The organism is Halalkalibacter suaedae (genome assembly GCF_017939705.1).
In the GTDB taxonomy this organism is placed as follows: domain Bacteria; phylum Bacillota; class Bacilli; order Bacillales; family Bacillaceae_D; genus Halalkalibacter; species Halalkalibacter suaedae.
Window position 1 is genome coordinate 54869 of the sequence record NZ_JAGKSQ010000002.1, and the last position, 57462, is coordinate 112330.

General features: G+C 37.1%; 61 protein-coding genes, 1 pseudogene and 2 riboswitches (2 of these 64 only partly in view). Of the genes and pseudogenes, 45 read left to right on the forward strand and 17 right to left on the reverse strand.

Annotated elements, in window-relative coordinates:
• The 7 genes in view from J7W16_RS04305 to J7W16_RS04335 are tightly spaced (at most 40 nt apart) and all read left to right on the forward strand, a layout consistent with a single transcriptional unit that may run on beyond the window.
• Positions 1-367, forward strand: the end of a protein-coding gene (locus J7W16_RS04305; protein WP_210595995.1) for a distal tail protein Dit. The gene continues 1055 nt to the left of window position 1, outside the view; only the last 367 of its 1422 coding nucleotides appear in the window; its start codon lies off the left edge, out of view; its stop codon occupies positions 365-367.
• The gene (locus J7W16_RS04310; protein WP_210595996.1) at positions 364-4731 is read left to right on the forward strand and encodes a phage tail spike protein; all 4368 of its coding nucleotides are present in this window, start codon (positions 364-366) and stop codon (positions 4729-4731) included. The genes J7W16_RS04305 and J7W16_RS04310 overlap by 4 nt, the downstream gene beginning before the upstream one ends.
• A gap of 13 nt (positions 4732-4744) precedes the next feature.
• Positions 4745-5173: a DUF1617 family protein gene (locus J7W16_RS04315; RefSeq protein ID WP_210595997.1), complete on the forward strand. Its 429-nt coding sequence runs from the start codon at positions 4745-4747 to the stop codon at positions 5171-5173.
• 1 nt (position 5174) lies between these two features.
• Complete coding sequence (locus J7W16_RS04320) at positions 5175-5411, forward strand: hypothetical protein (protein ID WP_210595998.1); 237 nt, start codon at positions 5175-5177, stop codon at positions 5409-5411.
• A gap of 36 nt (positions 5412-5447) precedes the next feature.
• Positions 5448-5765, forward strand: a complete 318-nt coding sequence (locus tag J7W16_RS04325; protein ID WP_210595999.1) for a hypothetical protein — start codon at positions 5448-5450, stop codon at positions 5763-5765.
• A 40-nt stretch (positions 5766-5805) separates the two neighbouring features.
• Positions 5806-5991 (forward strand): hypothetical protein, encoded by a 186-nt coding sequence (locus J7W16_RS04330; protein WP_210596000.1) that lies wholly within the window; start codon positions 5806-5808, stop codon positions 5989-5991.
• Entirely contained in the window at positions 5991-6965 is a 975-nt protein-coding gene (locus J7W16_RS04335) for a M15 family metallopeptidase (RefSeq protein WP_210596001.1), read from the forward strand. The genes J7W16_RS04330 and J7W16_RS04335 overlap by 1 nt, the downstream gene beginning before the upstream one ends.
• 453 nt (positions 6966-7418) lie before the next feature.
• Here J7W16_RS04335 and J7W16_RS04340 read toward each other — a convergent pair whose 3' ends face one another.
• Together J7W16_RS04340 and J7W16_RS04345 are read right to left on the reverse strand one after the other, a co-directional pair.
• Entirely contained in the window at positions 7419-7775 is a 357-nt protein-coding gene (locus J7W16_RS04340; RefSeq protein ID WP_210596002.1) for a YhjD family protein, read from the reverse strand.
• Between the two features lie 11 nt (positions 7776-7786).
• Positions 7787-7954: a hypothetical protein gene (locus J7W16_RS04345; RefSeq protein ID WP_210596003.1), complete on the reverse strand. Its 168-nt coding sequence runs from the start codon at positions 7952-7954 to the stop codon at positions 7787-7789.
• Positions 7955-8065: 111 nt separating this feature from the next.
• Here J7W16_RS04345 and J7W16_RS04350 point away from each other — a divergent pair, with 111 nt between their 5' ends.
• Positions 8066-8284 carry a LexA family protein gene (locus J7W16_RS04350; RefSeq protein WP_210596004.1) on the forward strand — a complete coding sequence of 73 codons (219 nt, stop codon included), beginning with the start codon at positions 8066-8068 and terminating at the stop codon, positions 8282-8284.
• Positions 8285-8878: 594 nt separating this feature from the next.
• On the opposite strand, the gene J7W16_RS04355 is transcribed toward J7W16_RS04350, so the two are convergent.
• The 3 genes from J7W16_RS04355 to J7W16_RS04365 all read right to left on the reverse strand — a co-directional run bounded on the left by J7W16_RS04355 (position 8879) and on the right by J7W16_RS04365 (position 10550).
• Positions 8879-9733 carry a hypothetical protein gene (locus J7W16_RS04355; RefSeq protein ID WP_210596005.1) on the reverse strand — a complete coding sequence of 285 codons (855 nt, stop codon included), beginning with the start codon at positions 9731-9733 and terminating at the stop codon, positions 8879-8881.
• 51 nt (positions 9734-9784) lie between these two features.
• Positions 9785-10192, reverse strand: coding sequence for a hypothetical protein (locus J7W16_RS04360; protein ID WP_246879851.1), 408 nt, complete (start codon positions 10190-10192; stop codon positions 9785-9787).
• Positions 10193-10346: 154 nt separating this feature from the next.
• Positions 10347-10550, reverse strand: a complete 204-nt coding sequence (locus J7W16_RS04365; protein WP_210596006.1) for an alpha/beta-type small acid-soluble spore protein — start codon at positions 10548-10550, stop codon at positions 10347-10349.
• A gap of 414 nt (positions 10551-10964) precedes the next feature.
• Here J7W16_RS04365 and J7W16_RS04370 point away from each other — a divergent pair, with 414 nt between their 5' ends.
• The 6 genes from J7W16_RS04370 to J7W16_RS04395 all read left to right on the forward strand — a co-directional run bounded on the left by J7W16_RS04370 (position 10965) and on the right by J7W16_RS04395 (position 18809).
• Positions 10965-12362, forward strand: coding sequence for an MATE family efflux transporter (locus tag J7W16_RS04370; RefSeq protein ID WP_210596007.1), 1398 nt, complete (start codon positions 10965-10967; stop codon positions 12360-12362).
• 68 nt (positions 12363-12430) lie between these two features.
• Positions 12431-12531, forward strand: a riboswitch (purine riboswitch).
• Positions 12532-12582: 51 nt separating this feature from the next.
• Entirely contained in the window at positions 12583-13917 is a 1335-nt protein-coding gene (locus tag J7W16_RS04375) for a 5'-deoxyadenosine deaminase (RefSeq protein ID WP_210596008.1), read from the forward strand.
• A 126-nt stretch (positions 13918-14043) separates the two neighbouring features.
• Positions 14044-15543, forward strand: a complete 1500-nt coding sequence (locus J7W16_RS04380; protein WP_210596009.1) for a spore germination protein — start codon at positions 14044-14046, stop codon at positions 15541-15543.
• Positions 15544-15545: 2 nt separating this feature from the next.
• Positions 15546-16637: a GerAB/ArcD/ProY family transporter gene (locus J7W16_RS04385; protein WP_210596010.1), complete on the forward strand. Its 1092-nt coding sequence runs from the start codon at positions 15546-15548 to the stop codon at positions 16635-16637.
• The gene (locus J7W16_RS04390) at positions 16634-17743 is read left to right on the forward strand and encodes a Ger(x)C family spore germination protein (RefSeq protein WP_210596011.1); all 1110 of its coding nucleotides are present in this window, start codon (positions 16634-16636) and stop codon (positions 17741-17743) included. The genes J7W16_RS04385 and J7W16_RS04390 overlap by 4 nt, the downstream gene beginning before the upstream one ends.
• A gap of 56 nt (positions 17744-17799) precedes the next feature.
• Positions 17800-17883: riboswitch (cyclic di-GMP riboswitch) on the forward strand.
• Positions 17884-17927: 44 nt separating this feature from the next.
• The gene (locus J7W16_RS04395; RefSeq protein WP_210596012.1) at positions 17928-18809 is read left to right on the forward strand and encodes an amidase; all 882 of its coding nucleotides are present in this window, start codon (positions 17928-17930) and stop codon (positions 18807-18809) included.
• Between the two features lie 315 nt (positions 18810-19124).
• On the opposite strand, the gene J7W16_RS04400 is transcribed toward J7W16_RS04395, so the two are convergent.
• Both J7W16_RS04400 and J7W16_RS04405 read right to left on the reverse strand, forming a co-directional pair.
• Positions 19125-20060, reverse strand: coding sequence for a glycoside hydrolase domain-containing protein (locus J7W16_RS04400; RefSeq protein ID WP_210596013.1), 936 nt, complete (start codon positions 20058-20060; stop codon positions 19125-19127).
• Between the two features lie 86 nt (positions 20061-20146).
• Positions 20147-20866: a 3-ketoacyl-ACP reductase gene (locus tag J7W16_RS04405; RefSeq protein WP_210596014.1), complete on the reverse strand. Its 720-nt coding sequence runs from the start codon at positions 20864-20866 to the stop codon at positions 20147-20149.
• 211 nt (positions 20867-21077) lie between these two features.
• On the opposite strand from J7W16_RS04405, the gene J7W16_RS04410 reads away from it, so the two are divergent.
• Together J7W16_RS04410 and J7W16_RS04415 are read left to right on the forward strand one after the other, a co-directional pair.
• Positions 21078-21512: a hypothetical protein gene (locus J7W16_RS04410; RefSeq protein ID WP_210596015.1), complete on the forward strand. Its 435-nt coding sequence runs from the start codon at positions 21078-21080 to the stop codon at positions 21510-21512.
• Positions 21513-21651: 139 nt separating this feature from the next.
• A complete protein-coding gene (locus J7W16_RS04415) occupies positions 21652-22719 on the forward strand; it encodes a branched-chain amino acid aminotransferase (RefSeq protein WP_210596016.1) in 1068 nt (355 codons plus the stop codon).
• A 578-nt stretch (positions 22720-23297) separates the two neighbouring features.
• On the opposite strand, the gene J7W16_RS04420 is transcribed toward J7W16_RS04415, so the two are convergent.
• Complete coding sequence (locus J7W16_RS04420) at positions 23298-24299, reverse strand: hypothetical protein (RefSeq protein WP_210596017.1); 1002 nt, start codon at positions 24297-24299, stop codon at positions 23298-23300.
• A gap of 204 nt (positions 24300-24503) precedes the next feature.
• Here J7W16_RS04420 and J7W16_RS04425 point away from each other — a divergent pair, with 204 nt between their 5' ends.
• The 5 genes from J7W16_RS04425 (at position 24504) to J7W16_RS04445 (ending at position 29630) form a co-directional block, all read left to right on the forward strand.
• Positions 24504-24755 (forward strand): sporulation protein, encoded by a 252-nt coding sequence (locus J7W16_RS04425; RefSeq protein WP_210596018.1) that lies wholly within the window; start codon positions 24504-24506, stop codon positions 24753-24755.
• A gap of 138 nt (positions 24756-24893) precedes the next feature.
• On the forward strand, positions 24894-26825 hold the full coding sequence (locus tag J7W16_RS04430; RefSeq protein ID WP_246879852.1) for an ATP-dependent DNA helicase: 1932 nt from the start codon (positions 24894-24896) through the stop codon (positions 26823-26825).
• A gap of 71 nt (positions 26826-26896) precedes the next feature.
• A complete protein-coding gene (locus J7W16_RS04435; protein ID WP_210596020.1) occupies positions 26897-27679 on the forward strand; it encodes an HAD family hydrolase in 783 nt (260 codons plus the stop codon).
• A gap of 349 nt (positions 27680-28028) precedes the next feature.
• The gene (locus tag J7W16_RS04440) at positions 28029-29009 is read left to right on the forward strand and encodes a ring-cleaving dioxygenase (protein ID WP_210596021.1); all 981 of its coding nucleotides are present in this window, start codon (positions 28029-28031) and stop codon (positions 29007-29009) included.
• Positions 29010-29021: 12 nt separating this feature from the next.
• A complete protein-coding gene (locus J7W16_RS04445) occupies positions 29022-29630 on the forward strand; it encodes an alpha/beta hydrolase (protein WP_210596022.1) in 609 nt (202 codons plus the stop codon).
• Positions 29631-29723: 93 nt separating this feature from the next.
• On the opposite strand, the gene J7W16_RS04450 is transcribed toward J7W16_RS04445, so the two are convergent.
• A complete protein-coding gene (locus J7W16_RS04450) occupies positions 29724-29975 on the reverse strand; it encodes a DUF2524 family protein (protein WP_210596023.1) in 252 nt (83 codons plus the stop codon).
• Between the two features lie 187 nt (positions 29976-30162).
• On the opposite strand from J7W16_RS04450, the gene helD reads away from it, so the two are divergent.
• The 5 genes from helD (at position 30163) to J7W16_RS04475 (ending at position 36777) form a co-directional block, all read left to right on the forward strand.
• Positions 30163-32490 (forward strand): RNA polymerase recycling motor HelD, encoded by a 2328-nt coding sequence (gene helD / locus J7W16_RS04455; RefSeq protein ID WP_210596024.1) that lies wholly within the window; start codon positions 30163-30165, stop codon positions 32488-32490.
• Positions 32491-32715: 225 nt separating this feature from the next.
• Positions 32716-33699, forward strand: coding sequence for an aldo/keto reductase (locus J7W16_RS04460; RefSeq protein ID WP_210596025.1), 984 nt, complete (start codon positions 32716-32718; stop codon positions 33697-33699).
• Between the two features lie 139 nt (positions 33700-33838).
• Positions 33839-34471 carry a CAP domain-containing protein gene (locus tag J7W16_RS04465; protein ID WP_246879853.1) on the forward strand — a complete coding sequence of 211 codons (633 nt, stop codon included), beginning with the start codon at positions 33839-33841 and terminating at the stop codon, positions 34469-34471.
• A gap of 131 nt (positions 34472-34602) precedes the next feature.
• Complete coding sequence (locus J7W16_RS04470) at positions 34603-35736, forward strand: zinc-dependent alcohol dehydrogenase (protein WP_210596026.1); 1134 nt, start codon at positions 34603-34605, stop codon at positions 35734-35736.
• Positions 35737-36291: 555 nt separating this feature from the next.
• On the forward strand, positions 36292-36777 hold the full coding sequence (locus J7W16_RS04475) for a hypothetical protein (protein ID WP_210596027.1): 486 nt from the start codon (positions 36292-36294) through the stop codon (positions 36775-36777).
• A gap of 42 nt (positions 36778-36819) precedes the next feature.
• Here J7W16_RS04475 and J7W16_RS04480 read toward each other — a convergent pair whose 3' ends face one another.
• The 3 genes from J7W16_RS04480 to J7W16_RS04490 all read right to left on the reverse strand — a co-directional run bounded on the left by J7W16_RS04480 (position 36820) and on the right by J7W16_RS04490 (position 38195).
• A complete protein-coding gene (locus J7W16_RS04480) occupies positions 36820-37215 on the reverse strand; it encodes a hypothetical protein (RefSeq protein ID WP_210596028.1) in 396 nt (131 codons plus the stop codon).
• Positions 37216-37383: 168 nt separating this feature from the next.
• Positions 37384-37728, reverse strand: a complete 345-nt coding sequence (locus tag J7W16_RS04485; RefSeq protein ID WP_210596672.1) for a hypothetical protein — start codon at positions 37726-37728, stop codon at positions 37384-37386.
• Positions 37729-37925: 197 nt separating this feature from the next.
• A complete protein-coding gene (locus J7W16_RS04490) occupies positions 37926-38195 on the reverse strand; it encodes a hypothetical protein (RefSeq protein ID WP_210596029.1) in 270 nt (89 codons plus the stop codon).
• Between the two features lie 122 nt (positions 38196-38317).
• On the opposite strand from J7W16_RS04490, the pseudogene J7W16_RS22365 reads away from it, so the two are divergent.
• A pseudogene (locus J7W16_RS22365) lies at positions 38318-38398 on the forward strand (YjcZ family sporulation protein); the annotation flags it as partial.
• A 179-nt stretch (positions 38399-38577) separates the two neighbouring features.
• Here J7W16_RS22365 and J7W16_RS04500 read toward each other — a convergent pair.
• Entirely contained in the window at positions 38578-38835 is a 258-nt protein-coding gene (locus tag J7W16_RS04500; protein ID WP_210596031.1) for a hypothetical protein, read from the reverse strand.
• Between the two features lie 143 nt (positions 38836-38978).
• On the opposite strand from J7W16_RS04500, the gene J7W16_RS04505 reads away from it, so the two are divergent.
• The 6 genes from J7W16_RS04505 (at position 38979) to J7W16_RS04530 (ending at position 43744) form a co-directional block, all read left to right on the forward strand.
• The gene (locus J7W16_RS04505; protein WP_210596032.1) at positions 38979-39695 is read left to right on the forward strand and encodes a class I SAM-dependent methyltransferase; all 717 of its coding nucleotides are present in this window, start codon (positions 38979-38981) and stop codon (positions 39693-39695) included.
• A gap of 367 nt (positions 39696-40062) precedes the next feature.
• Entirely contained in the window at positions 40063-41544 is a 1482-nt protein-coding gene (zwf, locus tag J7W16_RS04510) for a glucose-6-phosphate dehydrogenase (RefSeq protein ID WP_210596033.1), read from the forward strand.
• 118 nt (positions 41545-41662) lie between these two features.
• A complete protein-coding gene (locus J7W16_RS04515; RefSeq protein ID WP_210596034.1) occupies positions 41663-42553 on the forward strand; it encodes a 5'-3' exonuclease in 891 nt (296 codons plus the stop codon).
• A 255-nt stretch (positions 42554-42808) separates the two neighbouring features.
• Positions 42809-43252 carry a MarR family winged helix-turn-helix transcriptional regulator gene (locus tag J7W16_RS04520; RefSeq protein ID WP_210596035.1) on the forward strand — a complete coding sequence of 148 codons (444 nt, stop codon included), beginning with the start codon at positions 42809-42811 and terminating at the stop codon, positions 43250-43252.
• A 31-nt stretch (positions 43253-43283) separates the two neighbouring features.
• Positions 43284-43466, forward strand: coding sequence for a hypothetical protein (locus tag J7W16_RS04525; RefSeq protein ID WP_210596036.1), 183 nt, complete (start codon positions 43284-43286; stop codon positions 43464-43466).
• 80 nt (positions 43467-43546) lie between these two features.
• Positions 43547-43744, forward strand: a complete 198-nt coding sequence (locus J7W16_RS04530; RefSeq protein WP_210596037.1) for an alpha/beta-type small acid-soluble spore protein — start codon at positions 43547-43549, stop codon at positions 43742-43744.
• Positions 43745-43788: 44 nt separating this feature from the next.
• On the opposite strand, the gene J7W16_RS04535 is transcribed toward J7W16_RS04530, so the two are convergent.
• Positions 43789-45033 carry an MFS transporter gene (locus tag J7W16_RS04535; RefSeq protein ID WP_210596038.1) on the reverse strand — a complete coding sequence of 415 codons (1245 nt, stop codon included), beginning with the start codon at positions 45031-45033 and terminating at the stop codon, positions 43789-43791.
• A gap of 159 nt (positions 45034-45192) precedes the next feature.
• On the opposite strand from J7W16_RS04535, the gene J7W16_RS04540 reads away from it, so the two are divergent.
• On the forward strand, positions 45193-45333 hold the full coding sequence (locus tag J7W16_RS04540) for a hypothetical protein (RefSeq protein ID WP_210596039.1): 141 nt from the start codon (positions 45193-45195) through the stop codon (positions 45331-45333).
• Positions 45334-45418: 85 nt separating this feature from the next.
• Here J7W16_RS04540 and J7W16_RS04545 read toward each other — a convergent pair whose 3' ends face one another.
• Positions 45419-45865 carry a CBS domain-containing protein gene (locus tag J7W16_RS04545; RefSeq protein ID WP_210596040.1) on the reverse strand — a complete coding sequence of 149 codons (447 nt, stop codon included), beginning with the start codon at positions 45863-45865 and terminating at the stop codon, positions 45419-45421.
• A gap of 145 nt (positions 45866-46010) precedes the next feature.
• Between J7W16_RS04545 and J7W16_RS04550 the strand changes: the two genes are divergently transcribed.
• The 7 genes from J7W16_RS04550 (at position 46011) to J7W16_RS04580 (ending at position 52282) form a co-directional block, all read left to right on the forward strand.
• Positions 46011-46319, forward strand: a complete 309-nt coding sequence (locus J7W16_RS04550; protein WP_210596041.1) for a hypothetical protein — start codon at positions 46011-46013, stop codon at positions 46317-46319.
• A 153-nt stretch (positions 46320-46472) separates the two neighbouring features.
• Positions 46473-47096, forward strand: a complete 624-nt coding sequence (locus J7W16_RS04555; protein ID WP_246879854.1) for a transporter — start codon at positions 46473-46475, stop codon at positions 47094-47096.
• 68 nt (positions 47097-47164) lie between these two features.
• Positions 47165-47695, forward strand: a complete 531-nt coding sequence (locus J7W16_RS04560; RefSeq protein ID WP_210596042.1) for an RNA polymerase sigma factor — start codon at positions 47165-47167, stop codon at positions 47693-47695.
• Positions 47692-48621: a hypothetical protein gene (locus J7W16_RS04565; RefSeq protein WP_210596043.1), complete on the forward strand. Its 930-nt coding sequence runs from the start codon at positions 47692-47694 to the stop codon at positions 48619-48621. The genes J7W16_RS04560 and J7W16_RS04565 overlap by 4 nt, the downstream gene beginning before the upstream one ends.
• Before the next feature lie 142 nt (positions 48622-48763).
• On the forward strand, positions 48764-50557 hold the full coding sequence (gene pepF / locus J7W16_RS04570) for an oligoendopeptidase F (RefSeq protein ID WP_210596044.1): 1794 nt from the start codon (positions 48764-48766) through the stop codon (positions 50555-50557).
• 217 nt (positions 50558-50774) lie between these two features.
• Positions 50775-51974, forward strand: a complete 1200-nt coding sequence (locus J7W16_RS04575; RefSeq protein WP_210596633.1) for an MFS transporter — start codon at positions 50775-50777, stop codon at positions 51972-51974.
• A 14-nt stretch (positions 51975-51988) separates the two neighbouring features.
• Positions 51989-52282 (forward strand): hypothetical protein, encoded by a 294-nt coding sequence (locus tag J7W16_RS04580; protein ID WP_210596045.1) that lies wholly within the window; start codon positions 51989-51991, stop codon positions 52280-52282.
• A gap of 68 nt (positions 52283-52350) precedes the next feature.
• Here J7W16_RS04580 and J7W16_RS04585 read toward each other — a convergent pair whose 3' ends face one another.
• Positions 52351-52968 carry a YitT family protein gene (locus J7W16_RS04585; RefSeq protein WP_210596046.1) on the reverse strand — a complete coding sequence of 206 codons (618 nt, stop codon included), beginning with the start codon at positions 52966-52968 and terminating at the stop codon, positions 52351-52353.
• Between the two features lie 252 nt (positions 52969-53220).
• Between J7W16_RS04585 and J7W16_RS04590 the strand changes: the two genes are divergently transcribed.
• Together J7W16_RS04590 and J7W16_RS04595 are read left to right on the forward strand one after the other, a co-directional pair.
• Positions 53221-53337: a YjcZ family sporulation protein gene (locus J7W16_RS04590; RefSeq protein WP_210596047.1), complete on the forward strand. Its 117-nt coding sequence runs from the start codon at positions 53221-53223 to the stop codon at positions 53335-53337.
• A gap of 146 nt (positions 53338-53483) precedes the next feature.
• Positions 53484-54113, forward strand: coding sequence for a LysE family transporter (locus J7W16_RS04595; RefSeq protein WP_210596048.1), 630 nt, complete (start codon positions 53484-53486; stop codon positions 54111-54113).
• On the opposite strand, the gene J7W16_RS04600 is transcribed toward J7W16_RS04595, so the two are convergent.
• Entirely contained in the window at positions 54097-55452 is a 1356-nt protein-coding gene (locus tag J7W16_RS04600; RefSeq protein ID WP_210596049.1) for an amino acid permease, read from the reverse strand. The two genes, J7W16_RS04595 and J7W16_RS04600, sit on opposite strands and share 17 nt — an antisense overlap.
• Before the next feature lie 218 nt (positions 55453-55670).
• On the opposite strand from J7W16_RS04600, the gene J7W16_RS04605 reads away from it, so the two are divergent.
• Complete coding sequence (locus J7W16_RS04605) at positions 55671-57197, forward strand: spore germination protein (protein WP_210596050.1); 1527 nt, start codon at positions 55671-55673, stop codon at positions 57195-57197.
• A protein-coding gene (locus J7W16_RS04610) for a GerAB/ArcD/ProY family transporter (RefSeq protein ID WP_210596051.1) crosses the window boundary here: on the forward strand, positions 57181-57462 show its 5' end (the start). The gene runs 798 nt beyond the window's last position; 282 of the gene's 1080 nt are visible here — the first part of the coding sequence; it begins with the start codon at positions 57181-57183; its stop codon lies off the right edge, out of view. The genes J7W16_RS04605 and J7W16_RS04610 overlap by 17 nt, the downstream gene beginning before the upstream one ends.

The window sequence follows — 57462 nt, forward strand, 5'->3', positions numbered from 1 at the left end:
TACAAGGAATAAAAAGACATATCTCTTTAATGATTTAAATAACCAATATCAAAAACCATTAGCTGCAGTAGGGATGCATATTGGTTCACATGGTAGTCATCCCTTTCCAACACAGTCACGTATTCGCCGCATCGATGTCCAGCGGATTAATGATCAACCCAACGGAATAGAGTACATTGGTCAAACAGGTGATGTCTTTCGTTTCGATCATGGCCAAGAAGCGATCTATAAAAATGATGAGTTGTTCATGAGGAAGGACTTTGGTGCACGATTCTTCCACTTAAAAAAAGGAGATAACGTCCTTTTCTTAAGTCCCACTAATGTAATCCAGGAATTTAAAGCAGAATGGAGGGAGCGCTATAAATGATCAATGTACTGCATCATCAAACGGATGAGATTATTGGTTGGATCAATGAAGTTATTGAAGATAGTCATAAGAATGATCTCGAAAATACGGAGACTTATGATTTTGAAGTCTCTACACTAACTAATCATGTTGATAAGATTGACAAGCGTTCTCGTCTGCTTATACCTGGGGAGGATGGGGATTATCACGAGTTTATCGTCAATGAGACTGTGGAGCTTACTGAGATCAATGTAAAAGAGGTCTATGCGATTGGTTCCCATCAAGAGTTAGATAAGCTCAAAATTATCGCTCCTGAGACTCGTGAAGGGGAAACGGTAAAAAGTGCTGGTCAGTTTGTCTTAGACGGAATTGATGATTGGCAACTTGGTGTTGTCGAATACAGTGGGATTCATAGTTGGACGATAGAACGTTACATTGGAGCATGGGAAGCACTGAAAGCTATTGCTAGCCTCTTTGAATGCGAGCTTCGTTTTCGCATTGTGGTAAATGGTGATCATGTAACAGGTCGGTATGTAGACTTTGTGAAACGTCGTGGGTTGAACCGTGGGAGAGAGATTCGCTTTGGTAAGGATTTAGTAGGAATTAAACGTAGAATCCTTTCTGAACGTATCGTGACAGCTTTGTATTGTATAGGTCCAGAACAACAGGATGGCACTCGTTTAACGACAACTATAACCAATGATACAGCTTACCAGAATTGGAATCGTAAAGGTGAACATCTTATTGAGTTGTATGAGCCAGAATCAAGCGATACTGAGATGACCCTTGATCGACTTACACAACTTGGTGATACCGAATTAAAGAAGCGTATCGATGCAGCTGTTGAGTATGAGCTCGATGCCGTTTCTCTTGAACATATATTCGGCTATGAACATGAGATCACTCGTCTTGGTGATTCAGCAAAAGTAAAAGATGAACACTTTAACCCTCCAATGTATTTGGACTCGAGGGTTATTTTTGTTGATCGATCCGTTTTTGATGAGTCTCAGAAGTCCTTTAAGCTTGGTGAGGTAGTGGAGTACCAACAAGAAGATGTTGTGAGACTGTGGAAAGATTTGCAGGCTATTTATGCTACGAAGGTAGTGAAGTCCGCCACGGCACCTCAAGGGAAAGCTAACCTAGTCTGGATCCAAACAGGCGGTACCATCGATGTCGTACACACTTGGAATCCTGGTACTGGTGAGTGGGAAAAAGCAACTTCTACAACGGCTGATGAAGTGGGATCTTACGATAAAGTTACGGTTGATACCAAGGATGAAAACCTCTATCAAGATGCCACCGTCTACACGGATACTAGAGTAGAACAGGTGAAGGTTGGCTCTGAGTCTTATACAGATATTGAGTTACAAGCCCAACGAGAAGCTCTCATGCTTGAAATTGCGGAAAAGGCAGGTCTTGAATATGTTGATGGAAAGCTATTGTTAAAAGCTGATAATGCGACTGTTAATGCGTTAAAGGGACAGGTCGAAACATTGGAGAACGATATAGCCTTAAAAGCTGATGCAACTTGGGTTGATGGTCAGCTACAGACCAAGGCTGACAGTGCTAACACATACACGATGACAGAGGTTGATAATGCTCTTGATAACAAAGTTGCTATCACAACGTACACGACCGATCAGCAAGGGATTGTAACTCGTTTTCAGAGTAACGAGACACGGTTGACTCAGAATGAACAAGATATTCAACTTCGGGCCACCAAGACTCAGCTAGAACAAGTTGAGAATGACGTTGGTGCTCTTGGTGTTCGGATGAGCTCTGCTGAGACAGCTATTGACGCAAACGCTGAGCAGATCCTGTTAAGGGCGAGCAAAACAGAAGTGAACACGTTGAGTGGGGAAGTTAGTTCACTAGAAGCGACTATCCAAGTTCAGGCTAATGAGATTCAACAAAGGGTGACGAAGACGGAGTTTGATGGGCTGACAATTGGTGGTAGAAATCATATCCAAATAAATAAGTTAACAAGATACTCACCATATAATGACATTATGTCTGATGGGAATCATAGAGCAATTATAACTTATAAAGATTATTCTTCGGGATTTGTGACAATGGGTGTCTCGGGATTCGTGCCAACAAATGAAGAATATACTTTTAGTGGATATGTTAAACTCAATGGTTCAATCGTAAACCCTAGTACAATTTTTTATGGAAGAAGTGCAAGTACCTATGCAGGAAGTGTTACAAGATTTCTAACAAGGGATAATGGGTATATTGAGATAACTCAAAAGTGGAGTGGAAATAGTGGATGGATTTTACACACTCAATGGGATCCGTCTCTAGTAGCAGGGGATGTAGTGTGGATAGACAGAGTAAAGTTTGAGAAGGGAAACAAGGCTACCGAATGGACACCAGCTCCAGAGGATATTGATTCGGCTATTAATGGTCTAGGCACACGTCTCTCTACAGCTGAAAGTACGATTACTCAGCAAGCTGATTTAATTAGCCAACGTGTTACTAAAACGGCATATGAGGCAGATCAAAACAGTGTGGTGAATCGCTTAACCAGTGCTGAAAGTTTAATAAACCAACAGGCTGATCAAATACAGCAGAGAGTGACACAGACAACCTATGATTCTGGTCTATCTACAAAAGAGAATTCTGTTTTAAAGCAAAATTCTGCTCCCTCACACTCAAATGGTCGGTTATGGATGAATACGAGTGTCACGCCCAATATCCTTTATCGTTCCAATGGCTCAGCCTGGGTTAAGGTGACTCCTACCACAGCATCAGAAGTAGGAGCTTACTCGTCTACTGATGGATCGGCACTTGCCGGGAGAGTATCTACTGCAGAATCCACTATTAAACAACAAGCAGACCAAATCGAAGCAAGAGTTTCTAAGGCAGAGGTTATGGCTTGGTTGAACAGTTACTCCGTTAGATACGGTGCAGCTGTTGCCTTAACAGAGTTAGATGGTAGTGACCTGAACCCTAATTACACTTATGAGGTACAGGGTAGAACTGCTGGGACAGGTACAAATTCACTAGCTATAGCTTACTTTAAGGGTGACGGAACATCCTTCACTGTTGAGATTGCCTATCAGAGGGGGAATTCTTCTAACCACCCTCGCTTTTTCATTGCAAGTAACGGTAAGCCAGCTTTAGAAACTTGGCATTCAAACCCCTATACTGTAGACGTTAGCTTCACGAAATACCGAGGAGATATGACTAGTTTCAAAGTTTTGAGTGATGGTATCAACCTCAGAGTAGAAAAAAACGGTGTTATTGCAGCTATTAATTTAACAAGCGAAGGTACTCGTATTAGTGGTAGCAAACTTCATGTTGATGGAAACACCACCTTTTCAAATGACGTAACAATAAAAGGTACTCTATCAGGGGTAAGTGGTACGTTTAGTGGAGCGATTTCCACAAATAATTTGTTGATTTATAGTGGGGTAAGTGGCAATCAGATTACATTTGACAGTGGGGCCGTTTTAGGTAGAGCCAAATTGGGTACTATCGGCAACGTGAACTCAAGTGGAGCCATCGTTACACCGCTGTATGCTTTTATAGCTAAATCAACTTCTGGTGGATATAGTGAGTCTTTCTCTAACTTAGCTAGTTTTCAGATCTATGCTGACGTAACTAATGTAAGAGGGGATATTCGTATTGAAAAAGCATCGCCTACTCTTACACTAAGATACGGTGGATCAGTAGCTGGTAACTATCCAAAAATCACTTTTGAAACTAATAATAATCAAGACGTTCAATTGCGATTTACAGAGTTTGATGGTGATATTCCTGGTGGAGGATACGCTCTTATATTAGAGAAAACGCCGGGAAATGCTCAACAAAGTTTAGGGGCCAAGCTAATTGTTGAGGACTATTTATATGCAAAAGGTGTATCACTACACGGTGGAGTCATTGAGACATCTACAGCAGATTCATTTAATCACGCCTTTCTTAAAATGGGAACTATAGGAATTGTCGGTCTTAACGGATCAACTGTAAAAGCACAAATACGGAATGCGGCTAACACGGATTATGCGGATCTTCAGGTGAAACAAATTCAGTACCAGAGTATGTCTCAATACTCCCTTAGAGAATACAAGAAGAACATCGTTTCTGTTGAAACCTCTATGAGGGATATCGTTGAATCATTGAATTTTTATGAGTTTCATTACCTGTCAGACGAGGATCATCTCAAGAAGCATCTAGGAACCATTTACGATGAAGCACCAGATTACCTCAAAGCAGTCAATGGTGACAGCATAGACATGACAAAGCTCATGTGGTCGAATGTCAAAGCAACGAAAGAGTTGTCTCTCCAAGTCCGAGCACATGATGATGAAATTGAGATGCTAAAGATCGAGAACCAGTATTTGAAACAAAAGGTCAAATGCTTAGAACAAAAAATCGCTTAGAGGAGAGGATCACATGTTAGTGAAAATTCAAAATAAGTTTATCAAGGACGCAATAAATTTTCTTTATGATATGTCTTTGAAAGGGAAAAAGTCTCGTCATCGTACGAGGCTTATTTCTTTGCTTCAGGAAAAGATGAAACAAATTGGAGAAGAAGAAGTCATCATTATCAAAGAGTTTGCTGGTGAGGACAAGGAGGGCAACCCAAAAAAGGATGACAACGGCAACTTTGCCATTAATGATGTGAAAGCTTGCCAAGAACAGCTTAATGAGTTATGGGATGAGTTCTTTATTATTGATGGCGGTGATGCTCATGGAATGTTGAAAACGGTCAAAGAAGTTATTGAAGACTATGATGGTGAGCTCAGTGGTAGACAAGCAGAAGTATATGATCACTTGTTCGATGCGTTTGAACAACCCGAGGAGGAGAAGGAGGATGAATAGTATGTTAGAGATTCAAATTCAATCAACCAATGTTCGGTACCAGGACAATGAGGTTTCTAGTATTAATGTTCAATTTCAAGCAAGGGATCCTGAAGGGACAATTAACCTTAACGGTTACATTCCACTAAAAGCGGAAGAGTATGCCGGTAACGAATCGTTGTCGTCTTTAACCGTATTAGTGAGAACTAAGCTAATCGAACGCCTGCAAATCCAACCAACATCAACAGTTGAAGCCTAGTAGGGCTTTTTTATTTTATTCTAAGGAAGTGACGCTGTGGAATATCAAGTAGCAAGTGAAATAGCAACAAGCCAAGCTGTCTGGGCGATCCTTTGTATCGTCCTGGCAGCTTTTTATATTCGCGAAACTCGTAAAGAAAAAGCAGAAAGTGAAGCAAGATTAATTAAAATGCACGAAGAACAACGAGAAGAATCTGCCCAAAGAGAGAAGGATCTCATGGAGCATTTGAGACGGTCAAACGATAGCCAAGAAAAAACAGCTGAGACATTAGAAGGGATTCAAGTAGCGATTGCAGATATGCAGAATCAAATGGATCGAATGGAAAAAAGAATTGAGTATGTAGAGCGTAGCTGATGCTGCACTTTTTAATTATTTCATGAAGGGAGGTGTGTAAATGAAAAACAAATTCTTATCTCGTAAGTTTTTATTGGCTGTTATTACTGGTTTACTAGTTGTTGCAAACCAAGGCTTAGGTCTTAATTTGCCTGAGGAGTCTATTTTAACTGTTGCTGGTGTGGCTGTGACTTATATCGTCGGTGAGTCGGTTGTTGATGCAAAAAAGAAAGGAGAGGGTAAATAATGAATTTAAATACATTAATCGAACGAAGTCAACGCCATTTGGCGAATGTTCACTCTTACATTGCTGAGCGGGGTTTAGAAATTGTTCGTCGTTGTCACAAAGAAGGAATTTATGTTCAAATCACTCATGGCTTGCGTACCATCGCAGAACAGAACGCACTATACGCAAAAGGTCGAACTGTTCCAGGGGCAGTTGTGACTAATGCAAGAGGTGGTTATTCTTATCACAATTTCGGTTTGGCCATAGATTTTGTTGTTTTAAATTCAGACGGATCAGCTAACTGGAAAGTAGATAAACGTTGGAGAAGAATGGGAGCAATCGGTGAAGCGTTAGGTTTAGAGTGGGGTGGTAGTTGGACTAGCTTTAAAGATTATCCTCATTTTCAGCATACTTTCGGTTTAACGACTGCTCAGCTTCGTGCAGGTGTGAAGCCACCTAGTAGCAATCAACCTCTCCCGTCTTCAACCACACTTGGTAGGGGTTGCTCTCTTTATACGTGCAAGGGATCATTGGTCACTTCATTACAAAAGGACCTCATCACATTGGGTGAGAAATTACCACGGTTCGGAGCAGATGGAGACTTTGGCCAAGAAACAGAAGAGGCGACAAAAGCATTTCAGGCAAGGTACAAACTGGCTGTAGATGGGATTGCCGGTCAACAAACCCTAAATAAGATTAAAAGTTTAATTGAAGCAAATAAACCACAGTCTACACCAAAAAAGGAGGAACCATTTATGTTAGAGAAAGCAATTGTTATTAACTCATCTGCCGATTACCCTGCAGCAGAGATGGCTATGAATAAATTAGGAGCACCGGTGGTTAGTCGTACACTAGCTTCTAAACAACAAATGGCGAAGGAGCTTTTTGTAATCGGTGGTAGCAAAGACGGATTAAAAGCAGACAAGTTTACTGTTTTAAGTGGTGAAAACCGTTTTGACACTGCTCAAAAGGTTGCAAAACATATCGGTCTATAAAAACAAAATGCCCTTCGCCTTAGACGGTGAGGGGCTTTGTTTTGTGGAATTAACAAATAATTTACAGTTTCTTTATTGATGTAGTTAATTTTCCCTATTATAATGTAAGAAAAAAGGAGAAATTACCTATGTTAGATAACACTGTAAATTTCATTACAAATTATAAAGTCCCAATACTGACAGTTAATGCTTATAGATTGTTATTTGATATCGAAAACTACCTAAGAGAAATAATTACAGAAAGTCGATTCAGTAACAATATAAATTATGAGAATCTAATGTTATTTCACATGATTACTATTGTTGAGTCGTTGCCATCTACAAGTACAGCCTTTTCTAAGCAAACAATAAATCAGCTATATGGGATAATGAAAATTAGAAATAAAGTTTGTCACATGAAAGCTATCAGTGAACAGGAGTATCAAGAGCTCTATCAATGCTGGCAAACTTTATTCAGTCATTAATCATGTAATTATGAATGATGTCTCTGACGGAATTCTTTATTACTTCATTTAAGATACTCAACTCTTGTTCATAACCCCGGCACTTTACTAGATACTTTGTAAACATTCCGCTACTTTCTTTTCCATTTTCATACACTTTCAATCCAGTTTTATTCATATCTCGTTTTACTTTGTATATCTCCTTACCGATCCGTTCAATACACCCTTCGATCATCTCTGTGTAAGGCTCACTAAATTTAAATCCAGCTGCATTTACTTTTGTAAGATCCTTCTCCAGTACTTTTCTAGCCATAGGCAAATAGATAAATAATCTTGCTAGTTTCATTTCATCTGTTTTGATGTGCATAGGTCATCACCCTAGGCTTTTTCGTTTGATTTCATACTTTTGTTTAATACAGTTAGTGCAGCATCTATATTTTCTATTGTGAATTCAAAACGCTCTGTCATCTTTCCGTTCACTATAATAATAAAGTGATCATCTGTGTGAATAAGTCCGGTACTTCCTCTAGTATTTACGGTTAGCATTTTTCCACCTCTTTTTAAGTTGATTATATACGAACTAGCGTTCTATTTCAACTTGAATCAGAATGTATGTTCGTATATAATGTAATAAAAGATGAATAGAGGGTGTTTCTTATGAAGGAACTTACATTAAAGCAGAAGCAGGTCCTTACATGTATTGTGGCGTTTATAGCTAAACATAGTTTCGCACCATCTTCTAGAGAACTAGGAGCGTTATTGGAACATAGTTCTCCTTCAACCACACATCGTTATTTAGTGACGTTAAAGGAAAAGGGATATGTTGATTGGATAGAATCGAAGCCTAGAACATTACGTGTATTGAAAGGAGCTTAATTATGAGATGCTTGTTTGAAGTGAGTTTAGAAAACCGTCAACCTATACAAATAATATATATGGATGGTAACGGTTCAATCTCTCAAAGGTTTGTTACCATTAATTCATAAAACGAGGATCATCTTATCGGCTACTGTCATTTTAGAAACCAAAAACGCATGTTTAAAATAGAGAGTATTCTTTCTGCTGGCATCTCAAGAAGAAGTCATGCATAATTAGCATCCTCCTCGCATACGCTAATAGCAAAGCGCAGCAACGCAAGCTGCTTATAGCGTTTTAGACAAAATACCGAGTGGGAACGTTCCCTTACTCGGTATTTTTTTGTTTTATCCTCCTTCTGGACTTCCTCTAAGCTTGCTGGCTGAATGTGGAAGGGGAATACGAACGACCTTTTGTATGTAATGCATTATCGATGGTAGTAAACCGCTATGAGACTAAAGATCATAGTTCACTAACTAAAAGGCACTCAAAGAAATATGGACGACCAATAATTGATGTGTTAAAAGAAATTCAGTCCAGGAATAAACATATACTGTTATCAAGATGAAGTATTTTGAGAAAATATAAAAGAGCTTTTAGCATTAAACCAAAAGCTCAAAACTCATAATCAGAATCCCTCATGGCCTCTACTGGTCTCTTGTTATAAGTAATTTTATAATACCTCCCTTTTTTTGCTCGTAGTTTATCGTTTAACCATGCTATTATAAGGTTTCTTATATTATAATCTATTTCGTTAAAATCTAATGCTTCCTTATCATAAGGTACGTGAGATTCCCCATGTCTCGAAAAAATACCAGTTCCCTCCTTTGAATTGGCGAATTGAGAAAAACTTCCTAAGAGAAAGAAATCTAAGTATTTTCTTAAATCAGGATCTAGATTATCCCTTATCTTGTTGTAAGCGTTCTTATTTTTAGGGATTTCTAGGTTATATGTAATATTTTCGTAAATTTTGTAAACGTTTATAAAAAAATACAATACGTCAAGTGTTGAAAGTGAAAAGAACATAAGCGTCTCAAGTACAATATCTTCTTCTTTGGCTAAACTAATAAAATCTCCAATGTAGTTTGTCGATAGAGTCGATGATTGTTCGAACATTAAGTTTGAAAAAGGACTGAATAATTGATTATATTCAACTATGGTGAAGTCGTTTTTTCTTGGAGGAACGGGCCTTATACCATGTTTATCTTCAAAAAGAATGCGACTATTATAATCAATAGCGTAATTATTAGTTAACAATATAATACTGTTTAAAAGACGGATTAACGCTTTTGCTCTGTAATATGCTAACTCATGATTTTCAAGATCATATTCTTTTAAGTGGGGTGAAGTTAGATAATATAATTCTACTTCTCCTGTGACATCATAATCACCGACGATACTTATATCATCTGAAAAATTATTAATTGCTAGGCTGTTAAGCATATTAGATTGAATAGGTAAATACCACATATTTTCTCCTCAAGTAGGTTTTTGTATATATTATAAACCAAAAATTACTTTTTATTTATAAATTGTTGTTTTAGGAACCAATGAGACAGCAGGAGTTGGCCAGAAAAATAAAGAAATGGCATACGTTACAAAGACCAAAACCCAAAATGAAATATGGCCGTTTACCATTACTTTTTGAAAGGGTGTAATCATCCGTTCATCTGAACGAATGGCCTTTAACGAGTGAAGGAGGGCGGTCATGATCGCTATGATTAGAAAAATGTTAAACAATTCACCGGCCGCTGTTAAACTAGCTTGGAATATTGTCTGTAGACCTAAAAAGAAAGAACCTGTATATAACCATCCAACTAAGAATGTCATTAAGACAGCCGGGACGACAACGTTTTGTCTGAAAAGCATTGTCAAAATGATTAAACACGTACCAATAAGGTAAATCCAATGCGGAATTGTAAGTACCATCACATCCATCTCCTTTCATCGGCTATACCGAGATAGGATAAGATATGCGAAGGACTAGGCGTTGGTGTATTAACTGAAATGTATACAAACAAAAAACAGTATGGTTAATAACCATACTGTTTTTCTGACTGTGGGCTAGGGTGTTTGTTTATAATTAATATTGTCCTTGCATTTGTTGTTGGGCTGTTTGTACAAGACGCTTAGTAATTTCTCCACCAACAGAACCGTTGGCACGAGAAGTTGTATCAGCACCAAGATTCACACCGAATTCAGATGCAATCTCATATTTCATTTGATCAAGAGCTTGCTCCACACCAGGTACAAGTAATTGATTTGAATTTGAGTTTGAATTAGCCATCATGTATTCCCCCCTTCGACGTTGTACGTTTATTATGCGAGGGGTATAAGAAAAATATACATACCATTTCAATTTAAGACTTTACTGTTTACGAAAGGCTCTTCTTTCGGCATATTCTAGACACTTACTACAAACGTGGATTGGCTCATCTTTTTCTGTAATATACCTACGCATAGGTGGAGTCGTTGACTTACAAAAGTAACACTTCCGTCTGAATGTTGACAGTAGCTTTTTTAACATCATCAATCTCCTCTCTATTGTTCCACTATAATTGTATCAGTTCAAATGGCAGATGACGATTCATTTGTTTGATGACAGCCAATATCGAAAGTTATTGCGGAAAAATAATGATCGGTGTATGATCTGATATGTAACTATTTAGTGAAGCGAAACAAATGAGAGAAGTGAAGATAAATGAAACAACAAAGCAATAGTGATCGACTTGGAACAGAACCTATACCTAAATTATTAAGAAGCCTATCGATCCCGGCGATGATCGGGATGTTCGTCATGGCCTTTTACAATGTAGTTGATACCATTTTCATTTCCTATGGAGTCGGAATTGACGCTGTGGCAGGTGTGACATTAGCATTTCCGATCATGATGATCATGATGGCTGTTTCTGCAGCACTTGGAATTGGTGGTGCATCTGTCATATCAAGAAGGTTAGGCGAACGTAAAGAAGAGGATGCGGATCGAGTGTTTGGTACGATTCTGGCTGTTACAGGGATTATCAGCATCATTGGAATGGTCGCTGCCTTTACAATACTTGAACCGGTTTTACGTCTATTTGGTGCAACTCCGACCATTTTAGAACATGCTATCGATTACACGTTTCCGATGATGCTAGGCATTTTCTTTTTTACATTTACCTTTGCTACAAATAGCATTATTCGTTCTGAGGGAAATGCAAAGTTTGCAATGATGACCATGATTATTCCTTCTGTTCTTAATATCATTTTGGATCCAATTTTTATTTTTGGACTAGATATGGGAGTGAAAGGAGCGGCAATCGCAACAGTTCTCTCACAGGCCTCAGTCTCGATCGTCATTCTTTATTATTTTCTTTCCGGAAAAAGCTCACTCAATCTTTTTAAGCATCATATTAAGATTGATCTACCCATCCTAAAAGAAGTGATTGCGGTAGGACTGCCAGCATTTGCTCAGCAAGCTGCAGGAAGCCTTATGATGATTGCAATTAACTCAATGCTAATTACATTTGGAAATGACTTTCATGTTGGTGTATTTGGAATCATACAACGAATCATTATGTTCACGTTGATGCCAATGATGGGAGTTATGCAAGGGATGCAACCAATTGTCGGGTATAATTTTGGGGCGAAGAATATGACGCGTCTGCGTGACACTGTCGCTATAGGATTAAAAGTAACAATAGCGATGACAGTCATTGTCTTTTTGCTAATTATGGCCGTTCCACATTGGTTTATGATGATTTTTAGCTCTGATCAAGTCGTGATCAATGAAGGTTCAACCTTTTTACGGATTATGTTTAGTGCAGTCTTTCTTATTGGTGTACAAGTGGTGAGTGGGGGATTGTATCAAGCACTAGGTAAACCAAAGCAAGCATTAATTCTTTCATTATCACGCCAATTGTTATTCTTGATTCCGCTTGTGCTGATTTTACCACATTATTTTGGTGTATATGGCGTCTGGATGGCATTCCCGATAGCCGATTTCTTATCATTTCTCCTTGCTGTGACTCTTCTTTACCGAGACCGTGAGATCTTTTTTCATAAAAAGAATGGAAATCATCATAATGATGATAACGAGGAATCCTTCGTTGCAATATAATAGGAAAAAGAATTGGTAGAAAATCTTTCAATCTAGTTGTTAGTTAGCAATTATTTCGCTATGGTTAAGAAAGTAAATGAATATGAATTCGTATAACCTCACGCGATACGGGCTGAGGGTTTCTACTTGGAACCGTAAATTCCTGACTACGAAAATAGTGCCTTGGCACTTTTTTCGTAGTCTTTTTCTTGTTTTTAGACGATAAATTCATGAGGTGATAGTGGTGAAGACGTTAATCAAACAGGCGGAAATTGTAACAATGAATGGAAAAGAAGAGATTTTTGTTGGGGATATTTATATTGAGGATGATCGAATTACAGCCATTGGTCGAGAACTCAATCCGAAAGAAGTTGATAAGATGGTCGATGGAAGAGGGAAAACAGTTATTCCGGGTTTTGTTCAAACCCATATCCATCTATGTCAGACCGTTTTTCGGGGCAAGGGTGATGATCTAGAATTAATGGATTGGCTCAAAAAAAGAATCTGGCCGCTTGAAGCTGCACATGACGAGGAATCCTTGTATTATTCTGCTTTACTAGGAATAGGAGAATTGATTCAAAGTGGAACAACATCGATTGTTGATATGGAGACAGTTCATCATACCGATTTTGCTTTCCAAGCAATTGCCTCTAGTGGGATCAGGGCACTTTCTGGGAAAGTAATGATGGATAAGGGCGATGAAGTGCCAAAGCGTCTCCAGGAAAAAACAGCTCAATCGATTCAAGAAAGTGTTGATTTGCTTGAGAAATGGCATAATTTTGATAATGGTCGGATTAAATATGCGTTTTCTCCTCGTTTTGTTGTTTCTTGTACAGAAACATTATTAAAGGAAGTCGCAAATTTATCAAAGCAATATAATGTTAATGTACATACTCACGCATCCGAAAATCTCGGAGAAATTGAAATTGTAGAACAGGATACTGGTATGCGGAATATCGTCTATCTTGATCATCTCGGTCTTGCTAATGATCGATTAATTTTGGCACATTGTATTTGGTTAAACGATGAAGAAAAACGAATTATTAAGCAAAAAGGAATCCATGTTAGTCATTGTCCTGGTTCTAACTTAAAGCTAGCCTCTGGAATTGCTGAAATACCAAGTTTGCTTGAACAAGATATTTCGGTAAGTCTTGGAGCCGACGGTGCACCGTGTAACAATAACTTAGACATGTTTAATGAAATGCGTTTAGCTGCTCTCATCCAGAAGCCAGAGCACGGTCCAACTGCGATGAATGCACGCACTGTCTTTCGAATGGCAACGATAGGTGGGGCGAAAGCGATTGGTCTAAGTGAGGAAATTGGTAGTTTGGAGGTTGGTAAAAAAGCTGACCTTGCGATACTAGACTTAAATGATTTTCATATGTACCCATCTGCGGGTGTTGATCCAATCTCTAGAATTGTGTATTCGGCAACAAGGGCAGATGTCGTTTCAACAATGGTTAACGGAAAGTTTGTCATGGAAAATCGTATCATGAAAACAATGGATAAGGCGATTGTCTTGCAAGAAGCTAATGCTTCCATTCAACGTTTAACTAATAGAATAGGTGCTTTGTAATAAGTAAAAAAGGCATTGTTGTTATCTCATTGATAATGACAATGCCTTTTTCTATTGTAATAATACATAATTGATGAAAAAAATGGACAAAGATAAGGGAAGTAGTCAAATGAGGAGGGTTTATAAATGTCTAGGAGAAAACGTGGTATTCGCATAAAGAAATACTTCCCAGAACAGCCGCAGGACACGAATCTTGCTAACCCTGACATTAAAAAACCGATCACAATAGAAGACATTAAAGCAAGCTTAAAAGATATAGATGATATTGTATTAAAAGAAGTGAAAATTAAGGAAACACAGGTAACGATTATCTTTTTAAGTTCCTTAATTGATGATGTTATCCTGCAGCAAATGGTCTTTAACCCGATTGATTGGTCGAACTCGGATAAGCCTGAAGAGATATTTAAGCATTACGAGGTGCTTGAACAGGATGAATTACCTAAGTTAATACACGATGTGATGAGTGGCTACACGATCTTAATGTTTGAAAATGAAATAATAAAACTAAGTACTTTTAGTGCACCAAGTCGAAGTGTTTCCCCACCAGAGAACGAAACGACAGTAATGGGACCACAAGATTCTTTTGTGGAAAGTTTAAAAATAAACTTGTCATTAATAAAACGGAGAATTCGTTCCCCACAACTAAAAACAAAAACAATCCTGCTTGGCACGGAAACCAAAAATACAGTTGCGGTTATCTATATGGAGAATATCGCGAATGAACAACATATTGATAAAGTGATAAAGCGTATTGAAAATGTTGAGTTTCATGGCTTTATGGGTTTAGCGATGCTGAAACAGATGCTTGAGGATCGACCATTTTCACCTTTTCCTCAATATGGTCTAACGGTTAGAACAGATAATGCAACCCAGGATCTATTAAATGGTAAGGTACTCGTAATGATGGATGGAAGTCCTGAGGCCGCGAATATGCCATCGACATTCATGGAAATGTTTCTCTCCCCTGAGGATTATTATAATCGTTGGACAACTGCTTCGTTGTTGCGGGCATTACGACTTAGTGGTTTCTTTCTATCCATTCTACTTACGTCTACATACGTGTCTGTTTTGACATTTCACCCGGAAATGCTTCCACCACAATTATTACGATTACTTGCTGAATCAAGATCGCAGGTTCCTTTCCCGCCTGTGATTGAGGTACTGATTATTGAGCTAGTTATCGAGGTACTAAGGGAAGCCGGAGCTCGAATGCCTACGAAAATTGGTCAAACGATTGGTATCGTTGGCGGTATAGTTATCGGTACAGCTGCTGTTGAGGCAGGTCTTGCTAGTAATATTTTAATTGTACTTGTTGCAACAACTGCATTGCTTTCATTTATCCCTCCAAGTTATTTAATGAGTAATGCGATTCGGTTTATTCGCTACGGCTATATCATTAGTGCGGGGATGTTAGGAATGTTTGGTCAAATGATTGTGTTTGCTTGGATGATCAATCATCTATCCAATTTAACGTCACTCGGGGTGCCTTATATCAGCCCAGTTATACCAAGGAAGTGGACAGATTTGCTTAACTCAGTTATTCGTTTTCCAACAAGAATGGTGATTCAAAGACCTGGAATTAGTAGAGCGAAAAAGGATCTGGTCAGACCACTTGATGAGGAGTAATTATGGATAAAGGAAAGTTTGAAAAGTTAAATAAATTTCATGTTATTTTTCTAGCTCAGAACATTATCATTGGTATTGGTCTTTTTTCGCTTCCTAGTGATCTGAGTGAAGCGGGTAACAATATGTGGCTTGTTCCTTCGATTCTGGGTATTTTAGCTAATTTAATTCTGATTCCACTTATTTTACTATGTAAACGATATCCAGAGGACTCGATATTTCAAATGACTGAAAAAATTGTAGGAAAGGGTTTCGGTAAGATAATCAATTTTTTTCTTTTACTTTACGGGATTGTTCAAGTTGCCGTTGTCTTGCAGGGATATGTACGTTTAGTACAAAGCATCACGCTTCCGAATCATACGATTGTGCCTACAACAATAGCTATTATGCTTGTTTTAATATGTATCGTATACGGCGGGATTAAATCAATTGCCCGCTTTTGTATGTTTGCTTTTTTTATTACAATTTGGATGGTTTATTTCACAAAATGGGCTTTCCAAACAGGGGATTGGTTTCACGTTGTTCCTACATTTGAAATCGATACCTCTGCATGGGCATTGTCATTACATAACGGCGCACAATCAATGTTTGGGTTTGGCATCATAGTCTTGTATTATCCTTATATTATCAACAAAAAGAAGGCTTTTTTACATACCTCAATAGGTATTTGGATTAGTGTAGTCGTCTACACCTTAATCACTCTTGCAAGTGTGGTATATTTTTCGGCATGGCAACAAAATCATGTACTCTACCCAATATTAAATCTATATCAAGCGGTTCAACTGAACTTTGTTGAAAGAATTGAAAATTTCGGCGTTAGCTTGTGGGTCTTTCTTGTTTTATCAACAACGGCTGCTTATTTATGGCTAGCAAAAAAAGGGATGGATGCCTTGTTTAGTCAGCACAAAAACAAAGATTGGCATTTGTATGTTGTCAGTTTTTTATCTGCCTTTCTATTTTTAGGACCGATCCCAAATAAAATTCAGAATATTGTTTTTGAAGAAATGAGTGTGTATTACGGTTACTTATTTTTTCTTTTGCCAATATTCTTGCTATTAATTGATTTAATGAAACGTCGGAGGGGATCACACAAATGAAACGGATCTATCCTTTTTTTTTCATTCTTCTCATACTCACTGGATGTACTAATCCCAATCTGAAAGACCCGGTTATTGAAGATTTGGGGATGGTCGGAATTATGGGTTTTGACTATGTTGATGATGAGCAAACGAAAGTGACGGTGACATTACCACAGCCACAGCAGGATGCTGAGGAACAGTTTCAAATTTTTTCTACGAACGTTAGATTACCTCATCAAGCAATTATGGATGTTTCGACCCTAACCGAGAAGGTCCTAACAACATCCCAACTTCGAGTTATTCTGTTTAGTGAGGAGTATGCTAGAAAAAAAGGGATATGGAACATTGCCGAAAATTTATATCGCGATCCCCATGTTGGTGCAAATGTTTATTTTGCTGTTGTAAAAGGGACGGTTGAAGAAATGTTAAATGCTGATTATAAGGATAAGCCTGAAGTGAATATTTATTTTACAGAATTACTTCGTCCGAGGACAATGACATCCTTTAGTCCATTTACAACGATTCGAGACTTTATTTACCGACATACAGATGAAATTTCAGACCCTACAATGCCTTATCTAGAGGTTGTTAAACCAAATTCAGCGAAAATATCGAAAGTAGCATTATTTAAAAATGGTAAGATGATTGACACGATTGAACCTGAAGAAGCTAAATTAATAGAAGGTATGAAACAAAAGAAGAATTTACCTGATTTAACAATTGAAATTCCTGGTGAGGATGGGTCGCAAGAAGAAATGGTCATAATGAAATTTGTAACGACACATTTTGAGTTAACGGTGAATGGAAATCTAAAAGAACCTAAGATTCATGTGAATCTTTATATTCGTGGCTCGATTGTTGACTATGATGGAAATTATCAGCTTGATGATAATGAAAGCAGAACAAAGTTACAAGAGAAAATTAACAAGAAACTCGAAAGAAATGTAGTAACAGTACTTAAAACTTTTCAAGAACTACAAGTTGACCCGACCGGTTTTGGAGAAGCTTTTCGAATTAGGAATCCGGAAAACTGGTCAAAAGAAAAATGGAATGAAGCTTATGCAAATGCAGAAATAACTTCCAATGTAGAAACTCGAATTATATCTACAGGAACGATTCGGTAAAGTGAGAAAAATGTATAGACTTTTTCAATTATTCTCCTATAATAAAATTAATAAGAAAATTGAAAAGGCATACTTATTGAAAGATAAGGACGCAAAGCTATGGGCCTTCGCGATACTCGCATGGTTGCCAGGTTGCCAATTTCTCCGATATGGGGTTTTTGGGCTTCATTTAGGAGGAAATGACATGAAAAAGGTTATTACAATGATGGCTGCTTTTTGTATTTTAGCAACGCTATTCCCGGTTCAGCTAAGCAATGCTAGTGATTCTCAGGTAAAGGCTACATGGCTTTGGAACCCTTATGAATTAGTTTCTCAATCTTCTGAAGTGTTGACATTTTTACAATCCAACCAGGTCACAGATGTCTTTCTACAAATTGATCGAGACCTACCTCATACTATATATCAATCGTTTATTGAACGTGCTTCCGAGCAGAATATAAATATACATGCTCTTGATGGAGCACCTACCTGGGCAACGCAAAAGGGATCTGCTGAGTATCAACCTCTGATAAACTGGTTGCGTAGCTATCAATCATTGTCTACAGAGAACCAACGCTTTTCTGGAATCCATACTGATGTTGAGCCATATCTTCTATCAGAATGGAATACCAGCCGCCAGAAAACGATTCTCTACTATCAGAACTCGGTGAAAGCCTTTCAAAATCTCGCACAGGAATTAAATATTGCATTTGCGGCGGATATTCCTTTTTGGTTTGATGAAATATCTTTTCAAAATAAATCATATGGCAATGGTTTGTTATCTAATTGGGTACAAGCTAACACGGATATCGTGACAATTATGGCATATCGTAATTTCGCCGATGGACCAAATGGGATCATTCAATTATCAAATAACGAAATAATTACTGGATCAAAACTAGGGAAAAAAGTGGTTATTGGAGTAGAGACAGGTTACTCTGAAGAAGGATCTCATTTGAGCTTTTATAATAATGGAAGAGCTACTATGGAAACCGAATTAACAAAGGTAAATGATGCATTCAATGAGTCTACTAGTTATCACGGAATTGCGATTCATCATTATGCAAGCTGGAAGGAATTAAAGTAGGTAAATAAAATGAGACTGGGAAATAAGTGATTTAACGAATAGAAAAGACGAACAATGTTAATTGGCGGACGTAAACCGCTCCTGAAATATACTACGCTTTCCGCGGGAAGCCGGTGAGCCTCCTCGAGCCCCTGGCTCTGCGGGGTCTCACCCCTGGCTTTTACATCCCGCAGGAGTCTTCGTATATTTCATCCGCTACGTGATTTTTTTGTTCGGTATTTCAGTTAGACCTTTGTTTACCTCGAATAGTACCAAAAGCCTTCTGAAATAACAGAAAGGCTTTTGGTGTATGGTCGTGAACATATTTACCGTTTTTTACCACAAATACTCAACAATATCCGAACGAAATAAATTTGTATCTATATTACATACATCTGCTTCAAGTCCATACTGCCAAGCCCAGTCTCGTGAGCTTTCTGGGGCGTTTACTTGATACTCGGGTGCATTTTCCTCTGTAGTGATGCCAATTTGGGGTTGATTACTCCAAATAATTGTTTGTTCTAATACTTGTGCATTATTTTCAGCAGCAGCATTAAATGCGGCTGTTAAGTCACTATCATCGGAGAAGACTCCATAAATTCCGGATTCATACTTAGACGCCATAATTGTTTCATGCCAACCAATAATGAAATCACTAGTAACAGGATAACTCGGTTCAATATCGGCAAATAAAGCTACCCCTTCTGGTATTCCGTATTGACTCGCATAGTCTATTGCCTGTTCAGCCTGAGCAACGCCATTTTCGTATCCAGTTGCGTCTTCAAAATGATTATAGATTGGTAGAATGTAGATACCTTCATCCTTGAACAATTCAATTTCCTGTTCGGTTAATCCATTTGATACGTTTTCTTTGTCCATTAAATAGCGGGCCCAAACAGTTGGTTGCCCAAAATTTGTTGTCACACAATCATAAAATTCCTCTGTTGTAATTGATACAGAATCAACACCCCATAAAAGATTATCCTCATTTTGATTCTCACTAGTGTCCATAGTATTATCTTGCTCGTCGCTAGATTGGTCATCATTACCTTCTTGATCGTTATTTTGTTCATTGCTATCAGACTGATCATTATCTTCTCGATCATTACTTTGCTCATAAGCATCTGAGTACTGTTTTTCAATTTGCTCCAATTGGTCGAGTCTTTTTGCGTCAACAAGCTGATAATTTTGAACAACAAAAATGTAAAAAGCTAGACCTGCGATAAAAAAAGTCACGAGGATTATCCAAAATTGCTTAGTTAGTCCAAACATAAAAGACCTCCTTTAGTCATCCTTAATTAGGATATTAAAGAAGGTCTCTATTTGTATGGGCTCATGATCTATGGAAAAGGAATAACTTAAGGGTTTGTTGACCACATGCCTGCAGATTTGATGAAGATACGTGGGTGGAGTTTTAATTGTGCGATAATAAATTCTGCCAGATCTTCTGGTTGCATGACTTTATCTGGATTACCATCAGTTAAATTTTCTTTAAAGGCTAGTTCAGTTGCCACAGTACTTGGTGTTAATGCAGTTACTCTGATATTATGTTTGCGAACTTCAAGTGCTAACGATTCGGTTAAGCCTAAGAGACCAAACTTCGATGCACTGTAAGCACTTGTAACAGGAGCACCTTTTTGACCTGCTGTTGAAGAAATATTTATGATGTCACCACCATTTTTTTCAATCAACTGAGGCAGGACAGCCCTCGTAACATAATAGGCACCCATTAAATTAACATCAATGATCTTCTTCCATTCATCTGGATCTAATTCTAAAAATGAACCGAATTTGCCAATACCTGCGTTATTAATAAGAATATCAGCTGGCCCCAGTTTGGATGTAAGTGTTTCAATCGCTTGATTGACTTCCTCAAGGGAAGAAACATCAACAGTTGCGTATGCGCAATTTACTCCAATTGCTTCAATTTCCTTTGCGACGTTTTGTAAATCACTTTCCGTACGTGCAAGTAGGCCGACATGAACACCTTCATTGGCTAGAGCGATAGCGGTTGCACGACCAATTCCCTTTCCTGCACCAGTAACATAAGCAATTTTACCCTTAATTGTTTGTCCCATCTTTAAGCTCCCTTCAATATGTAAAGTAGAATATGATCTTACAAAAATAGGGGACTGAAGTCAAAAGATTAGCTCGCATTGTATGTTTGATTATTCTGTAAAATAGGACTTTTTAACATTGAATGAAAATATGATACTATTGTTATGAAGAATATTTTGCGAGTATTTACTACTACATAGGCAAAGACATAATGAATAAGGGGTTTTGACATTGTTAAAAACTAAGCAAGATTTGAACAAGCAATTAGATGTAAGAGGAATTACGTACCACGAAATTTTAGAAAGTGTAAACATTCGCTCAAAGAAGAAGCGAATTCGTCAAAAAGCTGTAAAGAAGGTTTTAACAAATGGCAGCTTCTTGACTAAGAATCAAGCTGAGACGTTTAGCCAAAAGACGATACGAAAAGAAGAAGCTACTAATTCGCCATCTGGAATAGAGAAGCTGCCTGTTACTCTATTACTAAAGCTTGGAAAATCATATTTCAGTGATGAGCCTATTATTAAATATTATTATCACTCAACAAAGCCAGACTACTATAAGAACAAAGAGATTTTAATTGCTGTAACGAAAGATCAATACGCAAAAAACTCCGATCAACAATTAAAGACTGATATTGATAATGAATTACAAAAAAGAGCAAAGTAATCTTTGAGAGAGAGGGTGTATAAATACGCTCTCTTTCTTTGTTTTTAGAAATGGCAAGTTATCTTGAAGTAATGCTTGAATTGTTAGGAGTTACTTTTTACAATATGAACAAGTCCCTCTCTTGAAAGGAGAAGATAAGATGTCAGCTCTTCGTATTGAACAGGTAACAACAAAAAAAGTAATTCCAAAGACCGAGGATTTAGTATTTGGAAAGCACTATACGGATCATATGTTTGTTATGGACTATCAAGAAGGGAAAGGATGGTACGATCCAAGGATTGTTCCATATGAATCAATTACTCTTGACCCTGCAGCAATGGTTTTTCATTATGGACAAACTGTATTTGAAGGATTGAAAGCATATCGTACAGAAGATAACCAAATTAAACTCTTTAGACCTGATGAAAATTTTAAGAGATTAAATCGTTCGAGTGAACGACTAAGCATGCCACAAATTAATGAAAAAGATGTACTTAACTACCTAAAAGAATTGATAAAAATCGACCAGGATTGGGTGCCAGCTGAGGATGGATATTCATTATACATACGGCCATTTGTTATTGCGACAGAACCAAATCTAAGTCTAGCCCCTTCACGTAGTTATCGTTTAATGATTATCTTATCACCGGTTGGCTCTTACTACAAAGAAGGTATTCACCCCGTCGGTATTCATGTCGAAGAGGCATTTACAAGAGCAGTAAAAGGTGGAACAGGGACTGCGAAGACCGCAGGAAATTATTCTGCGGCATACAAAGCCCAAGAGAAGGCGACAAAAGAAGGCTATTCTCAAGTACTTTGGTTAGATGGAATTGAGAAGAAATATATTGAGGAAGTTGGAAGTATGAATGTCTTTTTCAAGATTAATGGTGAAGTTGTTACACCAGAACTAAATGGAAGTATATTAGAAGGAATTACGAGAATGTCTATCATTGAGCTTCTCAAGACGTGGGGAGTACCGTTAAGTGAAAGAAGAATTTCACTCGACGAGCTTTTCCGAGCATATGAACAAGGTTTAGTGGAGGAGGCGTTCGGTACAGGAACGGCAGCAGTTATTTCTCCAATTGGTGAACTGAATTGGAATGGCAAGAAGATGATTATTAACAACAAAGAAACAGGTGAAGTAGCAAAACAACTCTACGAAACACTCACAGGGATCCAAACAGGAAAAGTTGCTGATCCATTTCACTGGACAGTTAATGTGCGATAATAGCTTGAAAAGACAGTGATAAATTTAGCTAAATGAAGCCGAACAATCATAGCAGTTGTAGAAAAGGGTGACTCATTAGAGTCACCCTCAGCCTGTCGACAAAGTCTCGCAAGCGAGACAAGTCGACAGGTTTTTTGATTAGTAGTTAGGATGTCGCTCTTCGACCTCGCTACCGGGATGGGGGGCACGCTTTCCGCAGGCGGGCGTTGAACTAACCGGCTCTGCCGGTGGATTTCAACCTGCCCTTTCTTCCTGCAGGAGTCGGCCCTCCCATCCCGTCCGCTTTTTCTAGTGTAAAAAGGAAATTTGATTCTCCTCAAACAAGGGACAGTTGTCGTTTTTCCATAATATAATTGATGAAAATGGACAAGAGGGATGGAAAAAAATTCAATGCAGGCGATGCGTGTTTTTGTTGCCATGAACCTAAAAAAAATAGCCAACTGGTACTGGAGAAACACACATCCTCTATTACTATCAACAAAAAGCAGATGAAATAACGTAACAACGCCTTTGTTAATCTCTCAGAGGCGTTTTGTCTACGGTCTGAGGGTGACTCATTAGAGTCACCCTAAAAGCTATTAAGCAAAGCGATAATAAATCAAAACGATGGTTGCTAAAACGAATATGAAATTTAAGAAAACGAAAATCATTTGATCAATGACTGTCTTATGGATTGTAATTGGTGGTTTATAAAATGAGACCCCTTCAATAATAAAGATAATTAATATAACATGGATCATAAAATGACCGGTTACTTCTACCCAACCGAATAACATTGTTGTCATTACAAAAATTCCTGTTAAGACGAATGAAAGAAGACGATTTAAGACGCCGACGACGAGCAAATACCCAACAACAAATTCAATAAATGCACTTATTGAAACAAAGGTAGCTGCAGAAAAGAAAAATGTAGGAACCTGGTGGTTTGCTACAATGTCAACAGACATCGCGGGATAGACCCATTTTTCAACAGCAACCCAACAGAGGGATAAGCCTGTTGCTAAGTAGAGAAAAGGAAAACTCCAATTTTCTAGCTTAGTTTTTGACATGAGCAAAACAAAAATAATAGCTAAGTAAAACCCGTAATCAAGCATATGGAATACACCATAATCAACAGTAAGTACACCAAACAGCACAAGTAGAATAATCGCACCAAGTCTTGTCGCAAATTGAATTGGTATAAGTAAGAGGATAATAGATGCCCATGAAAAGTATGTTAACATGGCTGATTGATGAGTAATCTCTGGAGCGAAAATTGAACCAGACAGTACTTGAATGATTATCGCGATCGCTGTCCCGTATTTCAATATCGTCATCGAGTATTTTCTATAGCTCTCTAATTTCAAGTCCATTTTTTTTAATAATGGAAAGTTCATGAATCTCGGTAGGAGTTGGGGCAAGACAGCTAAAATTCCTGCACAGAGTAATGTCATAATCATAAAAAATGGACTAATAATTGATTCGATTGTTTCTTTTTCAGGTTCTAGCTCTGTGAACCATTTCACATGTGCATCTGCTATAAAAGGAGTTAGAATAAGAACGAGCATAATAGCTAAACTAAATAATAATTTTTTCTTCATATCACACCTCGATTTGTAGAATCTTGTAAGTAGTTAGCGATAGTGTACCATAATAAATGAGTTTGTGAATCATTTAACAAACTTATTTCAATTTATATTTTTAGTATGTCAATAATTGTTCAAACTTATAAACAAACTTGTATTGTTTTGCGAATAGAATCACAAACTAACATGAAATGGAAAAAGAGAAGGGAAGTTATATGTATGGATTCAAATTTAGCATTTTTAAGAGAAGCATTATCTAACCATTTGGAAAATCATAAGGTGTGTCAGGAGATTTATCGAAAACTAGAAGCAAATGAATATAAGAATGAGGAAGAATTTGCTCGTGATCTTGAGGTGAATGAAAACAGAATTCTTAATTTGATTTTGCAATATGAACTAGATTATGCAAAACAAGAGAAAGATGATGTGAGACTTCAACAGCTTAATGGTGTATATGAGCAATTATTTTAAGAAAAGAGGATACTAGAAAAGTGAAACTTTACTTTTCGGTATCCTCTTTTTTATCGTTATTTATCTTATGTTGACAAACTATGGATAATTGAGGATAATTAAAAGTTAGTTTATATATAGATGCGGAGGAGCTTTTTTTTGAATAAACAACAATTACCGTTTGCTTATCAAGCAAGTCGTCCTTTTTTTGAGCAATTTAATGAGTGGATTGGTGATGTGTTTTATGATTTACTGCCTGAAGCCGGAATGGAGCTTCGAGATGAGCAGATTTTCATGGCATTCCAACTTGAAAAGGCGTTTATTGATAAGGAAATTATGTTTGCCGAAGCTGGTGTAGGAACTGGAAAGACAATTGTTTATTTATTGTATGCGATTTGCTATGCAAGGTATATGCGAAAACCAGCAATTATAGCCTGTGCAGATGAATCATTAATCGAACAGCTTGTGAAGAAGGGAGGAGATATTGAGAAGTTATCTCAAATCCTTGATTTTGAAATGGATGTTCGTTTAGCTAAATCGAAGGAACAATACTTATGCTTACAAAAATTAGATCATGCTAGAGCCCATGAGGATGATGAGGAGTTTGATCAAATCCATGATGAGCTTCCGTCGTTTGTTCATTCAAATGAAACGTTGCAATCATACTATCATTACGGGGATCGCAAGGAATACGCTCATTTAACAAATGAGCAATGGGAGAAAATAGGCTGGGATTCTTTTCAGGACTGCTTTGTTTGTGATAAGCGTCATCGTTGTGGACAAACACTATCAAGAGACCACTACAGAAAATCAACCGATTTAATTGTATGTTCGCATGATTTCTACATGGATCATATTTGGACATATGATGCAAGAAAACGCGAAGGACAATTACCTCTATTACCCGAAGCTAGTACGATTGTATTTGATGAAGGTCACTTACTAGAGATTGCCGCTCAAAAGGCCCTTACTTATAAATATCGACATGATGTGTTAGAGGAACTACTAACTAGGTTACTTGAAAATGATGTAAGGGAAGAATTTGCTGTTTTAATCGAGGATCTTATTTCTCAAAGTCTTCATGTAAGTCAATTGCTACAAACAAAATCGCACGTTGTTGAGGGCTCGGATCGAAAAGAAATTACCGTTGATTCTGGTATTCTCAAAGAAATAACGATACTTGTGACCCTAATTGCGAAGCTTGAAGATGAGATGGTCTTTGAAAGTGAAATGTATACGATTGATGAATACCAATTAAAAATTGTTGAAGAACATGTTGATATGATCCATCATGCCCTAAAAATCTTCATCCAGCAATCGGCAATAACATGGGTAACGGATGATGAACAGGGAGTAACACTTGTCATTATGCCACGTTTAGTTGAGGATGTACTTGAGGAGAAGGTGTTTCAAAAGAAACTTCCTTTTATTTTCACATCGGCGACGCTTTCAACAAATGGATCATTTGAGTATTTAGCAAATAGCCTTGGTATTAAAAATTACTTATCATTTTCGGTTGAATCTCCATTTGATTATGAGGAACAAATGAAAATCGTAGGAAAATCAATCAGCAAGTTTGCTGATAAGTATAACTATGTTAAGGAATCATTAGCGAATACTGATGGAAAGGGTTTAATCCTTTTTCCTTCATATCAAGAATTACAACGATTCAAACAAGCGGTATTTGAAGATCATTCATTTCAATGGCCGATTTATTTTGAGGGAGACCAAGAAATTAGTGGGCTTATTAACAAATTTCAAGTTGAAACGAACTCAGTTCTATGTGCAGTAAGCTTGTGGGAAGGGTTAGATATACCTGGTGAATCATTATCCAATGTCACAATTTGGGCATTGCCTTTCCCGCCTAATGATCCTGTTTTTGCTGCGAAGCGTAATAGTGCAAATGATCCATTCTGGGATGTCGACGTACCTTACATGCTTTTAAGGTTAAGGCAAGGAATTGGTAGACTTATTAGGACACATCATGACAAAGGTATTGTTTCAATACTAGACCATTCACTAGAAACCGATGCAAGGTTATTTTCAGCAATAACTAATGTGCTACCAGTGAAACTAGAAAAAGAATTATAGGTTATTTACTTCTACTGATTTGAACGTTAATCTAAATATATAACCAAATAGAATAGAGTGGGGGAAACGGTATGGTGAAGGCAATCATTTTTGATCTAGACGATACATTGTTATGGGATCAAAGAAGTGTTGAGAAAGCGTTTGAAGCAACCTGTGAATTTGCGGCAGAAAAATATCAACTAGATCCAAAGAAACTAGAAGAGGTAGTTCGTGAACAAGCACGTGAACTATATGCTTCTTATGAAACATACTCTTTTACTCAAATGATTGGGATTAACCCGTTTGAAGGCTTATGGGGAAATTTTTTGGATGATGACGATAACTTTAGAAAGATGAAAGAGATTGTACCTACCTACCGGAAAGAAGCATGGACACGTGGATTAAAGTGTGTTGGAATTGACGATCCTGATTTTGGTGAAGAGCTTGCTGAGAGATTTCCACAGGAACGCAGAAATAATCCCTTCGTTTATGAGGAAACCTACAGGGTATTGGATCAATTAAAAGGAAATTACCAACTATTACTGCTGACAAATGGTTCACCAGATCTCCAGCATACGAAACTAACCATTACGCCAGAAATTGCTCCATATTTTGACCATATTGTTATTTCTGGAGGCTTTGGAAAAGGAAAACCTGATCCAAGTATATTTGTTCATGCACTTGAGCAATTGAATGTATCTAAGAATGAGGCAATTATGGTTGGTGATAATTTAATGACAGATATTTTAGGCGCCAATCGTATTGGAATGACATCTGTTTGGATTAACAGACATGATAAAGTCCGTAATGAAGTGATACCAACATACGAAATCAAACACCTAGATGAGCTTTTCTCAATTCTTGATACAAAATAAATTTACAAGAGGCTGGACAAAAGTGATTTAAAAATAGAAAATCCGAGCAATGATAGTTGGCGGACGTAAACTGCTATTGAAATATACTTTTGCTTTCCGCGGGAGTCTAAGTACATTTCGTCCGCTATGTTATTGCTTTTTCGGTCTTTCAGTTAGACACTTTTGATGTCCCAGTCTTTTGTTTTTGTTGCCATTTAATTCTATATCGAATTATAAGTAATTGAAATACTTTACATTGAATAAAATTAGATATACAATTATTGATGTAGATAAAATAATTTTAAGTGATTGCTTAGATACCGTTAAAAAGATAACAATAGAACTATTCGAATATTCGGGGAGTGATAGAATGAATTTTAAACCATTAAAGGGACAGCATCACGTTTCAGCTATTACTGGTAATGCAAAAGATAATTATGATTTTTATACTAAAATCTTAGGTTTACGTCTTGTCAAAAAGACTGTTAATCAAGATGATACCTCTGTCTATCATTTATTTTACGCTGATGAGAGAGGGAATCCGGGAACTGATTTGACGTTTTTTGAAATTCCTAATGCTGGACGAACGCACTATGGGAATAATAGTATTTCAACGACAACATTAAGAGTTCCTAATGATGAAGCATTAATCTATTGGAAGGATCGATTTGATCAATTCCAGATTGAGCGTGATGATATTTCAACAGTAAGTGGTCGAGCAGCTTTGGCTTTTCGTGATTTCGAGGGCCAACGCCTTCAGCTAGTATCCGATGAGAATAATCAGGGAGTTGCAGGTGGTAAGCCGTGGGATCAAAGTCCTGTCCCTGTTGAAAATGGAGTAATTGGCTTAGGTCCAGTCACATTAACAGTGCCGGATGCTGAACTAACAGCGAACGTGTTGACGAATGTGATGGGTTTTAGAGAAACAAGAACTTATTCTTCTCCTTCTCTTGAGCAACCACCAATTCGTGTTTTTGAGACTGGTGAGGGAGGCACTGGGGCAGAAGTTCATTTGGAGGAACGAGTAGATCTTCCTAGAGAGCGCCCAGGAAGGGGAAGTGTCCATCACGTTGCCTTTCGAGTGGAAAGTGAAGAGGAGTTAAGGAAATGGGTAGAGTATTTAAAAGAATTGAGGATGCCTAATTCGGGATTTGTTGAACGTTACTATTTCCGCTCTCTTTATTTTAGGGAGCCAAACGGTATCTTATTTGAGCTAGCGACAGATGGTCCAGGATTTGAAGGTGACGAATCATTCGAGCATTTAGGTGAGACTCTGGCACTGCCACCTTATCTGGAATATCAAAGAGAGCAAATTGAAGCTAAAATTAAACCACTTGATACAAAACGATAGGGGAGAGTACTAATGAAGCATTTATTTATTCAAGGAAAAGAAAAAAATGGCTTAACACTACTATTACTGCATGGTACTGGTGGAACAGAGCAGGATTTATTGCCAATTGCTGAAATGGTTGCTCCAGAGGCGAATGTCCTAAGTGTGCGGGGGAATGTTTCAGAGAATGGCATGCCACGTTTCTTTCGTCGGCTTGCTGAAGGTGTCTTTGATGAAGAGGACTTGATCTTTCGGACAAATGAATTAAATGAATTTGTTAATGAGCAAGCAAATGTTTATGGATTTGATCGCTCTAATGTGATTGCGATTGGGTATTCAAATGGTGCTAATATTGCAGCTAGTATGTTGTTCCATCACAAAGATTCACTAAAAGGAGCAATACTTTATCATGCTATGGTTCCACGAAGAGGGATTTCACTTCCAGAACTTAAAGATGTCTCAGTATTTATTGGTGCTGGTGAACAAGATCCTATGATACCAGCAGAACAAACAAAAGAATTAGCTGAGTTACTTCGTCAAGCAGGAGCGAATGTTGAGGAGTTCTGGCAAACTGGCGGACATCAACTGACGAGAGATGAGGTTGTAGAGAGCAAGAAATGGTTAGAGACATATCTTACTTAATTAAGAACAATTCCTAAAACAAGCGTTATTACACGATAAGCCATTGAAAGTGAGATAGCCTCCCTTCCAATGGCTTTTTTCATTGGAGTCTGATTATTGATCTAGAAGTTCTTGGACATCTTCAAGTTTTTGTTGGGCGTCTAGTAGTTCCTGTGTTCGCTGTTCAGGAGGAAAATTTTCAACCAACTTATCAATTTCAACCTTCAAATCATTAAGTTGATTTTGTGCAAATGAATATTCAGTTACGTCATTTTCACGAATCATACTAGCTTCTTGATATTCTGTTAATGCTTGATCAATTGTTTCACGAACTCTTGCCAATATAGTTTCAAATTCAGTAGGCATATCTTTCACTCCTTTTATTGTAGTACTATTCCTCTAATTAATTGTCGTTATTCTTTTCAATTGTGAAAAGGACTGATACACTACAATATGGAAAAAGGTATATTAAAGGATAAAAAGAAGTAGGATAATTTAAGTATCTGTTTATGTCGAGTATCTAAAGAAGTCTTCGCTATAGGGGAGTTGTCTTATGAACGAAAATGAAAAAGCAAAGGAACTCAATGAGGAGCAGCATCGAGTTGATGAAGTAATTGAATATATTGGTCATCAAATCGAGGAATTAGAAACTAAAGTAGGCAAGCGAAAAACCGATGCCTTTCAAATAAGAAAGAATTTCTGGGAAGATGTTACGGTTAATTTAGATAATGCTGAGGAGGCATCTGAAACATTTGCAAGTATTAAGCAGCAAGCTGAGCTATTGTCAGAAAGAGAACGCTCTCAGCAGCATGATCTGAAACTGTTAAGAAAGTTTGATCGGCTAAAACAATCACCTTATTTTGGACGAGTTGACTTTCAAGAAGAGGGAGAGCAACAGTCAGAGCAGGTCTACGTAGGAATAGGCTCTGTCTCAGATAAAGAGGGATTTGATTTCTATGTATATGATTGGAGAGCACCTATTTCGAGTTTGTATTACGATTATGGTCCAGGTCCAGCCTCTTATGATACCCCTGAAGGTCTAATTGAGGGTGAGGTCCTTCTAAAGAAACAGCTTCTCATCAAGCGGGGCAAAGTCGAGCATGTCTTTGATACAGGTGTTACGATTGGTGACGAAGTATTACAAGAAGTACTTGGTTCTCAGGCTGACGCACAAATGAAAAGTATTGTCTCGACAATTCAAAAAGAGCAAAATCAGATTATTAGGAATGAGCGTGGAAAGCTACTAATTGTCCAAGGGGTTGCTGGAAGTGGAAAAACCTCTGTTGCCTTGCAAAGAATTGCCTATCTCCTCTACCGGAATCGTGAAACACTTCAAGCAGATCAAGTGTTGTTGTTTTCACCTAATCCGCTCTTTAATAAATACGTTGCAAGTGTCTTACCTGAATTGGGTGAAGAAAATATGCAACAAACAACGTTCCAGGCGTACATACAATATCGTTTGTCTAGTCAGTTTGTATTAGAAGACCCTTTTGATCAGTTGGAGTATGTAATAACCCAAAAAGAAGATCCAGGTTATTATCAGCGTATTGAATCGATTAGAATGAAGTCAACTCTCTCCTTCATGAAGGAAATTGATCGCTATCTTCTTAAATTAGAAAATGGAGGAATGATTTTTAAAGATATTTTCTTTCGCGGAGAAGTAATTTTCACTTCTTCATGGATCAAAGAAACGTTTTATCAATTGGATTCTTCTCTTTCAATACCGAATCGACTTGAAATGGTTAGTGAGACATTGATGAGGCATGTGAAAATCATTGAAAAGGAAGAACGATTGAAAGAATGGGTTGAAGATGAAGTGGAGTTACTCGATCATGAGGTACTGCAAAAAGTCTATACTAAGCTCGAAAATGAATCAAATGACGAAAATGGTTATTACGACACAGAGCGCGAACAACATTTATTACGTTCATTGGTAGTGAAGAAGAAGATAGCAGCGGTTAAACATATCATAAAACAATTACGCTTTCTAAATATTTCTGAGATTTATTGTGAATGTTTAAAACAAATAAAAAGCGAAGAATATACTTCGATTATTTATTTCACTGAAATTATTGATAAAACAGTAAGGCAGATCGAGGAAGCAAACCTTTATTATGAAGACATTACGCCATTTTTGTATCTAAAGGGAATGCTAGAAGGGTTTGAAGTTAATACCTTAATTAAGCATGTATTTATTGATGAGGCACAGGACTATTCCCCCTTTCAATTTGCCTATATTAAAAAGATGTTCCCGGTAGCCAAGCTGACTGTATTAGGGGATATCCATCAATCTATTCATGCACATACAAATAAAGAAGATGCTTTTTTGCTTCTAGAGACGTTATTTCAGGAGCAAGAAGTTGAGAAGTACACCCTGACAAAGAGTTATCGATCGACAAGGGAAATAGTCGAGTTTACGAAAGGAATCATTGCTAAGGATATAAATCCATTTAATCGCTCAGGTTCATTGCCTATGCTAGTGAAAGTCCAGTCTGAAGAAGAACGATTTTCGCAAATAGTTGACCGTTTAACGAGAACTGAACAAAAGGAAGGAACAGTCGCGATTATTTGTAAATCGGAAAATGAAGCTTTTTTAGTGTATGAATACTTAAGAAGTCGAGTACAAGTATCGCTCATTAAAAAGAATACAACAGAATTTGACTCGAACATCATTGTTATTCCTTCTTATTTAGCAAAAGGGATGGAATTTGATAGGGTGCTTATTTTCGATGCTTCTAAAGAGAGTTACAAGGATGAGGAAGAACGAAAACTTTTTTATACAATATGTACAAGAGCAATGCATAGTCTTTGCTTATTTTATAAAAAGGAAAAAACGCCTTTCTTAGCGAATATATCAGTAGGTTTGTATGAAACGAATTGAATACGACCTACTCAACTCAAGCCTGTCTAATCATCAGGCTTGAATATTTTTTTGTTAGCTCAAGTGCATATTAGTTTCAATTCTCTTTAAATTAGTAGAGAATAGAGAATAGCAATTAACTAGTACATATAAGTTAGCCAGCATATTGTTTATCATTTGATCTTGTAAGCGTTTGCTGATGAAAAGAAAATTAAATCTGAATGATATTGAAAGGGTTGAATTAGTATGAATTATCGTCAATTAGGTACAACAGATCTTAAGTTAAGTGAACTTAGTTTTGGGACATGGGCAATTGGGGGGTCTTGGGGAAAATCGGATGATCAAGAATCACTTAGAGGGCTAGAGCGGGCAATGGAGCTAGGGGTTAATTTCTTCGATACTGCTGATGTGTACGGAGATGGTCATAGTGAAGAATTACTCGCAAAAGCAACAAAGGGTAAAGAAGATCAAATTCATATTGCGACTAAGTTTTGTCGTGCTGGAGATATTTATGATCCAAAAACTTATTCTGAGGAGCAGGTAAGAGCCTACTGTGAGGCAAGTCTTAAGCGATTAGAACGAGAGCAAATTGATCTATTTCAAATACATTGTCCACCTTTTGAGATATTGAAGGATGGTCGAGTTTTCGAAGTACTAGACAAATTGCAACAGGAAGGGAAAATCCGTTATTATGGCGTTAGTGTCGAGACTGTAGAAGAAGGTTTGTTTTGTCTTGGAAATCCGAATGTGAGAGCATTGCAAGTGATCTTTAATGTTTTGCGTCAAAAACCACTTGAGCAGCTTTTCCCAAAGGCTTCAGAAAAGGGTGTTGGAATTTTAGCGAGAGTACCCCTTGCAAGTGGATTATTAACTGGTAAATTTACATCAAATACAAGTTTTGAACAAGACGATCATCGTTATTTTAATAGTAATGGAGAAGCGTTTAATGTTGGTGAAACCTTTTCTGGACTTCCTTTTGATAAGGGAGTCGAGTTAAGTAGTAAATTGAATTGGATTAAAGATCAACGTGGAACGATGACACAGGCCGCACTACGCTGGATTTTGGACCAGAAAGAAGTCACGTGTGCGATTCCAGGCTTTAAAACAGTGAAACAAGTAGAAGATAATCTAGAAGCGATTAACGTTCCATCATTTAATTCAGATGAATTGGAGAAAATCGAGCAGTTTTATAAGCAAGAGGTTCATGAACACATTCGAGGTGGATATTAATTAAAAGCAAAAAAGAGTACCGAGGGCTAATATCCTTGGTACTCTCTTTTGCTATTTGCAAATGATTTAAAAATAGTATGTATGCTTTTATAAAACGTTGAAACAATATAAAGGAATGACACTAAACGGAGGTAAGAAAATGAAACGTATGCACATCGTTATGATTGTCGTTGTCCTTATGTCGTTATTTGCGGTTCAACCGTCAGCAGATGCTCAAATCAAGACATTTAAGGAGCCACCTTTCTCTCATTACAAGGTGTCTAAAGGTGATTCCTTCTGGTATATTGCACAGCGTTACGGCTTGAATTACCAAGAGCTAGTTCGTTTGAATCCTGATGTGGTTCCAACAAATATGCAAGTAGGTGAAGTTATTCGACTAAAAGCGGAAGCTTCTCACCATAGCACGTTTGAGGATCAAGTCGTTGCACTTGTGAATCAAGAAAGAGCTAAGCAAGGACTAAAGCCTCTTCAACATCGTGCGGATGTAAAAAATGTTGCTCATAAAAAAGCTCAGGATTTAATTGATTCAAATTATTTCGCTCATGATAGTCCTAATTACGGCTCCCCATTTGATATGCTTAGAACATTTGGTATTAGCTATCGTTCAGCCGGTGAAAATATTGCAAAAGGGCAAACAACTCCTGAGCAAGTAATGAAAGATTGGATGAATTCTCCTGGACATCGTCAGAATATTTTAAAGCCAGAGTACGATACAATCGGTGTTGGCTTCTATCATGGTGCATGGGTACAAATGTTTATCCAAGCAAGATAAGGAACAAAAAAGAATCGATAAAGGCTCAGAGCTTTTGCGATTCTTTTTTGTTTATTTAAATAACGAATATTTGATTGCTCAAGCCTAATAATAAGGGAAAGAACATACTAATTCTGAGATGAGGGAATGGAATGAAAGCAGTAACGTATCAAGGAAAGCATGAAATAGCTGTAACGAAAGTAGACTATCCTAAAATTCAAGATTCTGAAGATATTATCGTCAAAATTACATCTACAGCTATATGTGGTTCAGATCTACATTTGTATCAAGGTAATTTTCCATTGCCGATTGGATATGTCATTGGTCATGAACCAATGGGAATTGTTGAAGAAGTCGGACCAGCTGTCACTCGTTTAAAAAAAGGGGACCGTGTTGTAATCCCGTTCACCGTTGCATGTGGTCATTGCCCTTATTGTGATCATGGATTACAAAGTCAATGTGATAATTCCAATCCTCACTATGATTCAGGTGGGTTATTTGGATACTCGGAGAAATTTGGAGATTATCCTGGCGGTCAAGCCGAATATTTAAGGGTTCCTTATGGCAATTATACTCCTTTTCTAGTGCCGGCAGATTGTGAACTTGATGATGAAAAGCTATTATTCCTTTCAGATGTTCTTCCAACAGCATATTGGAGCGTCTTAAATTCAGGGGTGAAAAAGGGAGATACAGTCATTGTTTTAGGCTGTGGACCGGTAGGCTTATTCGCTCAAAAATTTGCTTGGTTAAAAGGTGCAGAACGAGTAATTGCCGTTGATTATATTCCATATCGACTGGAGTTAGCGAGAAAGATTAACAAAGTGGAAGTATTTGATTTCACAAAGCACGAGGATATGGGAGAAGTCTTGAAGGAAACGACAAAAGGTGGAGCAGATGTCGTAATTGATTGTGTTGGGATGGATGGGAAAAAATCGCCACTGGAGTTTGTCGAACAGAAACTAAAGCTACAGGGTGGTACGCTAGGCCCAATTCAAATCGCGACAAAAGCAGTGAAGAAATGTGGGACGCTTCAGATTACGGGTGTCTATGGTGGCTTGTACAATATGTTTCCACTAGGACCCTTTTTCTCGAGAAACATAAATATTAAAATGGGACAAGCACCTGCACGTCAATATATGGGTGAATTATATGACATGATTTCATCGGGTGACATTGATCCGACTTCGATTATTACTCATACCCTTCCGTTAGAAAAAGCTGCTGAAGGCTATAAGAAATTCAACGCAAGAACAGATGATTGCGTAAAAGTTATATTGAAGCCGTAGTGAAAATATATTGTCTATCCACTTCGCTAAGATTCAGTGTTTGTAGGTGTAACGACGTAGATACTAAATTAATAACCTGCTGACTAAGTCTAGTGAAAGCGAGTGTCCTGAAAAAGTTGCTTCGAACACGCTACCGGGATGGGGGGCCCAAACCCGCCGGCGGGCGTTGTACTAACCGGCTGTGCCGGTGGATTTCAACCTGCCCTTCCCTCCTGCAGGAGTCGGCCCGCCCATCCAGTCCGCTTTGATGAAAGGGTAGATGGAATTTCTCTTCTCAACAGTGAATATCAAGAGATATATAACAAACGATGTGGATAATACTCTAACCTTATTATCAGGGAGTTATTCATGAAGGTTGTTTATAAAGATTTCAAAATGAGTATTTCAGCAAGATTCATCTTAGCGGTTACGGGTGCGATCAGTACAATTATCAGCACAATTGTACTAATTTGGTTTTAAAACATACATACTCATTCTGAACATTTATCCACGATAGAAGAATTATGTATAAAAAAGTTCTTATTTTAAAACACTTAAATTAAGAGGTGATACATTATGTTGAATTTGTTAATGTCGGTAGTTTTAAGCTTTTCACTAATACATGAACAAGAAATCGAAATAGATCCTAATAAGCCATTAGGTGATGTAGTACCAATTGAAGAAGCTATATCAAATTTTGAAGAGTTGTACGATAGTAAAGTATTATCACCTAAATATTTACCTTTTGAGCCAACTGTAAGTGGTGGTTATGTTGATAAAACAGAAAAAAAAATAAGAATTGATTATTTGAATGAGAAAGATAATAAAACACTTTCGGTAAATGCACATGTAGATGATATTACCTTTGATCAAGATGGTGAAGATTTAAAATTAAAAAATGGACAAAGAGCAAAGATACTAAATGACAAGAGTATAGGATTTATATTTGTTTATTTTAAATCAAATGGTTTGACTTATCTTGTAGGTATTAATAGGAGCAAATATCCTAATGACGAGGTATGTATAGAAGAACTGACTAAAGTAGTAAATTCTATGAATTAAAAAAAAAACACACATGTTGTATTCAAACAACATGTGTGTTTTTTACCAGTTTGTATCTATAATACCAAATCCTTGACAGCCAGTTTGTCCATTCCCACCACATGCAGCTCGTAAGAAATAAGATCCATTACTTGGAGCATCGAAGTATCCATAGGATTCCCCTGAACCCGCTGGTGCTGTTTTTACTATTGAAACTAATTGATGTTGACCGTAGGCCCCGACACGGTAGACACCAAAACCTACAGCATGTCTACTTTTTTGAGTAGTTACTTGATAATAAATTCTATCACCTTTGATAGCGTAATGATTGTTCGATACATTGTTATGAAGAGATGAATTTAATCTGAAAGTTTCTGAAGAAGCGGATGCTGAAGCTGTTGAAATAAAGAAAATTGCTAAAACCATAACAAATGCTGAAAAGATTCTTTTCTTATTCAATTTTATTACCCTCCTAAAAGTTTATAATTATCAATTCAACAAAAACCATAAAATACCTTTTTTGTAAAAAATTAAATCTACTAATTAGTTTTAAATATCTTCTCCTTATCGGGCCTAGTTTTACACCAAAAAAATCATTTCGTCGCAAATTGACGCCTTTATGTGTCTCTAATGACGATTTAAAATGATTTCTCTTAGAAAACCTGCAAGTGTAGCATCGTCCTTTTCGATCTCCAAAGCATCCCAGATTTCATCTGGTAGCGTGATAGATACTTTTTTTGTTGTTCCCAAAGAGGGACGACCCGCACCTTTTCTTTTTCCCCCTCTTACCTTGTATTCAACTGTCTCTTCATTTTTATGAACAAAATTCGCTTGTGCAAATTCGAGATAACCTCGAATCGTCTGGAGATCCTCTACAATCGTTTTATTTGGCTCTAGGTTGCGTTCCTCCATAACCTTCAGACAGGTACGAAGCTGAAACAAACCTACAGCTTCTGGCTTTTCAACTGTCAAAGAAAAGTTAAATCAAGTGAAAAAAGCCATCAAAAATTCTCTAGTTTGGGTCTCTTCGGCATGCAAGTTCACTGTGCTATTACAATTTTTCGTAGTTAAATTCAAATGAATTATGAACATGAAATAGGAAGAAATAAATAAGGAGACAGGTCGATTATCCATAATATGGGTCATCTTTTCCTGTACTCCTATTTTTACTACATAAAAAAGATCCGCATAATACTGGCCATAACAGCAAGCACGCTAATTCCTGTTCCGGCTGACCATTTAACTATTTGTAATTGCTGGCGATTCAGAAGGTTTTCAACATCTCTTTTCGTCATAACGCTTTTTACATTTAGATGATTATCGACGATTGTGTGGACATCATTTTCGCTCGTATTCAACTTTTCCAAATATTCGATTCGGGTTTCTAAGCTTTGAACCTTTACTTCTAATTCCTTAAGCTTAATTTCGGTTTCAGACATAATTTCACCTCATACAACAGTTAATCTAAATAATTTTAAAGGGTTTTTCACAAAAAAGTGATCAATGCATAGATTAAACAGTGTGAAGCGATGGTGCTTCAAAATTGAAAGGAGTGTTTTAAATGAGTGCAGGATATACTGGAGGTTTCTCTTTAATCGTTGTTTTATTTATTTTATTGGTAATTGTAGGTGCTAGCTGGTTAGGTACTGGGGCTGGTGCTGGCTACGGTGCAGCAACACCAGGCTATGGTTACGGATACGGTTACTAAAATCAAAACTAGGCTGTTTTAATACAGCCTAGTTTTTTTTTGAATACTTTGAGAAGAACCAAAAAGGTTTGTGTCTCTTTTTGGTCCATAAGTTGATTAGATTTTTAACTTTCTTACCAGAAAAACAATCCAGCTAATGCTAAGCCTGCAATTGCCCCAAGTGCAATTGGGTAGCCAACGCCTGGTCTATATCCATAACCACCATAATATCCGTAACTAATACCACCAAACCTTTGTGAATATCCCTCTGGTTCAATGAATACATGCGTTTGGGTCACTTGTGTAATTTTCCCAATATGACAGTGACCATGTTTATCAGTAATATTAACCATTTTTCCTTGATATCTACAACAAAGATCGTAATAATGCATAGTCATTCTCCTTTCGTGAATATCTATTTTCTGTATATCATATTTGCAACTAATTGTTCTGCTTGTTAAGTTGCCTAGATTTATAGTTAAATGTACGAATGCCTTTGAGCAGGCATATGATAATTGGGGAAAGGAGAGGTTCTATGAATTCAATTTCTTATATCGATTGTATTGCTCAATTAGGCGTGGGTAGCTCCCATCCAGGAGGCCTTCATAGTTCTAAAGAGATATTGCTTAGCGAGCCAATTGATAATAAAATGAAGATCCTCGATCTTGGCTGCGGAACAGGTGTGACGTCAGAACTATTAGCAAAGACTTTTCAATGTGAAATGTATGCGATTGATCAACATCCAATTATGCTTGAGAAAGCACAGCAACGATTTCAAACAGTAGAAGAGAAAATTAATCTATTTGATGCATCAATAGAACAATTACCATTCGAAGATGAAAGCTTTGATTATGTTATTTCAGAGTCAGTACTCTCATTTGTTCAATTAGAGCAAGTGTTAGAAGAATGCTATCGAGTGTTGAAAAATGATGGTGTTTTGATTGTCCATGAAATGACCTTGTTGGCTCCGTTAGAAATGAAAGATATTGAAACACTAAAGAATTTTTATCAAGTACATCAAATTTTGCTGCCAGATGAATGGGATTTAATCTTTGCAGAAAAAAAATTTTCCGATGTGAAAAGATTAGATTTTCATTCTTGGAAATCAAATAAAACACCAGCTAATGAAATTATTTTATCTGAGTCTATTGATCCTCGTATATATGATGTGCTAGAACAGCATGAAAAGGTAATGGAACAGTACTCAACCAAAATAGGTAGTGGAATTTTCAGATGTGTTAAAAAAGTCTAATAAAAAAATGAAAGATCATTTGTGGTCTGTTGTGTAACAGGAATATAAATTGATCTTTCTAAAAATTATGATTAATCAATAAAGATTAGTTGACTTGTAGGCTCGTAAAGTATATTATTTTTTGAATAATGATAATATTTAATGCATAATAAGAGTAATCATCTTATTTAAAATAAAAATGATTAAAAGGGAGGAGATGAAAGCAGGTAATCGTATACCTTTGAATCTAAAGGTTCTGGTGATTTAACATGATAATATTAAGGAATCTAGGGGAAAATGATAAGACTGGAAAGTTGATTTTTCCTACCAATATGCGATACATTTTTATATACAGAATAAATAGACCTAAAAAAAGAGAGGCAATCTAATGGAATCAAATAACCCTAAAACATCGTTGGTCATTTTTGGAGCAACTGGAGATTTGGCAAAAAGAAAACTATTCCCATCAATCTTTAAGTTATATAAAGCCGGAAAGCTAGCTGAAGAATTCGCTGTCGTTGGTGTAGCGAGAAGAGATTGGTCAAATGAAACGTTACATGAAGTTGTAAGTAGCTCTTTAGGAGATGAGGATCCGAAACTTGTAAAACAATTCTGCTCACATTTCTATTACCTTGCGTTCGATGTAACAAATAAGGATTCGTATCAAGAATTAGATCGTATGCTTACTTCCTTAGAAACAAAGTATGAAATACCTGGAAATCGTATCTTCTATATGGCGATGTCACCAGAATATTTCGGAACCATTGCTTTAAACTTGAAGAAAGAAGGCGTAACAGATACAAATGGTTGGACAAGATTAATGATTGAAAAGCCATTTGGTCATGATTTAGAATCAGCTAAGAAGTTAAACAATGAAATACGAGAGGCTTTTTCGGAAAGCGATATTTATCGGATTGATCATTATCTTGGTAAGGATATGGTCCAGAATATTGAGGTTATTCGTTTTGCTAACGCGATTTTCGAACCACTTTGGAACAATCAATACATAGCAAATGTTCAAGTAACATCAAGTGAAACACTAGGCGTTGAAGATCGTGGTGGCTACTATGAGCGTTCAGGAGCTCTTCGTGATATGGTTCAAAATCATATGATGCAAATGGTGTCATTACTGGCAATGGAACCACCTATTAGATTAACTACAAATGAAATTAGAAGTGAAAAAATCAAAGTGTTCCGAGCTCTACGTCAATTATCAAAGGATCAATTACAGGATTATGTTGTTCGAGGTCAATACGGGCCAGGCAATGTACAAGGAAAAGAAGTTACAGGCTACCGTAGTGAAAAGAATGTTGATGAAGAATCATATACTGAGACATTTGTTGCAGCGAAGCTACTAATTGATAATCATCGCTGGGCGGGGGTTCCGTTTTACATTCGTACAGGGAAACGAATGAAAGCTAAATCCACTAAAATTGTCATTGAATTTAAGAATCGTCCAATGAAACTTTATTATAGTGAGAATGATGCCAAGTACACGAATTTATTAGAAATTAATATTCAGCCAGATGAAGGAATTACTTTACACCTAAACGGAAAAAAAGTTGGAAGCTCTGGAAAATCAACACCTGTTGAATTAACTTATAGCAATAATAGTATTGATACAGCGAATACACCAGAAGCCTATGAACGTCTAATTCACGATTGTATTCTTGGTGATGCAACGAACTTTGCACATTGGGATGAGGTTGATCTGACGTGGACTTATGTTGATGTGATTTCACAGGTATGGGAAACAAAGAAGAGTGATTTAGCGATTTACGAATCAGGAACAATGGGTCCACAAGCATCAGATGATTTGCTTGCAAAGGATGGCTTTCATTGGTGGCCGATCGTTAATGAAGAGAATTAATATACTACTTGAGTGTCTAGGCTATAAAGGCCTAGGCACTCTTTTTTCCATTTCTGGGATAAAACCTTGGCTTCTTACATGTGATATAATAGTTTGTGAGAAAAAGGAGAGATGCTAAATGGAGAAGAAAAAAGTAATGTTAGTTGATGGCATGGCGTTATTGTTTCGTGCATTTTATGCTACGGCAATGAGTGGCTATTTTATGATAAATAGTAAAGGGGTTCCAACAAATGCAATCCATGGTTTTACAAAACATCTCTTTACGGCAATAAATGAATTCAAACCAACACATGTTATTTGTTGCTGGGATATGGGGAGTCAGACTTTTCGTACAGAGCTCTATTCAGAATACAAGGCTAATAGAGGGGAAGCACCAGTGGAGTTAATTCCACAATTTGACCTTGTAAAAGAAGTCGTACAAGAATTAAATATACCTAATATCGGTCTTGCTGGTTATGAAGCAGATGATTGCATCGGGACTTTAACGAATCAATTAAAAGGCGAAGCAGAGGTGCTTATTTTAACAGGAGATCAAGATATTCTGCAATTATTAGATGAGGATATTTCCGTTATTCTATTGAAAAAAGGGTATGGGAATTATCAGGTGTTCCAAGAGCAAAATTTCATAGATGAAAAAGGGATTACATCAAAACAAATGATTGATTTGAAGGCACTGATGGGAGATAGTAGTGATAATTACCCTGGTGTAAAGGGAATAGGTGAAAAGACAGCATTAACCCTATTGCAAAAGCATCAAACAATTGAAGGTATCCTAGAAAATCTTGAAAGTCTTACAAAGGCACAAAGGAACAAGATTGAGACGGATTTAGAGATGTTACATCTATGTCGTACGTTAGCTGCGATTCATTGTGAAGTCGATGTATGTTGTTCTTTAGAGGACTCATTGCTGTCAATTAATCGTAACAAAATGCTAGCTAAGTTTAATGAACTTGAATTAAAGAATTTAGATACAATTTTATTAGATGAACAAGAATCGCTCTTTGTATAAAGGGCCCACTGAAAAAGCCCCCTTGAGCAGATTCAGGGAAGCACAATTGCTTCACGCGTTATGCACGCCTGCTATGAAAAAAATATTCATAGCAGGCTAAAAGAATACAACGGTTCCGCTCATTGCTTAAAGGCCACTAAAAAAAGAAAACGTTACCTTTTTGTGGAATTTTTATTTAACCTAAATGTAAAAGCAATTAATTAATTACTTGCAAAATGCAATTAAAAATGATATAACATAAATAGAGGTGAGAAAATGGAAAATATTAGAGAGGTGTTTCAGGTATTTGGAAGAAGGTTTGGGATTTTAAATAAAAACTGTTGTGGGGTTGGGGAAGCAGTAACGCCTGTTCAGAGTCATATCATTTATGAGATAGCGAAATTAAAAGAAGGAAGTATGCAAGAGGTTGCTGAAGTTCTGAATAGTGATATCACGACATTTAGTAGGCAAATCCAAACGCTTGTTAAAATGGGATTGGTTAGTAAACATGCCTCTGTTAAGGATAAACGAATGTATTTATTATCCTTAACTAAAAAAGGGATGGAAGTTCATACAGGTATAGGGGAAGAAATGGAACGCAATTTAGAAAATTTATTTAAAAATATGACTCTTTTTGAACAGGAAACAGTTATACGTTCATTACAGTTACTTAACAAACATATGGGTGAATCGACCTCTTGCTGTAAAACGATTATATAGTTGTAAAATACAAATAAAGGTGGGTATAAGAATGAATAACTATGACGTCTTAAAGGTGCATTACCAAATGAAACAAGAGGAAATTGAGAAACTTAGAATAGAACATACATTTACAACTAAGAGAAGGTCATTTAGTTTTCGCATGGTACTTAATCGTTTTAAAAAAGACCGAAAAATCAGTCAACGACAGCAAGGTTGTTGTCCCGCCATATAATATGAAAAGATTGCCAGCATATTCTATCCACTTCTTCACACAATAGGTTTGAAGACAAAATAAAAAAGAGGTGAAGAAGAATGGCAAACAGCAGCAATAAGCTTATCGTACCAGGTGTTGAGCAAGCACTTGAGCAGATGAAATATGAAATTGCCCAAGAGTTTGGTGTTCGACTTGGCTCAGATGAAACAGCTCGTTCAAATGGCTCTGTAGGCGGAGAAATCACTAAGCGCCTCGTACAACAAGCTGAACAACAATTTAACGGTACACAACAATAAAATAGGTTATGGATGAGGTGCCCAACTAAGTTGGGCACCTCTTTTTAATTTGGAATATTTTTATTGATCCATTGGTCTGAAGGAAGAAAAAATGTCAAAACACCAATAACGGGTAAACCAGCGATGATAAGCATTGTATTCGTCATACCGATGAAGTCGGCAAGCACTCCTAAACCAACAGAACCTAAGGCTCCCATCCCGAAAGCTAGACCAACAATTAAGCCAGAGACGGTTCCAACCTTTCCTGGAACTAATTCTTGAGCATAAACAACAGCAACTGAGAAGCTAGATAAGATAACGAATCCGATTAATGCAATAAGCGGGTATGCTAATATTGATCCTACATGTGGAAGCACTAAGCTTAATGGTGCTGAGCCCAGCATTGATAAAAGTAGGATATTCTTTTTACCAAAACGATCGGAAAGTGGCCCTCCTGCAAACGTTCCGGCTGCTCCCGCTGCTAAAAAGATAAATAAATAAATTTGTGCCTCTCCAATTGACAGGTTATACAGCTCTATTGCATAGAAAGCGTAGAAATTAGTGATTCCAGCATGAAACCATGAACGAGCAAAGACTAAGAAAATTAACAAGCAGATAGCCATTAGAACAATTTTCTGTTTGGTGAGCTGCTCAGGAGTTTTGCTGATTTTTGTTTTCTTTTTTTCCTTGACCTTGAAATGATTTATCTGACCTGTATACCAGTAAGCTGTATAGATAAGTAACAGGATTGCTAATCCAGCAACAAGAGTAAACCAGATTGATCCAAACTGCCCTAATGGAACAAGGATAAACGCAGTTATTAATGGTGCAAGTGCTTGCCCACTATTACCTCCAACTTGGTAGATCGATTGTGCGAGCCCACGCTTTCCTCCAGAAGCCATATAAGCGACACGGGACCCTTCAGGATGAAAGGTGGCTGAACCAATACCAATCAATGTCACTGATAGGACGACAAACCAAAAAGAGGGTGCAAAGGCTATGCCAAGTACACCGACAAATGTGAAGCACATGCCAATAGGCAAAGCAAAGGGTGACGGTTTTCTGTCTGTGTACAAGCCGACAGCAGGCTGAATTAGAGAGGCTGTTAAGTTGAGTGCAAAAGCAATCAAACCTAGCTCTGTGAAGGTTAATCCCATTGATTGCTGTAAAATAGGAAACATTGCTGGAACAAGTGCTTGGATCGCGTCATTTAACAAATGGACAAAGCCAATCAGTAGTAAAATTCGATAGGCTGTTTTAGTTTTAGCCTCTGGGTTAGATACATGTTTGGCTTGCTCTACAGCTTGCATAAAAACCCTTCTTTCTTTAATAAAAGTGTCCATTTATTATAACGTATTTTGCGATTGAAATCTTGGTTTAATATATTAATAGATGGAAAAAAATGAAAAAAGAAAGAATGCTTTTAATTAAGCTAGGGGATAATATAGGTGCGAAAGGAGGTGGAAACAATGGCTAAACGTAATAAAAACAATAAAAATAACAACAATGATAATAATTTAGAGGTAGCAGCTAATGTTGAATTAGCTGAAGAGAATGACGCACAAGATTTAAATCGCAACAATAATCGCAAAAACCGCAAAAACAAATAAAAACTAACATAAAACATACTGTTTTTTAGATTGCACATAAAGAGGGTGTCCAACTATTGGACACCCTTTTAATTTACCCTAAGAATTACGAATGATGGTGATGTTCAGAGATTTCAGACAGTGCGACACCAGCTTCATCAATAAGGTCGGTATGAATGGCAAGGTCACCAATGGCGACAATCCCAACTAGCTCTCCATTATCAACGATTGGCAAACGACGAATTTGGTGCTCTGCCATAATGGCAGCAGCCTCATTAATATCTGTTTTCGGATTTGCGACTGTTAAGTTTGTAGACATACATTGTGCAATAGGGATATGTGTATCTTTCCCTTCGGCAGTAGATCGTAACGTAATGTCACGGTCAGTAATGATACCTACAAGCTTCTTATTTTCAATTACAGGAATTGAACCAATATCATGTTGCTTCATCAAGATTGCTGCTTCTTGAATCGATTGGTCTGGAGTAACAGTGATAACATCTGTTGCCATTAATTCAGTTAAATTATTTGTCAAATGAAACACCCCCTTCATAAGCAGTATTTGATTTATGGATTAATTTATACTGCAGCATCAGTTAACAAGAAGTGGAATCATTCACTTGGAAATTATGGGAAGGTTAGAAAAGATTAAATAGAAAAATGCTCTTTTCACATACTATAAAAAAAGGAGTGAGAAGATGAACTATACAAATGATGCACGATCATATTTTGTGTTGCCTTTTTTCGGTGGCTTGACTGCAGATGAGGGGGAGGATATGAAGAGTGAACACGACACTTATGATGTTTATGTCGAAAATGAATTTGTGGGTAAAAAAGTTCTTTTGACCGAGAATGATGATATTAATGATGTGTTGGATTTTGTTTCTAGTCAAGGAATAACTGATGTTAAGGCACATCTCAATGGTGATCATTATCTTATTGAGGCAAACAATGAAGATATTGAACGTACAAAAAAGGTCATTTCAACGTACCTAGAAAACAGATAATAAAAATAGTAAAAGAAAACTTGATTTTGCGTAATCCCCTAATTATAAAAGGTTTATGTATTAGAGGGTGGCTCAAATGGAAATGATCCTTTTGAGTCACTCTCTTTTTGTTTTGCTATAATGAATGTAGTCTTGCTGTAGGGGGATTTTGGCTTGTTGTATAAACATTTATATGAAGGAATTATGATTTTATTTGTGATGATAACTCTATTTACATTATGGACAGATCATGGGATGAATCCGATGGTTAATTTTTTTGTTTGGATTGTGTTTTTTATTGATTTTATGGTTCGCTTTATTTTATCAAAAGAAAAGTGGATTTTTGTTAAAAGGAATCCGTTCTTAGTTATTGCCATTATTCCTTTTGATCAATTTTTTCAAATAGCCCGTATTGTTCGTTTGATTTATTTCTTTCGATTGAAAACGATCACTAAGTACTATGTTCAACCCTTTGTCGATAAAATGACATTTCGGACAAAATTGCTGATGCTTTTTACTCTGTTGTGGTTCTTAGCTGGAGAAGCGTACCTCCTATATATCATTGAAGAACATATTGAATCTTATTTTCATTCTATTCGAATTGTCACTCAGCAATTATTGTTTTTTGGTCAACGGGCGACGGAAGTTCAATCTAATCTGTCGGTCTGGTTATTTGTTGTTACAACCATTATCGGGGTACTCTTGCACGGAATCGCCCTACAATGGGTATTTGTCCAAGGAGAAAGATGGTGGCAACAAAGAAAGCAAAATCAAAAGACTGATTTCAAAGGTTTTTGAAACGTTTTAAAACTTGCGATCGTTACATGATTAGATGAATGGAAAATAAGGATACGGAGGGTATAAATATGGAAGAAGAGCTGCTGGTCCGGGCCAAAAAGGGGGATGATGATGCGTTTGGACAATTAGTTGAGATGCATCTAAAAACGGTAGAAAAGTTTGCTTTTCAAATTGGTGTTTCACCGATTCATATAGAAGACGTCACGCAAGAGGTATTTTTGAAAGTCTATCGCTTTTTAAATAAGCATACTCGAGGTAAATTTACGACATGGCTCTATACGATCACAATGAATGTTATTCGTGATTTCTACCGGAAAGAGCAACAAATGAAACGAAAAACAGTTGAACTGCAGCGCTACTCGCTTCACCAGACATATGTAGATGACCATCTTGATGAGGACTCGAAGGAACTGCATTTAATGATTCAAAAGCTTGATGAAAAGTATCGGATTCCGATTATATTACATTATTTTCATGGTCAAAACTATCAAGAAATTGCGAATGTTTTAAGTGTGAGTGAAGGAGCAATCAAGACTCGAATCTTACGTGCAAAGCAGAAGCTAAAGGCAGAATATGAAAAGGTAGGTGAACAGCTATGACTGACAAATTCGAACAAAAAATGGAACAACTAAACATCCAGTACGAACAAATCCCAACCCATTCATCGAGTTCTTCGATAATGAATCATATTAAGAAACAAGAAAGAAAACGGAAATGGCTGAAGCCTGTTGTACCTAAACAATTGCAAGTAGCTGCCTTAATTATCTTAACGATTGGGATAGGTTATATTCTTGGCATAAGCGGTTCGATGAATGAATTATCGCAAAATAGTGCATCTGAAGAACAAGCTACTACAGAAACTGGTGACTCGAATTTATACCAGTCAGGTTCGGAGGAAATGCATTCAAATAGGATCGCTGAGGAAGATGATGAATCAACCTCAATAATGGAAGGAGCACCAACAGAAGAGGGCGATGAGTCTGCTTCAATAATGGAAGCAGTACCAACAGAAGAAGCTATAGAAGCCTCTTCTAAGACAATTATTACTCGAAATTCTGAGGGGGAGAGCGTTGAGAAAGAAGTCACTAGTCTTGAAACAAAATTTAACTTCAGAACGTATTATGACTCAAGCTTCACTTCAGAACATTATGCAAATGATGAAATGGAAAGCTACAAAATCTTTCCTATATTTAATGAGCAGCAAATGGCTGAGGTTGTATTTGAGATTACCAAACTAAATATTGCGGATGCGAATCAGCAAATAGATAGATACCAAGAGATATTAAGGGAAGAAGGTTTCACTATTATTGATCAATCAGTGGAAAAAGGTTATTTCTTTGGTACAGAATCTGAAGTCATTACAGAATTCATGGCAGAAAAAGGAGAGATTAATACACATATTTCTCAAATCGCTCGCGGTGAGGATATTTACTTTATTCGAACAGATAGGCTTGCTGATTCTGAAACAATTGAGCGTTTAGATTATGAATTTAATTTTATTATAGAAAACAATGAGTGGTTCTAATGCTGGTAGAGTTGGCTTAGTGTGTCTTAGGGGCGAGAGTTCCAAAGACACACTTTTTTTTAAAGCTGATCATTGTTCATAATCTATTGTTGTATAGTAATATATAACAATAGGTACATTAATTAAAAAAGGAGTTGTTTGAATGCAATATCAATCTAGAAAAGACGTACCAATTGCTGAGACATGGGATTTAACGGATATTTTCAAAACTGATGCAGTTTGGGAACAAGCATGTAAAGAGGTAGAAGAGAGTGTTGGGAAATTAAAGGCATTTGATGGTGCAATTACAGATGCTACTTCTTTGTATAACTATCTATTTACTAGTGAGGAAGTCGGCACAACCTTTAAAAAAGTCTATGTTTATGCGATGTTACATTTAGATCTAGATACAAGAGATAGCAAGGCACAAGTCCTTTTAGACAGGGCCAAACAAATTGGAGTGAAGCTTAGTGCAGCTACCTCGTTTTTTATGCCTTTTTTACTAAGTTTAGATGAAAACACGTTAAAAAAATACATAGCAGAAAAAAAAGAACTTTCTTATTTTGAAGAAGATTTATTGGAGTCGTTTAGATACAAGGCCCATGTTCTTTCTAAAGAAAAAGAAGAAGTGTTATCTGAATTAGGTGAAGCACTGTCTGTACCAAGCACGACATTCGGGATGATTAATAACGCTGATATCCAGTTTGGAGAAGTGACAAATGAACAAGGGGAAAAGGTTCAATTAACGAGAGGAATGTATTCTAAATTAATAGAGAGTCCTGATCGTAATGTACGTAAAGAAGCGTATAAGGCGTATTACAAACCATATCTCGAAAGTAAAAATACAATTGCGAGCACGCTCGCTGCAGCAATTAAGAATAATGTAACGCTATCTAGAATGCGACAATACCCATCTGCACTACAAAAGGCTCTCTTTCCTGATAAAGTACCTCAAGATGTCTATGACAATCTAATTGAGACAACAAGAGAGCACTTATCATCGATGAACCATTATCAACGACTACGTAAAGAAACACTTGGACTAGATGAATTACGTGCATATGATCTAAATGCACCACTAGTTAAAGATGTGAAAAACGAAATTTCTTACGATGAAGCGTTTGATACAATGTTAAAAAGCTTGGAGCCACTAGGTGAAGATTACATCTCGACATTAAAACAATTTAAAGAAAAGCGTTATTTTGATGTGAGAGAGACACCGGGTAAACGATCAGGTGCTTATAATCTTGGTTTGTATGGTGTACATCCATTTATTTTGTTAAATCATCAAGATGATCTCGATAGTTTGTTTACTCTAGTTCATGAATGTGGTCATGCAATGCATTCTCATTATTCATCAACCCATCAACCACAAATTACAGCTGGCTACTCAATCTTTGTTGCGGAGGTTGCTTCAACAGTAAATGAAATTCTACTCATTCGTTACTTATTAAATGTGACGACCGATGAACAAATGAAAAAGCATTTGATTAATCACTTTATTGATAGCTTTAAGGGGACATTATTTACCCAAGTTATGTTTGCTGAATTTGAAAAAACCGTTCATGCGAAAGCTGAAAATGGTGAACCATTAAACGCAGACGCGTTTAATGAAGTGTATGAAAAGATATTTAGGGATTTTAATGGTGAGGATCTTGTCTTTGATGATGAAGTGAAATTTGGATGGTCACGAATTCCGCATTTTTATCGTCCGTTCTATGTATATAAGTATGCAACGGGCTACGCAGCTGCGATTCAAATAGCGGATAAACTATTGGCTGGGGACGCGGAAACAAAAAGTGCTTATTTACAATTCCTTCAAAGTGGTAGCTCTGATTACCCACTTGAGTTATTGAAAAAAGCTGGAGTAGATCTAACCACACCGGAGCCGATCAAACATGCACTTCGTATATTTGATGATCTAGTTACCGAATTCGAGGTATTGCTAAAAAAATAGCTGGCGATTTAGGAGAGGAGTCGCAGCGTCTTATCAAACAGAGTGGAAACCCAATTATTTGGGTCTCCACTTTTTTTGTTTTGGGTATTTTTAATTGATTTAGTTGCATCTTAAGAAGAGGTGAAAAACGATCATTTCATAAAGGAGTGTGAGATAACTATTGGCAACTAAAGGAAATGGCTTGGTTGTTTTAGCAATAGGTTCAATACCTTTAATTATGACACTTGGCAACTCTATGCTAATCCCCATTCTGCCGAAAATGGAATCAGAACTAGGGATTACCGCATTTCAGGCAAGTTTGACGATTACAATTTTCTCGATAACAGCTGCCATATCCATTCCTATTTTAGGTTATTTATCAGATCGAATTTCTAGAAAAGCAATTATTATTCCCGCTTTGGCTATTTACGGTATTGGTGGTCTTCTTGCCGGTATAGCTGCTGCATGGTTTTCTGGAGCCTATTTATGGATTATGATTGGACGTGCTTTACAAGGGATTGGTGCTGCTGGAACTGCTCCAATTGCCATGGCTTTAACAGGGGATTTATTCAAAGGTGGAGCACAGAGTAAAGTCCTTGGTGTTGTAGAGGCTTCAAATGGATTCGGGAAAGTGTTATCACCAATTGTGGGCTCGTTGTTAGCATTAATCGTCTGGTATGGCCCGTTTTGGGGATTTCCAATCTTTTGTATCATCTCAATTTTATTAACTGGTATTTTTGTTAAAGAAAAACCAAAAAAGAAACAAGCTCCTCCTGTAGGTAAATACATCAAAGGGTTATTAGGTGTTTTCAAAGAGGAAGGTCGTTGGTTATTTACAGCTTATTTAGCAGGAGCGACCTGTTTGTTTACTTTATTTGGTATTTTGTTCTACCTTTCCGATACATTAGAAACTCAGTACAATATTGACGGAGTGTTAAAGGGAGCGATTCTTGCGATACCTTTGTTGTTTTTGATGGTAACGTCGTTCACAACAGGAAGTAAAATTGGGAAAGATATGAAGAGGATGAAAAAGTGTATATTAATTGGCTTTTTATTAATGACAATTTCTTTTGCTTCTCTTGTATTCTTCACTAGTCTTGTTCCATTTATTGCTGTACTAGCCATTAGTAGTGTAGGGACAGGGCTTGTACTACCTTGTTTGAACAGTCTTATAACAGGGTCTGTTGGACAACAAATGCGTGGGTTTGTAACGTCCATTTATGGGTCGGTTCGCTTTTTAGGTGTTGCTGCTGGACCGCCAATTTTTGAATTTTTGATGAATTGGTCTAGAACAGGAATGTTTTTAAGTACTGCAGCATTAACACTCATCGTAGGTATACTTAGTTTATTATTAATCCATGTTAAAAACCAAGATCATAAAGGTGACGAGCCTGAGGTAAAGACATTATTTAAACGACTACAGCTTGCGTCGGAATAATAAAGGAGGATATTATGCAGATATACTTTTCGCCAGAATTTATGAATGAAAATGCTCAAGTTCTAAACATTGTGACAGATGATAATAAACCAGTAGGCTATATGGCATTTTTAATGGAGGAAACAAAGAAAAAAATGTATGTATATGGACAATTAGAAGAAGAGGGTGTTTATGAGGATTTCAAGGATTTGGTAAAGCCTTACCTACAAGGGTTGACGAAATTAAAACCGGGGCTAGAGGTGTTTTCATACTTAACGGTCGGTGGAAAAAAAATTGAACTTGAAGCCAAGAAAAAAGAAGAAGAGTAATAATTGACTAAACACCATCATTTAGCATCTTCGTAAGAGGCTAAATGATGGTGTTTATGTATATAAACTTATTTTTTTCTAATTCCGATAAGTCCAGCACCTAGTTCTTTTATCGAATAGGTGAAAATGAAGTCTACAACACGTGTCGATAACCACTGCGAAAAGACGGCTTGGACGATAATCCTCCAGTCAATGATAAAGCCAGTAATGATAAAAATACATCCATTTAACCAGAAGAGTGGTTTACCTGGTCTGATTTGACGGTATTTAGCGAAAATCAAAGCAAGTACGCCCATTCCCCCATTTGATACACCTTGTTTCAAGAGTATTCCAACTCCCAATCCTAGAATCACTGAACCCAGTATTAAATCTAGAAGTGGGTGAAGTATTGGCTTAATCAGGTATAGATTTGCAAGATAAATACTTGCCGAGGTAATGGTGATTGCATACATAGTTCCAATGGCACTTGAGTTTCCTAGCCAGTAAATTGCTACAACTAATAAAGAGAAGTTGACGATCCAAAGAGCGAAACCTAAAGGAATGTCAAACCAATAATTTAACAAAACAGCTAAGCCACCAGCACCACCAGATGGAATTGAATGCGGAAACAAAAAAAGTGCCATTGCCATACCTTGAATGACTCCACCACTGGTGATCCAAGCATATGTTTTCAAATTATTTATCATGGCATGTCATTCCTTTGCAGGGTTCATTTAGATTACTCCTTTTTTTATAAAAGAACATACATAAGGGGCTAATCCTTAACCATTATTGTGTTGAGATTTGCTACGTGAGGACTTGTCTCTTTTTGATGTTTATTATTAATCGAAAAAGTTTATGTTTTTTCTTTTCAAAAACCCAAACATTTTTTGACGGTATACATAGGATAAAGTGTGTGAGGGATACTTCACAGAAAAACATGAAGGAGATGATCAAGTATGTCAGGTGTAGCAGGTGCAGGATACGGCGGAGGATTTGCTTTATTAGTAGTTCTATTCATTTTATTAATCATCATTGGTGCAAGTTGGATGGGAACTGGATACGGAGCTTACTAATAAATAATTAAGAGAAAGGACTCTCGCATGGCGAGAGTCCTTTTTTGTATAAGTAAATTCCTGTCGTAAATCTAATACATGCTGAATAGACTTTGTACAGGCGGTAGGGATGTCCTACTTAGTAATTTACAGGAGGGGTTAGTGAGATGAGTGTGTTTTTTGGTTATATTTTATTAGGACTTTCTTTAGCAGCACCTATTGGTCCTGTTAATGCTGCTCAAATAGACCGAGGAATCAAAAGTGGTTTTTTTCATGCATGGTTAGTTGGTTTAGGTGCGACAATTGCAGATTTCTTATATATGCTACTCGTGTTTATGGGCATTGTCCAATTCATTGAAATACCCTCTGTGCAAATGTTCCTCTGGGTTTTTGGTTTCATTGTTTTAATTTATATTGGTGTAGAAAGCGTAACTAGTGCAGGTCAATTAGAATTGACAAGAAATAGCAGGCAAAAAGAGTCAAAGCTTCGTTCTTTTTTCTCGGGCTTTTTTATGGCACTATTTAATCCATTAACGATTCTGTTTTGGTTAGGGATATTTGGTTCAATTTTAGCTAAGACCTTAACTACATATGGTTTAAATGAAGTGATTATGTATAGTGCAGCCATCTTTATAGGAATTACAGTTTGGGACATTACGATGGCTGCCTTGGCAAGTTCGATGAGAAAATTTTTGACAAATAAGCTTCTTACTGTTGTTTCAATTTTGTCTGGATTTTCTCTTATCGGATTTGGCATCTATTTTGGAATCCAAGCCTTACTTATTTTACTTTCGTAAATAATGAACCACCATTGTCTGGGGGCGGTCCTTGTTTCTTCCAAAAATGCTTCATAATTAATGTAATCAGGGCTATTACAACAACAAAAACAAGGCTGACGTAAAAGCCGGGGCGACTTGTGTGGTGAAATAAGGTTCCGAAGACACCTAATAAAATTAGAATATAGCCTAGTATCCTTTTTGCTTTCTCGGATTTGCTGAGGTCGATCAGTTTTCCAAATGACCCTAGAATGAACATCCAATTGTAAAGCAGCATCAATCCAGCGGCGGTTGTAATGTATTCGTATATTTTCCCTGGCATGACGAGTGCAAGCACGATCGAAACAATAATACCAGCGGTTGTTAAACCCATCGCAGGTAGCTCAAACTTATTTTTAATTTTTTTAGAAAATATTTTTGGGGCATCTTGATCCTCAGCTAGGGTGACTAAAATTCTAATAACGGCAAATAATGAAGCAACCATCGTCGAAAAACCAGCAATAATAAATACTCCATTAAAGATGTCCTGTACATATCGAATATTGTAGTTCCCTAATGCCTTAACAAATGGGCTCTCATCTGCAATGAATTGATCCCATGATACAATAGTAAGGGCTAAACCTATTGAAGCAATATAAATGACAGCAAGTGTAAATAACATAACCTTACCTGATTTAGGTGCTTCGTTCATGTTTTTTAGGCGAACGGCCAGCAGGCTCATAATTTCTATTCCCGCAAAGCCATAAAACCCAAAAATAAGTGAGGGTAATAATCCTGTTATGCCATTAGGAAAAATAGTTCCGTAAGTTCTTGGAATTTGATTTTGTTCGGCACCTTGTCCGAAAATTCCAATTAAAGCTAGAATGGCTAATATGATAAACATTAGAATGGCGGCGATCTTTAAAACGGCTAAAAGGTTTTCGACACGATCAAAGCCTTTTGGTCCCGCTAAAATAACGAGTAAACCTAAGACGGCATAGATACACGAAAAAAGCCAAAGAGGAATAGCTGGAAACCAAAATTGTGAAAAGATCGAAATAGCCGTCATCTGACTGCCGATGATTAACATTTCTGAAACCCAGTAAACCCAACCACTACTAAAGCCGGCCCAGCGTCCAAAGGCTTTTTTTGCATAGGAACGAAAGGACCCTTTCTGCGGATCGGCTATCATTAATTTCGCTAGTGCCTCGTATACACAATATGTACCAACGGCAGCTATAGCGTAAGATAATAACACGGACGGTCCAGCCATATTGATGGCAATGCTTGATCCAAGAAAAAAACCTGTACCAATTGTACAAGCAACCCCTAGTAAAGAAAGTTGCCACCAAGATAATGGTTTCTCTGCTTTTGATGACATGTCCAATCACTCCTTAATCTCTTAGATATTGTTTGTCTTTAGGAACGCATTATGTAAAGAAAAACTGAAAATATTATGTATAAAAAAAGACCTTATTTAGAAAAAGGGACGGACTAAAGGGATAAGCCCTGAAGTCCGTCCCTTATATTTGATTGGAATAGATTCTCATCAGTTCCTCATAATAGAAGTAAGACAGGAATGCGTTTGGAGGAATCCCTATGTTTCGTAGACTCAAGAATCAAGCAAAAGTACAGTCACGTTCGTATGCTAACAACCACTATGTTGAAGAAGTAATTAAGAAAGACTATGGCTCTGTACAGTTACCTACAGCACCAGAAAAGTTAGATAATATGCTAAACAACGTATTTAAGGACTGCGATGATTTTAAATGTAGAAAGCTAACACTTCCTTCAAAGCAACGAGCTCATTTATATTTTTTTATTGGTTTAACAGATGATCGACAGGTGGAACAATCGATTGTAGCTCCTTTAATTGAAAGAACAAATGCAGGGAATGTCGTTAAAGTAAAATCGGTTGATTCGATATTAGCTTCATATCAATATAGTGAATTAAAAGATTGGCCGACAATGATTCGAGAGTGTCTTCAAGGAAATATCATTCTCCACATAACGGGTATGAAGCCGTATATTATAAAAGTCAATGAACCATTATTGCGTGCGATTAGTGAGCCAACCTCTGAACCTGAAATATATGGCTCAAAAATTGGATTTATTGAGCATAGTCGCTCTAATATCGGATTAATGAGAAGATATGTTGCAGATATGCGTCTGAAAGTAAAAGACTTCTATATTGGATCACTTACCCATACCCACGTTGCGATGGTCTATATCAACGGGCAAGCGGATGATCATGTTGTTCAGGAGATTACCAAAAAGTTAAATAAAATTGATGTGCCACAGGTCCCAAATACAAATTTAATTATTAAGGAGCTTGTTGAACAACCTAATTCTATTTTTCCACAAGTAAGGCGAACTGAGCGTTTTGATCAGGCGGGTCAATCGTTACTTCAAGGTAGAATCGTTATCCTTGTTGATAATTCTCCGTTTGCGATCATCCTCCCAATTAATTTGCTTAATTTTTATGAACCAACTGATGACAATATGGCAGCATCACCATGGAATATGCTTTTTGTACGAACATTGCGTCTTACGTGTTTGTTCATTTCAACGATCTTGCCATCCATTTATGTGGCTCTTGTGGCTTTTCATCCAGAGCTCATACCGACAACACTCGCGATGACCATGGCCGCTTCTAGAAATAATATTCCATTACCTGCACCAATGGAGGCGTTTCTAATGATGTTTGCTCTTGATGTGTTAGTTGAAGCAAGTATTCGGCTGCCTAACTATATTAGTCAAACGATAGGGATAGTTGGGGGGCTTGTAATTGGACAAGCAGCTGTTGATGCGGGAATTGTTAGTAGCACAATGGTGATTGTTGTTGCTCTAACAGCGATTGCTGCTTTTACTGTTCCATCATGGGAATTAGCTGGATCTTGGCGAATTATTCGATATTTGCTATTACTGATCTCTAGCTTATTTGGACTTTACGGCTTAACAATTGGACTTATGATTACGCTCATTCATTTATGTTCAATTGAATCATATTCGAAACCTTACTTAGCACCATTATCAAGATTAAATGTGAGACGATTAAAAGATTCGTTTATACGTTTAAAAACGAATATTAGGTCAGGAGGTGAAAAAAGTGGAAACAACTTCTAATAAATTTACCAGTTTTGAAGTATTTTCATTTACTGTCTGTTCTACTATTGGAATTGGTTTAGGATTTTTGCCATATGCCGGAGAAGTTGAGATAAGAAGTGATTGGCTACAGTTGATTGTTGCCTCTGCACCTTATTTCTTTCTTCTATATTTAATCGGGCATTATTATAAAAAGCATCCAAATACACATTTTTTTAAGCATCTTAAAGCGAGGATCCCGGCGTTGCTTTTTTGGATCATCGTCCTATATATTATTGCAAGTATA

What these genes read in the sequence shown, in the direction of transcription:
- J7W16_RS04310 (WP_210595996.1), top strand. Translation starts at nt 364, where the DNA reads ATGATCAATGTACTGCATCATCAAACGGATGAGATTATTGGTTGGATC.
- J7W16_RS04315 (WP_210595997.1), top strand. Translation starts at nt 4,745, where the DNA reads ATGTTAGTGAAAATTCAAAATAAGTTTATCAAGGACGCAATAAATTTT.
- J7W16_RS04320 (WP_210595998.1), top strand. Translation starts at nt 5,175, where the DNA reads ATGTTAGAGATTCAAATTCAATCAACCAATGTTCGGTACCAGGACAAT.
- J7W16_RS04330 (WP_210596000.1), top strand. Translation starts at nt 5,806, where the DNA reads ATGAAAAACAAATTCTTATCTCGTAAGTTTTTATTGGCTGTTATTACT.
- J7W16_RS04335 (WP_210596001.1), top strand. Translation starts at nt 5,991, where the DNA reads ATGAATTTAAATACATTAATCGAACGAAGTCAACGCCATTTGGCGAAT.
- J7W16_RS04340 (WP_210596002.1), bottom strand. Translation starts at nt 7,775, where the DNA reads ATGCACATCAAAACAGATGAAATGAAACTAGCAAGATTATTTATCTAT.
- J7W16_RS04345 (WP_210596003.1), bottom strand. Translation starts at nt 7,954, where the DNA reads ATGCTAACCGTAAATACTAGAGGAAGTACCGGACTTATTCACACAGAT.
- J7W16_RS04350 (WP_210596004.1), top strand. Translation starts at nt 8,066, where the DNA reads ATGAAGGAACTTACATTAAAGCAGAAGCAGGTCCTTACATGTATTGTG.
- J7W16_RS04355 (WP_210596005.1), bottom strand. Translation starts at nt 9,733, where the DNA reads ATGTGGTATTTACCTATTCAATCTAATATGCTTAACAGCCTAGCAATT.
- J7W16_RS04360 (WP_246879851.1), bottom strand. Translation starts at nt 10,192, where the DNA reads ATGGTACTTACAATTCCGCATTGGATTTACCTTATTGGTACGTGTTTA.
- J7W16_RS04365 (WP_210596006.1), bottom strand. Translation starts at nt 10,550, where the DNA reads ATGGCTAATTCAAACTCAAATTCAAATCAATTACTTGTACCTGGTGTG.
- J7W16_RS04370 (WP_210596007.1), top strand. Translation starts at nt 10,965, where the DNA reads ATGAAACAACAAAGCAATAGTGATCGACTTGGAACAGAACCTATACCT.
- J7W16_RS04380 (WP_210596009.1), top strand. Translation starts at nt 14,044, where the DNA reads ATGTCTAGGAGAAAACGTGGTATTCGCATAAAGAAATACTTCCCAGAA.
- J7W16_RS04385 (WP_210596010.1), top strand. Translation starts at nt 15,546, where the DNA reads ATGGATAAAGGAAAGTTTGAAAAGTTAAATAAATTTCATGTTATTTTT.
- J7W16_RS04390 (WP_210596011.1), top strand. Translation starts at nt 16,634, where the DNA reads ATGAAACGGATCTATCCTTTTTTTTTCATTCTTCTCATACTCACTGGA.
- J7W16_RS04395 (WP_210596012.1), top strand. Translation starts at nt 17,928, where the DNA reads ATGAAAAAGGTTATTACAATGATGGCTGCTTTTTGTATTTTAGCAACG.
- J7W16_RS04400 (WP_210596013.1), bottom strand. Translation starts at nt 20,060, where the DNA reads ATGTTTGGACTAACTAAGCAATTTTGGATAATCCTCGTGACTTTTTTT.
- J7W16_RS04405 (WP_210596014.1), bottom strand. Translation starts at nt 20,866, where the DNA reads ATGGGACAAACAATTAAGGGTAAAATTGCTTATGTTACTGGTGCAGGA.
- J7W16_RS04415 (WP_210596016.1), top strand. Translation starts at nt 21,652, where the DNA reads ATGTCAGCTCTTCGTATTGAACAGGTAACAACAAAAAAAGTAATTCCA.
- J7W16_RS04420 (WP_210596017.1), bottom strand. Translation starts at nt 24,299, where the DNA reads ATGAAGAAAAAATTATTATTTAGTTTAGCTATTATGCTCGTTCTTATT.
- J7W16_RS04425 (WP_210596018.1), top strand. Translation starts at nt 24,504, where the DNA reads ATGGATTCAAATTTAGCATTTTTAAGAGAAGCATTATCTAACCATTTG.
- J7W16_RS04435 (WP_210596020.1), top strand. Translation starts at nt 26,897, where the DNA reads ATGGTGAAGGCAATCATTTTTGATCTAGACGATACATTGTTATGGGAT.
- J7W16_RS04440 (WP_210596021.1), top strand. Translation starts at nt 28,029, where the DNA reads ATGAATTTTAAACCATTAAAGGGACAGCATCACGTTTCAGCTATTACT.
- J7W16_RS04445 (WP_210596022.1), top strand. Translation starts at nt 29,022, where the DNA reads ATGAAGCATTTATTTATTCAAGGAAAAGAAAAAAATGGCTTAACACTA.
- J7W16_RS04450 (WP_210596023.1), bottom strand. Translation starts at nt 29,975, where the DNA reads ATGCCTACTGAATTTGAAACTATATTGGCAAGAGTTCGTGAAACAATT.
- helD (WP_210596024.1), top strand. Translation starts at nt 30,163, where the DNA reads ATGAACGAAAATGAAAAAGCAAAGGAACTCAATGAGGAGCAGCATCGA.
- J7W16_RS04460 (WP_210596025.1), top strand. Translation starts at nt 32,716, where the DNA reads ATGAATTATCGTCAATTAGGTACAACAGATCTTAAGTTAAGTGAACTT.
- J7W16_RS04465 (WP_246879853.1), top strand. Translation starts at nt 33,839, where the DNA reads ATGAAACGTATGCACATCGTTATGATTGTCGTTGTCCTTATGTCGTTA.
- J7W16_RS04470 (WP_210596026.1), top strand. Translation starts at nt 34,603, where the DNA reads ATGAAAGCAGTAACGTATCAAGGAAAGCATGAAATAGCTGTAACGAAA.
- J7W16_RS04475 (WP_210596027.1), top strand. Translation starts at nt 36,292, where the DNA reads ATGTTGAATTTGTTAATGTCGGTAGTTTTAAGCTTTTCACTAATACAT.
- J7W16_RS04490 (WP_210596029.1), bottom strand. Translation starts at nt 38,195, where the DNA reads ATGTCTGAAACCGAAATTAAGCTTAAGGAATTAGAAGTAAAGGTTCAA.
- J7W16_RS04500 (WP_210596031.1), bottom strand. Translation starts at nt 38,835, where the DNA reads ATGCATTATTACGATCTTTGTTGTAGATATCAAGGAAAAATGGTTAAT.
- J7W16_RS04505 (WP_210596032.1), top strand. Translation starts at nt 38,979, where the DNA reads ATGAATTCAATTTCTTATATCGATTGTATTGCTCAATTAGGCGTGGGT.
- zwf (WP_210596033.1), top strand. Translation starts at nt 40,063, where the DNA reads ATGGAATCAAATAACCCTAAAACATCGTTGGTCATTTTTGGAGCAACT.
- J7W16_RS04515 (WP_210596034.1), top strand. Translation starts at nt 41,663, where the DNA reads ATGGAGAAGAAAAAAGTAATGTTAGTTGATGGCATGGCGTTATTGTTT.
- J7W16_RS04520 (WP_210596035.1), top strand. Translation starts at nt 42,809, where the DNA reads ATGGAAAATATTAGAGAGGTGTTTCAGGTATTTGGAAGAAGGTTTGGG.
- J7W16_RS04525 (WP_210596036.1), top strand. Translation starts at nt 43,284, where the DNA reads ATGAATAACTATGACGTCTTAAAGGTGCATTACCAAATGAAACAAGAG.
- J7W16_RS04530 (WP_210596037.1), top strand. Translation starts at nt 43,547, where the DNA reads ATGGCAAACAGCAGCAATAAGCTTATCGTACCAGGTGTTGAGCAAGCA.
- J7W16_RS04535 (WP_210596038.1), bottom strand. Translation starts at nt 45,033, where the DNA reads ATGCAAGCTGTAGAGCAAGCCAAACATGTATCTAACCCAGAGGCTAAA.
- J7W16_RS04540 (WP_210596039.1), top strand. Translation starts at nt 45,193, where the DNA reads ATGGCTAAACGTAATAAAAACAATAAAAATAACAACAATGATAATAAT.
- J7W16_RS04545 (WP_210596040.1), bottom strand. Translation starts at nt 45,865, where the DNA reads ATGAAGGGGGTGTTTCATTTGACAAATAATTTAACTGAATTAATGGCA.
- J7W16_RS04550 (WP_210596041.1), top strand. Translation starts at nt 46,011, where the DNA reads ATGAACTATACAAATGATGCACGATCATATTTTGTGTTGCCTTTTTTC.
- J7W16_RS04560 (WP_210596042.1), top strand. Translation starts at nt 47,165, where the DNA reads ATGGAAGAAGAGCTGCTGGTCCGGGCCAAAAAGGGGGATGATGATGCG.
- J7W16_RS04565 (WP_210596043.1), top strand. Translation starts at nt 47,692, where the DNA reads ATGACTGACAAATTCGAACAAAAAATGGAACAACTAAACATCCAGTAC.
- pepF (WP_210596044.1), top strand. Translation starts at nt 48,764, where the DNA reads ATGCAATATCAATCTAGAAAAGACGTACCAATTGCTGAGACATGGGAT.
- J7W16_RS04575 (WP_210596633.1), top strand. Translation starts at nt 50,775, where the DNA reads ATGACACTTGGCAACTCTATGCTAATCCCCATTCTGCCGAAAATGGAA.
- J7W16_RS04580 (WP_210596045.1), top strand. Translation starts at nt 51,989, where the DNA reads ATGCAGATATACTTTTCGCCAGAATTTATGAATGAAAATGCTCAAGTT.
- J7W16_RS04585 (WP_210596046.1), bottom strand. Translation starts at nt 52,968, where the DNA reads ATGATAAATAATTTGAAAACATATGCTTGGATCACCAGTGGTGGAGTC.
- J7W16_RS04590 (WP_210596047.1), top strand. Translation starts at nt 53,221, where the DNA reads ATGTCAGGTGTAGCAGGTGCAGGATACGGCGGAGGATTTGCTTTATTA.
- J7W16_RS04595 (WP_210596048.1), top strand. Translation starts at nt 53,484, where the DNA reads ATGAGTGTGTTTTTTGGTTATATTTTATTAGGACTTTCTTTAGCAGCA.
- J7W16_RS04600 (WP_210596049.1), bottom strand. Translation starts at nt 55,452, where the DNA reads ATGTCATCAAAAGCAGAGAAACCATTATCTTGGTGGCAACTTTCTTTA.
- J7W16_RS04605 (WP_210596050.1), top strand. Translation starts at nt 55,671, where the DNA reads ATGTTTCGTAGACTCAAGAATCAAGCAAAAGTACAGTCACGTTCGTAT.